Below are 41,425 nucleotides of genomic sequence, written 5' to 3'. Positions count from 1 at the left end.
GTGAATCGTACCCGATTATTGGTTGAGGAGAGAGAAAGAGTAACGCAAGCAACCGATTCGTACCTAATTCCCGGATTCCTTTTTAGAAAGCGCCACGCATGTATTTCGACCACATTGGCACAACACTCCCCCAGTATGTTACAATCAGAAAAGCATTTTGAACGCAAAGGAAGAAAATATAATGACAAAACTGAAACCTCCAGTTGAAAAAAATACATATTATGATGTCACATTCGTGGATCTTACCCATGACGGTGCAGGTGTGGCGAAAATAGAGGGCTTTCCGATTTTTGTTCCGAACGGACTACCAGGCGAGACAGCGAAAATTAAAATCACGAAGGTCCAAAAAAACTATGGATATGGACGGCTAATGGAACTTTATGAAAAAAGCGAATATCGTGTAGAGGCCCCGTGTCCGATTTACAAAGAATGCGGAGGCTGTCAGCTTCAGCATCTTAGCTATGAGGGCCAGATGATTGCAAAACAAAAACAGGTCCAGGAAGTGTTAACTCGTATCGGTAAGCTCCAAAATATCAAGGTCCATCCAGTCCTCGGAATGGAGAATCCGTGGCGATACCGGAATAAGGCACAGGTCCCAGTTGCGGACAGAGAAGGTGGGCTTGTGGCAGGGTTTTATCAGCAGCGAAGCCATGAAATTATAGATATGGAAGCGTGTCTCATTCAGCAAGAAAAGAACGATCTGGTCGTGCAAACTGTAAAAACCATCTGTGAAAATTATGGAATTCAAGCCTATGATGAAAAAAACAACAAGGGTCTCCTTCGCCATATCATGGCACGCTATGGTGTTGCCTCAGGCGAAATTATGGTCGTTCTAATCACAAGAACAAAGGAGCTCCCGCATAAAAATAAAATTATCTCAGATATTACTACTCAGTTACCTGGCGTAAAATCTATCGTACAAAACATAAACTCCAAACAGACGAATGTGATATTTGGAAATGAAACAAATGTCCTTTGGGGCGAAGAATATATTTATGACAATATTGGTGATATCCGATTTGCAATTTCAGCTCGATCCTTTTATCAGGTCAACCCTGAGCAAACAAAGGTGCTCTATGATAAAGCTTTGGAATATACGGAGTTAACGGGTGAAGAATCCGTCATCGATGCTTATTGTGGGATAGGGACAATCTCGCTTTTTTTAGCACAACAAGCAAAAAAGGTGTACGGTGTTGAAATTGTTCCTGAAGCGATCGAGGATGCGAAACGAAACGCAGCCTTAAATGATATTGATAATGCAGAGTTTGCGGTAGGAGAGGCTGAAGTAGTAATCCCGAACTGGTATAAGGATGGGGTTAAAGCGGATGTGATCGTTGTTGACCCTCCACGTAAGGGCTGTGATGAGGCACTATTACAAACTATTTTAAAAATGAAGCCAGGAAAAGTTGTGTATGTTTCCTGTAACCCGGCAACACTTGCGAGAGACCTTCGGATACTAGAAGATGGCGGTTATGAAACAGTTGAAGTACAACCAGTTGACATGTTCCCGCACACAGTTCACTGCGAAGCAGTCGCGAAGTTAATCTTAAAATGATATAAGGGAGGGCCAACGCTGATGGTAACTGATAAAATGAAATCTAAAATTTTGGAAATTGTAGATAATCAAATTAAAATAAATGACCCGAAGTGTACAAAAGAAACACTAGAACGATTAATAGGTATGGGTTTTTCAGAAATAGAGGCAAAGGAAATGATCGGCAGAGTACTTGTGGAGGAAATGTACGATATCCTAAAAAACCAAGTTCCGTTTAATGAAGAGCGATACGATGAGAAATTATCTATGCTTCCATAGTTTCCGACTCGCTTAAAACAATCTGTACTAATCGATCATTCTTAAGAAAACCCATTTTCAAACAAACGTTTGTTCAATGGGTTTTCTTAAGTTTAGCAACGATTTGCAAATTCAAACAAGCGTTTATTTAAATCAAATTGGTGTTTTCTAGCATGGTAAAATGTGTGCTGTATCAGTCAGTGAGGTTGAAGAAAGATAGTAAAAAGGCCTGTATCGTTTGGGATACAGGCCTTTTTACGTATGAAACTGTAACATTTCAATCAGTAGTATTATTTTTTATATTTCGGACAAAATTAAGTCATTAGGTATGGGAATTCTAGTATCAAAGGAGGTTTTTACATGGAAACAAGTTATAAAGGTACAAATAAAATGATTATCGGGATTGTGTTCGGAGTTATTACATTCTGGCTATTTGCACAAGCAATGGTGAATGTAGTTCCCGCAGTACAAAAAGATTTAGGGATTTCACTTGGAACACTAAACATAGCAATAAGTTTATCGGCTTTATTCTCAGGAATGTTTATCGTTGCTGCAGGTGGTCTTGCCGATAAAATAGGGCGTAAAAAGATTGCCAATATTGGGTTTGTTTTAAGTATTATTGGTTCACTTTGTCTAGTCCTTACTCAAGGTGCTGCATTGCTCATTATTGGACGTATAATTATTGGTCTTTCAGCTGCATGTATTATGCCTTCAACCATTGCATTAATGAAGGAATATTTCGAGGGTGCAGAACGCCAACGAGCATTAAGCTTTTGGTCAATCGGTTCATGGGGAGGCTCAGGGGTTGCTTCATTTGCAGGTGGTGCCATTGCCACTTCATTAGGCTGGAGATGGATTTTCATCTTTTCGATTATCTTTGCAATTGTTGGTATGTTTTTACTGAAAGATACCCCGGAAAGTAAACAACCATCCTCAGGTAAATTTAAATTTGATTACACTGGGTTAGCTATTTTTATCGTTACAATGATTGCTTTGAATGTATTTATTACGTACGGATCAGATTTAGGATGGACAAGCATGCTTTCACTTGTACTTGTGGCAATTACAATTATTGGCCTAATTGTTTTTATTAAAGTAGAGAAGAGTAAAGAGGTTGTTCTTATTGACTTTGCCGTATTTAAAAATGCACCATATACGGGTGCTACTGTTTCAAACTTTTTGCTGAATGCCATTGCAGGAACCTTAGTTGTAGCAAATACGTATGTACAAGTAGGGCGAGGCTTTAACTCATTTCAATCAGGTATGTTGTCACTAGGCTATTTAGTAGCTGTGCTAGCAATGATTCGTGTCGGTGAGAAAATCTTGCAGAAAGTAGGGGCAAAATCACCAATGATTTGGGGTGCCGCAATTACAACTGTTGGTGTAGGTATCATGGGCTTAACTTTCTTGCCAGGCCTTACCTATACAATTGTTGTGTTCATTGGATTTGCCTTATTTGGACTTGGTCTTGGCATTTATGCAACTCCTTCAACAGATACATCTGTATCCAATGCACCGCCTGATAAAGTTGGTGAAGCAGCTGGTGTTTATAAAATGGCAAGTTCATTAGGAAGTGCATTTGGTGTTGCGATTTCAACCGCAGCTTACGCGGCAATAGCGGCATCTGGCAATCTGGAATGGGCAGCTACAGTGGGTATTATCGTTAATGTCATCTTCGGTATCTTATCTATTTTATCAATCATGATAATGGTACCAAAAGATGCAGGGAAAACAGCCAAGGAAGTTAAACCAACTAAAGCTCCTAAAAATCCTACAACTCACGAACCTGTTATAGAATAATTTCAGATGAATTAGGAGTGGAATTAAGATGAAAGAAAAATTAATGGAAATGTTGGGATCTCGTAAGGATGAAATGATTGAAATTCGTAGACATTTGCATGAGAATCCAGAGCTTTCCTTTGAAGAAGAAAAGACCGCACAATATATTCTTGATTTTTATAAAGGGAAGGACGTGGAAGTTCAATCGAATGTCGGGAATGGCTATGGAATTGTCGTAACGATAAAAGGTGGAAAGTCTGGTAAAAACATTGGACTGCGTGCCGATTTCGATGCACTTCCCATTGTTGAAGAAACGGATGTGCCATTTAAATCAAAAAATGAAGGGGTCATGCATGCATGTGGACATGATGGTCATACAGCATATTTATTGGTGCTAGCGGATTGCTTAATTCAATTAAAAGACGAAATACCAGGGACCATCAAAATTATTCACCAACATGCGGAAGAGGTTCCGCCGGGTGGCGCAAAAAGTATTGTAGAATCTGGAATTCTAGATGATTTAGATAATGTTTTCGGAATTCATTTGCTTCCACTAGGTCCTGCAGGAGTGATTGGCTATCATGCGGGATATTCTTTCAACGGCAGGGCTTATATGAAATTAAAAGTTCAAGGTAGAGGTGGACATGGCTCATCCCCACATTTGGCGAATGATGCGATTGTGGCAGGCGCTCATTTTGTTACTGCTGCTCAAACGATTATTAGTCGTCGGTTAAGTCCATTCGAAAATGGTGTAATTACAATCGGCTCATTTGATGGGAAAGGAACATTTAATGTCATCAAGGATAGCGTGGAGCTTGAAGGAGACATTCGCTATATGACTGATGAAACAAAGAAAAAAATTGAACATGAAATTAGACGTCTGGCAAAAGGCCTTGAAGAAGAATTTGGGGTAACATGTGAGCTTACCTATGAGAATGATTACCCGCCTCTCTACAATGATCCTGAAATAACTGAAAAAGTCGCAGAGTATCTAAAAAATGCAAATGATAAAGATATTAAAGAAGTAAAGGAATTCCCTGCAATGGCACCATCTGAAGACTTTGCCTATTATGCGGAAAAGTTCCCTTCTTGTTTCTTCTACATTGCATGTACGCCTAAGGGAGAAAAGGATCCGTTTTTCAACCATCATCCTAAATTCGACATCGATGAAGATGCCCTTCTTGTTGCAGCAAAAGCAGTAGGACATGTTGTTTGTGGATATTATGAGTTAAATTAGCAGTGTTGGTTTTTGGATGAAAAGTAATCTGTACTAATCGGCCATTTTTGGAAAGACCCATTTTCAAACAAACGTTTGTACAATGGGTTTTTCCAGTTCTATCAACGATTCGCAAATTCAATCAAACATTTGTTTAAATAAAATATGGAGTATCGAGCGGGATGAAATGCGAGCTGTACTAGTCCAAAAAATGTGGGATAAGTCATATATATGTCAATTCATTCTCTTTTTGAAAATCTTGTTCTATAATGAGGATGGGGTGATAACATGGCACGTGAGCGTAAATTTACTACCGAGGAATTATATCAGGCAACAGAGGAACTGCTTCTGGCATATCACTATGAAGGGTTTCAGTTTAGTTTGGTGGCGGACCATTTACATGTTTCCCGTGGGGCAATCTATAAGTATTTTGAAAACAAGGAAGAATTAATCACGGAATATATGCTTTTTAAAATGGAGCAGTTTCTTCAAGAGTTAAAGGAAATCGACTCAATTGAAGGGTTTTATGCTCAATTTGATTTTCTTTTGAATCTTATGTTTAAGAACCCGGAGCTTTATCAATTAATTGAAATTGGCAAACGTGTTCCGGCCCATATAAATGCAAAAGTGAAAGAAAATATAGGGAAACTAGAAAGCTACCATCTTGATATGTACCAATATATGCAGGGTTTTATCCAGGCAGGAATGGATGAAAACAAGTTAAACACAAACATTCCGGAACCTCTAATTTTGGGATACATTTTTCAATCAATCGCGATCCCAAATCATTTTCGCATTCCGCATGATGTGTGGGTTCAGTCGATTAAAGAAATAATTTGTCACGGAATCTTCAAAGATTCCTAATTGACACAGATGTCACTTTAAAAGATAATTAACGTGACAATAGTGTCAATTTTTTTTAATTCAAAGTGACACAGGCGTTACTTTAAAAAGAGGCAGGAGTTGAAAAAAGATGCAAAATTTATTACGGACTATTACAGATAAAGTCTCCACAAAAAAAGGGATGTGGGTTACATTAGCTGCTTGGCTGATTATCACAATGGCCTTAGCGGTATTTGCACCAAATGCGAAGGAATATGAGGTTACTAGGATTGATTCTTTGCCTGAAGATGCAAAATCTGTGATTGCAAAATCGAAGGTAGATGAGTATTTCAAGGAAAGTGATGGAACACCGGGAATTTTAGTCTTTCAAGCGAAAGAGGGCCAATTAGACTTCACAGACCTTGTAAGTGTATTCAACCATATTGAGGAAGCAGAAATACCGGGTGTTGAGCAGGTGGTTCCATTAGCATCATTACCACCACAGGCAGCTGCTGGGTTTTTCTCAGAGGATCAAACAACTGCGTTACTACCAATGATTTTTGATTCTTCTCTTGAAACAAAGGAAGTTCGAGATTCAAAGGATAAAATTTTAGAGGTAGTCGAGGAAAATACAGATTTATCTTTGTATGTAACAGGTCCTGCGGGAATCGCAACTGACTCCCTGGATTTATTCTCAAGAGCGGACGTTGTATTAATTTTATCAACGGTTGGATTAATACTTATTTTATTAATTGTCATTTATCGATCACCTTTACTGGCATTAATTCCATTGCTAGCTGCTGCTTTTGTATATGAAGTCGTGATGCAAATACTCGGTATTTTAGGAAAAGCAGGTTTACTGTTAAGTAACCAAACGATTTCAATAGCATCAATCTTATTATTTGCAGCAGTAATAGATTATTCGTTATTCGTCTTTTCACGATATCGTGAAGAACTGAAGGGCTATGAAAATAAATATGATGCAATGCGGGCTGCAATGAGGGAAACAGGGATGCCAGTTTTCTTCTCAGGAGGAACAGTTTTAGCAGCAATGCTCGTATTATTCTTCGCTGATTTTGGTGATTATCGCAATTTCGCGCCAACCTTTGCGACTACAATGATCGTCATCATGCTTGCTTCGATTACATTGGTTCCAGCTTTATTTACGCTCTTTGGAAGAAAGTCCTTTTGGCCAAAGGTTCCGAAGGTTGGAGATGATAAAGTTAAAGACAATTCGATTTGGAGTAAAATTGGCAGAATGGTTGTCAAAAAACCAGGGCTATCCGTTGCGATTATTGGTATCTTCCTGCTAATCTCCGCAGCAAATATGTTCAATCTCACTTATGAGTTTGATACGATGAAGTCTTTTCCAGAGGATATGCCATCTCGACAAGGCTATGAATTAATTGAAGAAAAATTTGCGAAGGGTGATCTCGCACCCTCAACAGTCTTATATGAAGGAAAAGAAGCTGTAACGAAGGAAGAATTAGATGCCTTGCAAACTGAGCTATTAGAACAGGAACTCGTCAGTGATGTAAGAATCAATGGAACTGCTGATGAAAATAAAGTAGTAAACCTTAGCTTAACATTTGAAGAAGGACCATATGAAGTCAAAACAATTGATGCGATGGAGGAGATGATCAATAACTCTAACACCATCTTAGCAAATGCCGATCTAGACGGAGAACTCTATTTTGCAGGTGAAACCGCAACAAAGGTGGACGACCGACTTGTTAATAATAGGGATGTCATTTTAATTGTGGTACTTGAGACGATCTTGATTTTTGGGATGTTAATTGTGTTAACGAAGTCATTTAAAATGCCAATTTATATGATGGGAACAATCTTGGTGTCATTTTTAGCAGCATTGGGATTAGGGATGTTCTTAACAGATCTATTCTTTGATATTGATACGATTAGCAACCGGGTACCGTTGTATTCGTTCGTATTTCTTGTTGCACTAGGAATTGATTATAATATTATGCTTATTTCAAGATTCCAAGAGGAGCGAAGAACCCATTCTGTTAAAGAAGCCGTACAAATCGCCGTATCCAAGACAGGTGGAGTGATCTCCTCAGCAGGTATCATCTTAGCAGCAACATTTGCCGTTCTGATGACACAGCCCGTGCAATTATTATTTGTCTTCGGTTTTATCGTAGCTGTCGGGATATTATTAGATACATTCTTGATTCGCGGGGTGTTATTACCAGGTTTAATTGTTTTATTAGAGAAGGATAAAGCCGTTAGTAATGAAAAATAAATTTAAAAATGAAAAAAGACGCACTACGCGTCTTTTTTTATGTCTAGCTTAAGCCGCCATCGGCTCGAGGTCATAAGCCAATCGCTTCGGAAGGTAAAAGGCACCTTCTGCCAGCGCTCGTCTTATGCTTGACTTGCACAGGACAAGGAAAGCTTCGACAGCATAATCCTCGCACGAAGAAAATGCATAGCATTTTCGAGGAAGTGCTGACATCGACGTTTGCCACAGGACGTGGCAGTAGTTAGTCGATGTTCCGCTATCCGGGCGTCTTGCGCATTTCTAATTAACTCTTCATTTTAGGGTCTAGTGCGTCGCGAAGACCGTCACCCATAAGGTTAAAGCCTAATACAGTTAACATAATGGCAATCCCCGGAAAAATAAGTGTCCATGGGGCTTGTTGGATATAGCTTCTTGCATCACTTAGCATTCTTCCCCATTCTGGTTCTGGTGCCTGTGCACCTAAGCCTAGGAATCCTAAAGCAGCAGCCTCAAGGATTGCTGTAGCAATTCCCAGGGAACCCTGAACAATAATAGGTGTTATGCTATTTGGAAGAATATGTTTTAAAAGAATCCGAGAATCTTTCATCCCAATTGCTTTTGCAGCCATGATAAATTCTTCTTCTTTAATACTGATAACCTTTGAACGGACGAGACGCCCAAAGTTAGGTATATTTATTATGGCAATGGCAATTAGTGCGTTTTGAAGGGATGGTCCTAAAATAGCAACAATCGCAATGGCTAATAGGATACTAGGGAATGCTAGTAAAATATCAAATGTTCTAGAAATAAGCATATCAACCCATTTTCCATAGTAGCCAGCAAGAATTCCGAGCAAAGAGCCGATTATTGCAGAGGCTAATACTGCAAAGAAACCAACCCATAATGAGATTCTTGCACCATAAATAATTCTTGAAAAAATATCTCTCCCTAAGTCATCCGTTCCAAACCAATGCTCTGCAGATGGAGGTTGTAGACTATCTGCCAGGATCGATTCTTTATAGCTCTGTGGAGCAAGAACGTCTGCAAAAATTGCAATTAAGATAAAGAAGGCAACAATACCTGCACCAACAAGTGCTAAGCGGTTCTTTTTAAATCCCTTCCAAGTATCCTTCCATGGAGAGACCACTGTATCTTCATTCTTTGGGATCGACACGTTTGATTCGTGCCCGGGAGCCATTTCAGCCATGAGTAATTCACCTCATTTCCATTATTGATATTTAATTCTCGGGTCAAATACTGCGTATAGTAAGTCAACGATTAGGTTAATAAATACGAAAATAGCTGCAATGAGCAACACACCTGATTGAACAACAGGGTAATCTCTAAATGAAATTGCTTCGTAAATATATCTTCCAATCCCAGGCCAACTGAAAATAGTTTCAGTAAGGATAGCTCCACCTAGAAGAAGTCCCATTTGGAGACCGATTGTAGTTAATACAGGAATAAATGCATTTTTTAAGGAGTGCTTATAAACAACCCAGAACATTTTTTGACCTTTTGCTCTTGCTGTTCGAATAAAGTCTGAACGCATAACCTCTAACATACTTGATCTTGTCATTCTAGCAATAATCGCCATAGGGATGGTTGCTAAAGCAATGCTTGGTAAAATTAAGTGCTTCAATGTGACAACAAATTGATCTAAATTACCTTGAATCAATGTATCTAGTAAAAATAAGTGCGTAATTGGTTCGATTGGATCGCGAATATTCTCTCTTCCAAGAGATGGTAACCAGTTAAGCTCAAGTGCGAAAATCCATTGTTCCATTAACCCTAGCCAAAAGATGGGGATGGAGACACCGATAAGTGCAAGGATCATCGCTGTGTAATCAAACCATGAGTTCTGGAACCATGCGCTAATGATTCCTGCGTTTACACCGATAACCACGGCAATAATCATGGCAACGAGTGCTAGCTCAAAGGTTGCAGCCAAAAACGGCCAGATTTCTTCCGAAATTGGTGAGCGGGTACGAAGTGAGTCACCTAAATCACCTTGGAGTAAATCTCCGATGTACGAAATATATTGTGTATACCAAGGCTCGTCTAACCCAAGCTGCTGAGTTAATGCCTCTTTTGCAGCAGGTGATGCTTTTTCACCCAATATAGCATCTGCCGGGTCACCAGGGATAAGCCGTAGCATAAAGAACACGATAAGAGACATTCCGAATAAAACCGGAATTAACATGAGTAAACGGCGAATCGTATATGAGAGCATTATGTTCACCCCTTTTAATGGTTAAAGGGGAGTAACAAGACTCCCCCTTCTTAACAATTATTCAAAATATGCGTTTGTAAATTTGTCTACACCTGTAGGATGTGGAATAAATCCTTTTAGGTTGCTACTAGCAGCTAAAGCTGCACGTGCGTGTGCAATTGGAATCCAAGGACCCTCATTATGAATGATTTCTTGAGCTTGTTTGTACATGTCATTTCTTTTTGCTTCATCTGTTTCTGATTGTGCTGCAACAAGAAGATCATGTAGCTCTTGGTTTGCATAACGTGAATAGTTATTTCCGTCAATGCTATCTTGGTCTAACAATACATATAAGAAGTTATCTGGGTCACCATTGTCACCAATCCATCCAGCAAGAAATGATTGTGCCTCACCGTTTTGAACTTTTTCTAGGAAGGTTGTCCAATCGTAAGTTACGATTTCTACTTTTACACCAATCTTTTCAAAGTCAGCTTGAATAGCTTCAGCAATTTTTTGTGGTTCAGGCATATAATCTCTTGGGTTAGTGAAAGTCCAAAGCTCCATTTTGAAGCCATCTGGATATCCAGCTTCTGCAAGAAGTTCTTTTGCTTTGTCTAAATCATATGCATAGCCTTCGATTTCGTCATTGTAACCTGGCATAAATGAAGGATAAGGGTTAACTGCAACATCCGCATTTCCAGCGTAGAATGTATCGATAATCGCTTGCTTATCTACAGCATGGTTAAGAGCTTGACGAACTTTTGCATTATTAAATGGTTCCATTTCAGTGTTAAAGCCAAAGTATCCAATATTCATACCTGGACGTAGTAATACTTGTAAAGCAGAATCACTTTCGATTTGAGAAACATCACTTGGATTTACTCCATCCATTAAGTCAATTTCACCTGTTTTTAAAGCTGTAAGACGAGCAGAGTTATCAGGAATGACTCTGAAAATAACTTTTTCAAGCTTTGGAGCTCCTGCCCAATAGTCTTCGTTTCTTTCAAGAGTGATTGTGTCATTTCGTTTCCATTCTTTGAATACGAATGGTCCAGTACCAACTGGGTTTTCACCAAATGTATCGCCTTTTTCTTCAATTGCTGTTGGGCTAGCAATTCCAAATGGTCCCATTGCTAGGTTGTTTAAAAATGGTGCTTGTGGGCGTTTTAGAGTGAATTTTACAGTATAGTCATCAACTGCTTCAACAGAATCAATGACATGTCCTTCGTCAGCTTTAAAGCCACCGAACATTGCAGCGTAGTATACGAATGCGCCATCAGTGCCACCACTCATCCAACGCTCAAAGTTGTAAACAACTGCATCTGCGTTAAAATCAGTTCCGTCATGGAATTTTATGCCTTCTTGTAATTTAAAGGTATACTCTAAAGAATCATCAGAGATTGTCCATTCAGTTGCTAAAGCAGGCTTAACCTCTGTAGTTTCCTCTTCATAATCTAATAAAGTATCAAAAATATTTTCTGTAACTTTTAGTGATTCACCATCTGTTACAACACCTGGGTCAAGTGAAGTAGTATCAGCTCCACGACCGTAAATTAATGTAGTTTGCGCTTCATCTTTAGCTGATGATGAAGAATCGCCACTATCTGAATCTTTGCTTCCACAAGCTGCTAAAATAGCAGATAGCACAACAAGTAGTACTAACGTTTGTAAGAAACGTTTTTTCATCATTTTCCCCTCCAAAAAGTTTTATCTTTGGCTAAGTAAATCGAATATTAATTTACACTGCCGGTTTATATTTGCTCTTCTCCATAAAGGTGGCAAGCGGTGAAATGACCTTGCTCAACCTCTTGGAGTGTAGGAACAACCTGTTTACAAATGTCCATTGCCTTTGGACAACGGGTATGGAACGGACATCCAGTAGGTGGATTTGATGGACTAGGTACATCTCCACTTAGAATAATTCGTTCCTGCTGGTGCTCTGGGTCCGGAATCGGGACAGATGAGAGCAAGGCTTCCGTATAGGGATGCTTAGGAGATTCGTATAATCGATCACTATCAGTTAACTCTACGATTCTTCCTAAATACATAACTCCAACTCTGTCACTGATGTGACGGACAACGCCTAAGTCATGGGCAATAAATAAATAAGTTAAATCAAAGTCCTTCTGTAAATCTTCAAGTAGATTTAGAACCTGAGATTGTATGGAAACGTCAAGAGCAGAAACAGGTTCATCAGCTATAATAAGCTTTGGTTTAACAGCTAAAGCGCGCGCAATACCAATCCTTTGTCTTTGACCACCGCTAAATTGATGTGGATATCGTTTCGCATGATAGGAGTTTAAACCAACGGTTTCTAGTAATTCTCGGACTCTTTTCTTTCTTTCTTGCCTATTTCCGAGACCATGGACGATTAAAGGCTCTTCAATAATCTGTTCAACAGTATGTCTTGGATTCAGGGATGCAAAAGGATCCTGGAATATCATTTGGATATCCTTTCTCATTTTTCTCATCTCCGAATTAGAAAGAGTCGTTAAATCACGATCTTCAAAGACAATTTGTCCGCCAGTAGGTTCAAGTAGTCGCATAAGCATACGACCTGTTGTTGATTTTCCACAACCACTCTCACCAACTAAACCGAGTGTTTCCCCTTTATGTAGATTGAAGGAGACGCCATCAACTGCTTTTACTGCACCAGTTTGCTTTTGAAGGACTCCGCTTTTAATAGGAAAGTGTTTTTTTAGATCTTTTACTTCCAGTAATGTTTCGGGCATTCTTTTCTCCCTCCTTTACAAAAAGATTAATGAGATGCACCTTGAAGGTGTAAAGCTGTGCTTTCTGTTTCATGTAGATGGCATCTTGCGCGTTGGCCATTTCCAACGTCAAGTAAACGAGGAGCGACTTCTCGACACTTATCAAATGCATATGGGCATCTTTCTGCAAAGTGGCACCCTTTTTTAATAGAACCTGGAATTGGAACACTACCTGATATAGAGAATAGACGGTCTTTTTTCGTTCGAACGTCTGGAACAGACGCGATAAGACCTTTTGTATAAGGATGCTGAGGGTTTTTGAAAAGTGACTTTGTATCGCCTTCTTCAACAACCTTTCCTGAATACATAACCGCTATCCTATCACACGTTTCAGCAACGACTCCAAGGTCATGTGTAATCATAATGATAGAAGTATTCGTTTCCTTATTCAGCTTTTTCATCAATTCAAGGATTTGGGCCTGAATGGTTACGTCAAGTGCAGTGGTTGGCTCATCTGCGATTAAAATTTCGGGTTTACAAACCATTGCCATAGCAATCATGACCCTTTGACGCATACCGCCGGATAATTGATGAGGATATTCATCTATTAGTTCGTCAGCTCTTGGAAGACCAACAAGATTTAACATCTCAATCGCTCTTATTCGGGCTTCTTTTTTCGAAATCTTATTGTGTATTAAAATAGCTTCGATTAATTGATTGCCGATTGTGAATACAGGATTTAATGATGTCATTGGCTCTTGGAAGATCATCCCGATTTTATTTCCACGAATTTGCCTCATTCGCTTTTCTTTTGCGTTTACAAGATTTTCGCCATTAAATAAAATTTCACCACCGACTATTTTTCCTGGATGCTGCACGAGCTGCATGATGGAAAGAGAGGTTACGCTTTTCCCGCAACCGGACTCACCGACGATACCGAGGATTTCTCCTTTTTTTAGGTAAAGGTCAACCCCGTTTACAGCAGGAATTTGTCCACTATCAGTAATAAAGTGAGTTTTCAACCCTTTTATTTCTAGAATAGTATCATCCATAAAATCCACCCCTTTCTATATTGGGATATTAATTATAATTTTTCCAATATAGTAATAACAAGAGATAATTATACACCTCACAATCAGAATTTCAAGAAAAATTAAGCGATTAAAAAAGATATAAATCTTTCCAATAACGGAAAATGCTATCGTTACAACAGTGTAATCGCTTTCGCATTAGTATAATGTTTTGTAAAAAAACATTATACTAATATTTTTAGATATTTTGAAAATTATATAAAGGAAAATATTAACTGAGGAAAAGGAGGGGTTTGAAGAATAAAAAAACACCTCAGTGTTGCCACATAAGATGTTTTTTATTGTCCATATTTAGTTTTGACCCATTTTAAACTCAAGGAATAGCTGATTGTAGATAGCGAGATTTCTTTTTCCTAGGTTTTCATAAACCTCGAGTCTCTCTGTTAGCTCAGGTGATGGATAGAATCGCTCATCTGTCACCATATCTTCAGGCATATATTGCAGTGCCTCTTTGTTTGGAGTGGAGTAGCTCACATATTCTGTGTTTTGTGCTGCGACTTCTGCATCCAACATAAAATTAATAAATTGGTGGGCGCCATCAACATTTTTCGCGGTCTTCGGAATAACCATATTATCGAACCATAGGTTAGAGCCTTCGCTTGGCACCACATAGTCGATATCTTCATTTTCCCACATAATATCTGCGGCATCACCTGACCAAACAATCCCAATTGCAGCCTCGCCATTTTGGATAAGTACTTTTCCTTCGTCACCAACGATGGCTTTGACATTTGGTGTAAGAGTGATGAGCTTTTCTTTTGCTTCTATTAAGTGATCAAGATTTGTATCATTTAGTGAATAACCAAGGGAGTTAAGCCCCATCCCCATGATTTCTCTAGCACCGTCGACCAAGATAATTTCATTTTTTAAGGACGGATCCCAAAGGTCATTCCAGCTTGTGAACTCTTTTCCATCGAGCATTGTTGGGTTAAATACGATTCCAACCGTTCCCCAGAAATACGGAACAGAGTATTGATTGCCTGGATCAAAAGGAAGATCTATAAAACGCTCATCAATGTTCTTTAAATTTGGTAGCTTTGAATGGTCAAGGGGGATGAGCAGGTCCTCTTGGCGCATTTTATCAATCATATATTCAGATGGCACCGCGATATCATACGCTGTTCCACCTTGTTCGATTTTTGTCATCATCGCTTCATTGGAGTCAAAGGTTTCGTAAATGATCTTGATTCCAGTTTCCTCTTCAAAACGATCGATTAATTCTTCGTCAATATAATCTCCCCAGTTATAAATTGTCAATGTGTTCCCACTTGCGAGACCCTGAGACGAATTTAAATGGTGGATAAGATAAAGTAGAGCTCCTGATACAAGAACGATTGCTAAAAAGGCACGGATGAGTTTCGTCATTTTCGAACCCCCAATCCACGAGTGCTGCCACGTTGTGCGACAAAGTAATAGCCAACTGCAAGCAGCATTGTAAAGATAAATAATAAAGCTGACAATGCATTAATATTCAATGAGATTCCACGGCGTGCGAGGGAATAGATTTCAACGGAAAGTGTTGAGAAACCATTACCAGTCACGAAAAATGTAACGGCAAAATCATCAAAGGAATACGTAAGTGCCATGAAAAACCCAGCGAAAATCCCTGGTGTGATATAAGGGAAAATCACCTTTGTTAGAACCTGCCACTGGCTTGCTCCAAGGTCCTTTGCAGCGTCGATTAAAGTCGGACTCATTTCTTTTAATTTCGGCAATACCATTAGAACAACAATTGGAATACAGAAGGCGATATGTGAAAGTAATACAGAATAAAAGCCTAATTTAATTCCGGCCATTGTTAATAGAATTAAGAAAGACGCACCAATGATAACGTCTGGACTTACAATTAAAACATTATTTAATGATAATAAAGTATTTTGGGCCTGTCTTTGTTTTACAGTGTGAATCCCAATTGCTCCAAACACCCCAATAATCGTTGAGACAAGGGCTGAAAGCAACGCAATCACAAATGTATTTAACACAATGATTAGTAATCTTGTATCTCCAAATAGCTCCTTATACCAGTCCAAGGTAAAGCCCTCGAAATTGTTCATCGTGCCACCGCTATTGAAGGAGTAGTACACTAAATAGAAAATCGGTGCATATAAAATGAAGAAAATAATAAATAGATACACTTTTGAAGAAATAGCAAGTTTATCTCTCATTTTTAGCACCTCGTTTCTTGCGGTTTCCAGTTGCCACCATAATTAACACCATGAAAATGATGAGGAAGACGGCAATCGTTGAACCCATGCCCCAATCCTGTGTAACGAGAAACTGTTGTTCAATAGCAGTTCCAAGTGTAATAACTTTGTTTCCGGCAATTAATCGTGTTAGCATGAATAATGATAGAGCAGGAATGAATACAACCTGACAGCCTGATTTTACCCCTTGAATCGTTAGCGGGAAAATCACACGACGAAATGTCGTCCATTTAGATGCACCCAGGTCTCTAGCAGCATCTAATAGACTCGGGTTTAGTTCATTTAATGAGTTGAAGATCGGTAATATCATAAATGGAATAAAAATATACACCGATACAAATACAAAACTAAAATCGGTAAATAATAGCTGTCTAGAGCCGATACCTAGCACTTCAAGAATCGCATTGGCAGTTCCATAGGTACCAAAAATCCCAATAAACGCATATGCCTTTAATAGTAGATTGATCCAAGACGGAGCAATGATTAGAAGCAGCCAAAGATGTTTATGCTTCGTTCTTGTGATTAAATAGGCTGTAGGGTATGCGACCAATAATGAGACAGCTGTTATCAAAAAGGCATACCAAAATGAGCTTAACGTCATTTTTAGATATATCGGTGTGAAGAACGTTTTATAGTTTACTAAAGATAGATTTCCCTCTATATCAAAAAATGAATAATAAAGGATAAGCGTAATCGGCGCAATAACAAATACAAGAATCCATAGTGCATAAGGAATGAAATATATATTACGGGTTAGCTTATTTTCCATGGCTTTCCCCGTCCACATATGCCTCTAAACGACGATCATATTCTTCTTCTGTTTCTCCAATCCGCATAACATGAATCGCCTCAGGATCAAAGTAAAGCCCGATTTCATCGCCAACCTTAGCTTTCTTTGTGGAGTGTACAAGCCATTCATTTCCGTCCTTGTCAAAGCCGCAAATTTCATAGTGAACACCCCTAAAAAGCTGAGAGTCTACAACAACCTGTAGCTTTCCTTTTTCAACAGAGGTAATTTCTAGATCTTCAGGACGGATGACAATATCAACTTGTTCTTTGTCAGAAAAGCCTTGGTCAACACAATCAAATGTTTTTCCAACAAATTCAACTAGGAAATCCTTGTGCATTTTTCCTGTTACGATATTAGATTCTCCAATAAAATCTGCAACAAAGCGGTTGATTGGTTCATCATAAATATCTATCGGACTGCCACTTTGTTGAATCTTTCCTTTATCCAATACAAAAATCTCATCAGACATAGCAAGAGCTTCCTCTTGATCATGTGTGACAAAGATAAAGGTAATGCCAAGGCGCTTCTGAAGGTCGCGAAGCTCATACTGCATTTCTGTACGAAGCTTTAAATCGAGCGCAGATAAGGGCTCGTCCAATAAAATAATCTCCGGCTCATTGACAATCGCGCGAGCAATTGCAACACGTTGTCTCTGTCCACCAGACATTTCTTTAATTTCACGATTTTCATAGCCAGTAAGATTGACGAAGCTTAAAGCTTCCTTCACTTTTTTATCGATTTCAGATTGCTTCATTTTTTTTATTCGTAAGCCAAAGGCAACATTTTCATATACATTAAGATGTGGAAATAAGGCATAATCCTGAAATACCGTATTAACCTGACGTTTATTGGCAGGTGTCGTATTTACTTTTTTTCCATTAAAATAAACCTCTCCATCTGAGGGTTCAATAAATCCTGCAATCAAACGTAATATTGTTGTTTTTCCACATCCGGAAGGACCAAGAAGGGTATAAAACTTTCCTCTTTCAATTTCAAAGCTGACATTGTTGAGGACAGGTTGGTCATTATCATATTGTTTCGTTACATTTTTAAACTGGATAATAGGTATACTTTTCATAGCAACCCCCTTCTTTCTATTAAATTAAAGTGATAGGATTTTATGTAATCCGGCATAATTATACACGAACCGGTAAAAAATTCAATAACAATCACAATAGTCAAGGTGTAAAAATATGGGTTTCACTGTTGAAAATAATCGAGAGGGATTAACTAGGATATTAGTAATAGGAAAATATTCACATATTTAGAAAAATGTTAGGCCAATTTCATTGACCTAAAGCGAAAATAGAAATATAATTATAGTACAATTTAAAATACTCTTTCTTTAGTAGGGTAATTGAATAAAGTAAAGGCAAATTCATTGAAAGATGAAGACGCAAAACTATAGGGGCTTAGTCCATGAGTTTAAAAAGAAGGAATCGACTACCTTTTTGAACATCCGGTTTTTGGACATGCCAGCCAGTTGCCGAGTATAACTCGTATCGTAAGAACGAAGATTAATCGGTATTTGATTAGTCTTTTTTTATACCATTATATAATTTTGTTGCTACTATTCTACTAGATTTTTGGATAAGGGAGCGCTTGTTATTCTTTTAGAACTCCCTCTATAAAATTTTGGAAGTGATTACAAATGGAGAAATACATCCAGAATCTGAACGTACTAAAAAAAATTAGTGAACTAATCGCAAAGGTTGGTTCCGAAAAGAATTTGATTTCCGATGAGATTCGTAGCTTTTTTGACGCGGCCAGTCAAGAACAAGAAGAACATGAGATTACCAGCACCCTTTTAACCCAACTCCAACAAATGAACGAACAAATGGAAAATATGCATTGGATGAACAAGCATTACCGTATCCTTCATGAATTTGCCCAAATTTGCAGTAAAACCCTAAATGAAAGCGTTCTTCTTCAAAAGTCCTATGAGATGGTTTCACGTGTTATGCCAGCAGATGCATTTTATATTGCCTTGCATAATCCAGGTGATACGCATATCCAATTTATTTTTATTATGGATAATGGAGAACCGGCTCCTCCTAGTATCGTGGACTTTGGTGAAAATTACACATCAAAGGTTATTAAAACAAGAGAAATCATTCACCTCAAGCATCAAAACCAAAACATCGAATTTAATACAAAAATGGGGGAGGGGGACAAAGATACAAGGTCCTGTCTTTTCGTACCAGTTGTAATTGATGACCAAGTTAAAGGTGTGATTTCGACCCAAAGCTTTAAGGACTTCGCCTATCGGAAGGAGCACGAGGACCTCTTGCAAATGATTGGTGCTCAAGTTATCAACTCGATTGAAACAGCTCGATTATATGCGAAAATTTATACGATGTCTCGTACCGATGAATTAACAGATTTAAAAAATCACCGTGCTTTCCATGAGGATTTAGCACATTTAATTCGAAACGAAAATAACGAAATTACAGTTATGATGATTGATTCAGATGATTTAAAACAAGTCAATGACCACTTCGGCCATGATGCTGGAGATTTATATTTAAAGATACTTGCAGATGGAATAAAAACGCTATGTAATGATAAGATAGAAGGCTATCGTTATGCGGGCGATGAATTCATGATTCTCATTAAATCCCAAATCGATATGGGTGTGGAGGAAATCTACGAAACGCTAAAGGGGTACTATCGCGAACACCCACTGATCATTAATGATGAAAAAATTACGGTTTCGATTAGTACGGGCGTTGGTGTATTTCCATATAATGGAACAACTGTTGATTCTTTGAAAAAAGCAGCAGACCAAGCGCTTTATGCTGCAAAAGAAAGTGGAAAAAATCGCATGGTCGTGGCTCATTAATAAAAGCTCATCCAAATGGATGAGCTTTTTACTCGTTGTCTAGCTCCAGCGCCTAGCCCCTCGAGGTCATAAGCCAATCCGCCAAGAAGGATAAAGGGCATCCTTCTGGCCGGCTTTTCTTATGCTTGTCGGGGCTGAACAAGGCGCTTGCGCTTTTCTTAGTTAATATGGGCAATAATGCCTTCTTCATCGTCTAACACAAGTTTGATCCCGGCATACGGGTCTCTGTTTAGAAATTCGCCAAGCCATAAACGAATTGCTTCAATTAGGTTCGCCATAATAAGGACCTGTTTTCGATCGTTCACATAAACCTCTGCGGAGAACCCATAGTCATCGTCATACATGAGCTCTACTTCAACCTCTTCTGGCTTTACTTGCTTTTTTAAGCCGATATAAACACAGACGGCATTAATGATTTCTTGTTCCGAAAGAATTAGCGACGCCATTGATCAGCCTCATTTTTCTTGCGATCTTTGATCATTACGAAGATTTTGCGAATGATGGAAATAAGAACATAAATCGCAAGAACGTTAATCATTAATCCTAAAAATGAACCAAGTGCACCCATTCCACCTAATAGACCACCAAATAGGAATCCTGCAAGTCCACCAAGCATAAGACCTTTCATTAAACCGCCAGACATGAACCCACCTTTAGGATTAGTAGGAGCCGTTGATTTGTTTGTAACATTATTTTCATCCTTCTTCTTTTGCTGCTGTTGGAAGTTGGATTTATTAGTGTTTCCAATATTATTATTAAACCCTCTTTTACCTGATTTATAGCCTTTTGCCTCAACAGTGGTTGTTTGGTCTTGGAACACATAGCTTCCAAGTGGCGAAAGAATCAGAGTAAGTGCAACTAAAGCCGATAAAACCTTTTTCATATAAGTGTGTACCTCCATAAGTTAGAATCTGTATTTTTACTATTATAACCTAATAACATGAAATTCTCTTCTAATTTACCTTCCTACTTTATATACGATGTAAAAGGAGGAAGGTTTCAATTAATACAAAAAATATTATTGGTAAATAATGACTAGGTTATTTACTATAGGTGTAGGTAAAAAGTGGTTTTCTTATCCTAAGTGCTATAAAAATGGTATAGTATATCTGAAGCATTTTTACTAACTTTATTCAGCGGAAGTCACCAACTTCTATAATTGATAGGATAAGAAAATAAGGGAATAAAAATTAACTAGGTACAATCCCTTGCTGAATAAAATTAAAGCCTCCGGCGGATGCCACAGATTTTCAAAGGAAACTTTTCGAGCTTAGGGTCAAAGACTAAGAACGCCACATCCTGTGGAAACGTCTTTGGGATCCACCTCGTGTGGGCCTAAAAAATCTGGGCGCAAATACGCCAGGCGTATTTGATTGAATAGAAGGCAGGAGAGAGGAAACGAATGAAAATAGAAATACAGCTACAAAAAACATCCCTCATAGCTGATCTTAGATCTCTTTTTAAGGCAGGAGTTTTACTAGCAAATGTTCTACCTGTGTTTTCAGGATTTTGGTTAGCGATTTACTTTACGGGTGCATCATTTCAGGCGAATTTGGGATTGTTTTTATATACAATGATTGGAAGCACACTTGTCATGGCAGGCGCTTTAATTATTAACAATTGGTACGATGTTGATATCGATACCGTCATGGATCGGACTAAAAAACGACCGACAGTAACTGGTCATTTTTCTTTGAACTTAGTGTTAGCCTTAGGCATTATCTGTACAGTTCTAGGATTCATTTTCCTATTTTTCACGACATATGAAGCCGTCTTTTTTACGTTTGTGGGTTGGTTTACCTATGTTGTGCTATACACCATGTGGTCAAAACGAAGATTTACGATAAATACTGTGATTGGGAGTGTATCCGGTGCCGTTTCCCCATTAATGGGTTGGGCAGCTGTTGCACCTATCCATCATACCGTTCCAATCGTACTCTTTTTGATATTATTTGTGTTCCAAATGCCGCATACGTATGCAATCGCGATGAGAAAGTATGACGAATATAAGGCTGCGGAAGTCGCAATGCTCCCAGTTGTTCGTGGTTTTGAGGCAACGAAGCGACATTTTCTGTTCTGGGTTATCTGTCTGTTCCCATTGCCTTTCTTTTTAGGCGACCTTGGATTGACATTTGTTGTTCTTGCAACATTGCTAAATATCGGATGGATAATTTTGAGTATTAAAGGCTTCTCAGTCAAGGATGATATGAAATGGGCCCGATGGAATTTCCTATACTCCGTCAACTATATTTTGATTATCTTCCTATTAATGGTCATTGTCACATTACCGAATTACTTTGGCTAAGGGCTAATTGAACCTCGCTACATTTTTTGATGTGGCGGGGTTTTTTGTTTTCAGAGCAGTCAAATGAGCACTGCCAAAATAGTCTAGAACACTAGCAATTTTCTTAAAATAGGAAAGTGAGAACCTGTAAAATAGTTTAATGTACCACCCTGTTTTCCTGAAAATAGGAAAATGCGGAATGGCAAACAGTTTATCATGTCACTAATCTCCTAAAAGCAGGAATACACGAACGTGCAAACCAGTTAATGCATTTAATTTTGGACTCATTCAAAAGTTCTGGAAGGATGAAATGTTGAAAATTGATTTAGGTGCTGTCAATGGACAAATCGGGATATTGATAAAAGAAATCACAAATCAAAAATGTGGTATGCTTTGAAATAGAAGAAAACCAAATTAATTCGCAATCCCGAGAAGTTAACATATGCCATAAGTGGAATCAAATTTTAAAACACCTTTGTTAGGAGACAACCAATGGATGATCAGTATTTCGATGCGCTTTTACAAGTGAAAACGAGTGGAGGACAAAAAGGATTTAGTTCATCTGTTCATTATTATCGCTATGAGCCGACGCCATATGAAGGGCTAACTGCTTTGTTTGAACATTATCAACTGAAGGAAACGGATCGAGTAGTTGATTTTGGTTGTGGAAAGGGACGGCTCCTTTTTTATATTCATCATTTGTTTTCGGCAACCGTTGTTGGGGTTGAGATAGACAAGGGCTTGTATCATGATGCCGTTCAAAACCAAGAACGGTATGCCAAAAGGGTGGGTATCCGCAAAGAAAAAATTGAAATACATCATTGTGCCGCACAGGATTATGAAATCCATCCACTCGATAATCGGTTTTACTTTTTTAATCCTTTTTCAATTCAGGTTTTTAAGCATACGATTGCCAATATTCTTCGTTCATACGAGAAGGACCCTCGTGAAATGGAGGTTATCCTCTATTATGGATCAACGGATTACACCTACTTTTTGGAGAATAGCACTCCATTTCAAATGAAGAAAGAGATTGTTATTCCAGAGTTGTTTGAGAAAAACACATATGAGAGATTTATGGTTTATCAGCTAGGGTAGGCAGCTTCCAGTGGATGGAGGCTGCTTTTTTATGTAAAAAACTGTCTGTTCACCAATTTGTCATTTTTGATTTTGAACGAAAATTAAAACGGAAGAAAAGTATCTGAAATCCAGTAGTGGAGCAGGTTTAGCCACATTTATAGGGGGTTTTAAAGGAGGGGAAAATGCCTATTTTCTCGTCCTTTTTTTAATGGGTGTATCAAAAATTACACTTTATGTGTGATTCAGTTCACAACATTGAGAATCGTTCCTAACTATGATGGAAGTAAGAAGAACATAAGGAGGTTGAGTTGGATGGGAGCTTCAAAAGTTAACCGAAACAAAAAAACAGACGGGGAATATCAAGGACCATTTATCGGAACCTGGATTTCAGTCGGTGTTGTTGGAGCAGTCATTCTTTTTACGTATATAGTACTTTACGGCCTATACATGGCTAGATTCTAGGAGGGGAAAAAAATGAAAATGCATCTTGACGAAAAAATATGGCTTACAATAAGTTTCGGAATGATCATGGGATTTATGCTTCTAACTGGCTACCAAACATTCGCATTAGAAATGGGACCACCAAGTCATATGGAAACAATTGATCCTCAAAAAGTAGACGAAACAGCTCCATTTGACAAGCCAGGTGTGTATCAAATCGGTGAAAACGAATATGAAGTTGTCATGACTTTAGAAATCTTTAGTTTTAATCCAGGAAAAATTGAAGTACCTGCTGGTTCAAAGGTTCACTTTATCATGACTTCTAAAGACGTTGTCCACGGATTCCAAGTTGCCGGTACAAACTTAAACGCAATGGTAATGCCAGGACATATTCAAAAAATTACTCAAACCTTTGATGAGCCAGGCGAGTATCTAGTTCTATGTAACGAATATTGCGGTGCTGGTCACCAATTAATGGCTACAACAATTACAGTGAAATAAAGGAGGGGAGACCATTGGCAACAGTATTAAATAATTCAGATCTGACCTTAAAAGAAAAAGCAAACAAGGTTTTAGGTGTAAATCTAGAAGATGCAAAAATCTCAAAATCTTATTTATCAGTAGCATTTATCGCATTATTATTAGGTGGACTTTTAGGATTAGTACAAGGATTAAACCGTGCAGGTCTTCTAGAATTACCAAGTTGGCTTAATTATTATCAAGTATTAACAGCTCACGGTTTACTATTAGTAGTTGTTATGTCAGCATTCTTTATGATTGGTTATTTCTACGCTGGTCTTTCACATGATTTAGGTGGATTACTACCTAAGGTAAGAAAATTAGCATGGACTGGTTTCTGGACTAAGATTGTTGGTATCGTACTTGTTGTAATTCCAGTCTTAATGAACGAAGCATCTGTTATGTACACATTCTATCCACCAATGGCTGCACACCCAGTATTCTACATCGGGTTAGCACTAGTGGTCGTTGGTATTTGGCTCTTATCAACTGGAGCATTTATTCAAGTAGCAAACTGGAGAAAGAACCATAAAGGACAGCATCTTCCAATTCTTTCATTCTTTGCTACAGGAGCATTCATTCTATTAGTAGGAGCTACGGCATTTGTTGCAGTTGAAGTACTATTCTTGATTCTACCATGGACATTAGGTTGGGTAGACACGATTAACGTAATGGTTTCTCGAACGCTATTCTGGGCATTCGGACACACAGCAGTTAACATCTGGTATTTAACAGCCGTCTCTGCATGGTATGTAATCATACCAAAAATAATTGGTGGCAGACGTTTTAGTGACACACTTACTCGTGTTGTTGTTATTGCATTAGTGATCATGAACATCACAGGTGGATTCCACCACCAAATTATTGACCCAGGAATTGGTTTATCAGTTAAATTCCTACACGTATTTATGAGTTTGGCGATTGGTTTCCCATCATTGATGACAGCTTACGCAATGTTTGTAGTATTTGAGCGTACTGGAAGAAAGAAAGGTGGAAAAGGAGCATTAGGTTGGCTTAAAAAGCTACCATGGGGTGACGTTCGCTTCCTATCTCCATTTATCGCAATGGCTGCTTTTGCCCCAGCAGGAGCAGGTGGTATTGTACAAAGTACAAACCAACTTAACCAAGTAGTTCATAACACAATGTGGGTCGTAGGACACTTCCACTTAACTCTAGGTATGTCAGTCGTAATGACATTCTTCGGAATTAGTTACTGGTTAATACCACGTCTTTCAGGTCGTGTAATGACAAAAGCAATGAATAAAATTGGTATTGTTCAAACCGTCATTTGGACAATTGGTATGATTCTAATGTCTGGTTCAATGCACTGGGTTGGTCTATACGGTTCACCACGTAGAACATCATTCTCAGACTACTTTGGTAGTGCTCAAGCAGCAGGCTGGGAACCATTTATGATGGTTGTTGGTATCGGAGCAACATTATTATTAATAGCAGTAATCATCCAAGTATACGCAGCATTTAACATGATGTTCTTTGCACCAAAAGGTGAAACAGAATTCCCAATTGCTGAAGTAGAAGAAAGTGCTTCAAAAACTCCATTATGGACAGAACGTTGGGGACTATGGGTTGTGCTAATGGTTCTCGTAATCGCAATGGCATATGTATTACCATTAACCGAAATGATTGTAAACGCGCCTCCAGGATCACCACCATTCAAAACATGGTAATCCTGCAGTAGAGTTCTTCAATAGAAAGAGATAGCAAAACAACGGCTATCTCTTTCTATAATTAAAGAAATAAAAGAAATAGGATGTGATCTTCGTGATCCAAAAGAATCGGAAGACATTCGCTTGTATTTTAATTTTATTATTTGGATGTGTACTGTTCTATTCGGGAACAGATGGATTTCAGGCATTTACTGCAGAAACAGCAAGAGTCAACCAATTAATAGAGGAAAAGCCAACATTTCCAGATGTAACATTTGAAGATAGCGAGGGACGAACATATCCTATTTCTGAGTTTCAAGATAAATACATCTTTATTACATTTCTATACACATCCTGTACAACCGTTTGTCCACAATTGGAAATGAATATGGCACAGGTTTATGAGCAAATCCCACAGGAATACATCGGAAAAGATATCGTCTTTTTAAGTATAAGCTTTGATCCATCTAGAGATGACCCTTCAACACTAAGTAAATACCGCACTTTCTTTGGAGCAGATGGTGAAACATGGAGAATGGCCAGGATTTCAAATGAAACTGAATTACAAACCCTTCTTGATGAATTTGGTGTAATTGTCATTCCGGATGGAAGAGGAAACTTTGCACATAACTCAGCCTTTTATTTAGTCGATCCAAATGGCTTATTGATGGATGTCATGGATTATCGAGAAATCGATGAAGCGGCGACAAAGGTCATTAGCATCTTAGACAATGAAAAGGGGGAATAGGCTATGAAACAATTTTTGATTGGACTAGGACTATTATTCGTATTAGCACTACCCCCAGTTGCTAATCTCCTGGAGTCTATTATGATCATCCATATGCATATGCAAATGCCATCAATTGTATTTGCGGGATTTTTAATGGCAAAACTGTTTCAACAAAAATTTCCACAGTTTTTTGAAAAATGGAATCAAGATGGGATACCGGGAATCCTGTTATTCATTGTCATTATGGTATATTGGACAATACCAAAAACAATGGACGAGACATTAAATATGACAAGCATGGAAGTGTGGAAATTTTTAAGTCTCTCTTTCCTAGCGGGTGTACCGTTACGTGATAGCTGGAAGAAGCTAACTGATCGTGCAAAAAACATTGTGTTCATCTTTTTCACAGTGAAGTATTTAGGAATGGGTGTATTATATATCAATATAAATAATCAATTATGTAATAATTACCTCGTAATCGACCAAATCACTTTAGGCTGGGGATTTATTACAACAGCAATTTGTATCGTGATCTATCTGGTTTATAATAATTTTACAGACCAATCCGTTTATAAGGAACGCTAGGAAAGAAGCTGCAGGTGTTGTGGCTTCTTTTTTGTTGGTTGCAACGTTTTGAATCTGAAGGATTTCAATTGACATCCTAAAAAATAAAGTTCAGAATAATAGCAATACAAATTTAAAGAGGGTGGAAAGATTGGCAAATCGGTTTGAGACAAAATTAATACATAGTGTGGCAAAAGGCAAACTACCAATTCGAAGCAAAGTTACACCTATTTATCAAACATCTGCTTTCACCTTTGATAACCTTGAAGATTTAGAGGGTTACTTCCAAGGTGAAGGAAATTATTTATATACACGTACTGGAAATCCAAATCCAGATGAGCTTGGCCAAATGGTAGCAGCAATCGAAGGTGCACCAGCAGGTATTGCGACGTCTTCAGGGCTATCTGCCATTTTTGCTGCGATACTTTCTGTTGTAAAGAGCGGAGACCATATTGTTGCGGCTGATGATGTGTATGGTGGAAGCTTCCATCTTTTATACGAAGAGCTTAAACAGCTCGGTATTGAAACAAGCTTTGTTTCTTTTGCAGATCTTGAACAGGTAGAGAACGCGATTCAGTCTAATACAAAATTACTCTATACGGAGTCCATTACGAATCCATTGCTACGGGTAGAAAACCTTTCAGCAGTTGTGGAACTTGCGAAACGAAAAGATTTAATCACAGTAGTAGACAATACATTTGCTACACCTTTGCATTGCAACCCATATGAGCTTGGTGTAGAACTAGTCGTACATAGCGCGACTAAATACATTGGTGGACATAGTGATGTTACGGCTGGTGTTGTAGTGGGAAGAGAGGATTTAGTTGCAAAAGCACGTGCAAAGGTTGTTAATCTCGGTGCAAATGTGAGCCCGTTTGAAGCGTGGTTAACGACCCGAGGCTTGAAAACATTAGCAGTCCGAATGCAGGTGCAATCCGCAAATGCACGTAAGCTTGCAGAGGCTTTCCGAAACAATCCAAATATTACGAGAGTGTATTATCCATTTGAAGAAGAAGCTACAGGATTTGGGGCAATGGTATCTGTGGAGCTTGCAAAAACCGTCGATGTAAGCCAATTTTTCAAATCCCTCGGCTGGGTGAAGCTTGTTCCGACATTAGCTGGAGTGGAAACGACAGTATCACATCCATTAAAGACTTCGCACCGTGCACTTCCGCCTGAAGCACAGGAAGCATTAGGGATTACCAACGAGCTTGTTCGTATCTCTGTTGGAATCGAACATTCCGAAGACATCATTTCTGCTTTCGAACAGGCAATTGAAAACTCTCTAGCATAAAAATAAACGGAGTATCCATATTAAAAGTGGGTACTCCGTTTTTTAAACAAACGATTATTTGGACTGTCAAACTATTGGGGCTGTAGTGTTAAGTTCACACAAACGTTTGATTGAAATGTAAGGGAATTTGGAAGGATGCTTGGATTTCCAAACAAACGACTGTTTGAACTGTAGAGATGTTGAGGTCGTAAGGTTAAAATTCAAACAAACATTTGATTGAACCAATTTGGACTACATTACACCACCGAACTCCTCCGCTGTATACAATCCTTTTATACCCGGTTTGTTTTTTAGATAGTGATAAATTTCATCCTTCGAATAATATTCTTTTAGCCCCGAAATAATTGTCTCCAAATATTCATGGGAAGGTTTATTAAAAGTGATGTCATCCATATCCCAAGGGGCCGTAAACGTATAAATCGGATAGCCGTTGTCATCACCAAGATACAGGATTCTTCCATACCATGCCTTTTTACGAAAAACCATTGAGCCGGATTCCTTAACTTTTTCTAAATCAATATTAAACTGGATCCCACTGTTCTCCTGCTTTAACACATCTAAAAACTGTTCGGACGTGATTAAATACTTTTTACTATAGGTAACTGCGTTATCATTTTTGCTTGCACTTATAAAGGCTACACCCTTTGAACCCCATCTTCCGGCTTCTTTCGCAAAATATAAAGGGTAAGAAATTGTAAACGTTCCTTCGTCAATTGGAGATGAAGGGTCTTTACACCCAACCTCAGTTTCATTTGAACCCTTAGGTCTACCACCCTTTATATAACAAAGAAATCGGTCCCGATTTATGTTCGATCCATAGCTTGCATACCACACATATTGTTTCATCAATGACACCAGCCTTTATAAACATATTTGAGCTACAAACATCTATCATTTCTTTAATCGACTAATTTCTACTCATTTCCCGAGCAATAATTGTATTTATGTGTGAGAATTTGATAGTGTTTGTAGAAAATCAGCTAAATGGGACCAGTAGAAGCGTCCCTATGGTTCCTTTTAATTCCATACTTTTTTAAGCGATATTGGAGGTTTTGGCGGCTCATATCAAGTGCCTTGGCAGTTTTTGTGATATTAAAATTAAATTGTTGTAGTACTTGTTTTAAGTAGAAGGTTTCTGCTTCCTCCATGTATTTGTCTAACGGCTGAACATCTGTTATTTCAGTGATTTGTGGGTTTGCTGATTTTGCAGCCTCCGGTTTTGTATGTGTCTTTTTTCGAAAATGCATGGGAAGGTGATTATAGGAAATGGTATCCTCATACGTAATAACATTCAGTGCGCCCTCAATGATATGCTCTAGCTCCCGAACATTTCCTGGCCAGTCATATTGGATCAGAATCTGTAAGACTTGATCATCAATCTTCGTTACATTCAATCCAAATAAATGATCATACTTTTCCAAAAAAAAGTACGCAAGTTCACGGATGTCTTCCTTGCGATTCCGTAATGGTGGGATAAAAAGTGTTACAACACTGAGTCTGTAATATAAGTCCTTGCGAAGTCGTCCATCTGAGATGGCATCAATAGGGTCCTCGTTCATCGTTGCAAGGATTCGGACGTCCACTTTTTTATCCTTAGTGTCACCAACACGTCGGACTGTTTTTTCTTGGATGACACGCAACAGCTTTGCTTGTAATGCAGGATTCAATGAATTAATCTCATCTAAAAGCAAAGTGCCACCTTCTGCTTGCTCAAATAAGCCGGGGCGGTCAATGGCTCCTGTGAAAGCACCTTTTTTTGTACCAAAAAGGAGGCCCTCGATTAAATTGTCGGGCAAAGCAGCACAATTTTGAGATATAAAGGGAGCAGATGACCTACTGCTTCCATTGTGAATACTTTGGGCGAAAAGTTCTTTTCCTGTGCCAGTGTCTCCAATAACGAGAACAGAGGAGTTTGTCCGGGTAGCTCGTTTGCTTGCCTCAATTACCTCTGAAATGGCAGGGCTGCTCCCGATGATGCTATCAAAGGTATAATTTGTATCACTTTTCCGGTTCATATTTTCTCGAAGTAGTTTCTCTAGTTTTGTAACATCACGAGCGATTTCCATCGCTCCAATTTGCTTGCGTCCATCCATAATCGGAATTGTGCTATTAATGGTAGTGATTTCCTGCCCGCGATTATTGTAATATGTTTGTTTCGCATTTTTGATTGGCTCCCCATTTTTTAGAGACTGAAGCAACGTACTATCCTCATTTTTATGGAATGAAAATACATCATCAAGCCTTTTATTCAGAACATCATGTTGATTCATACCCTCGATTTGAGCCATTTTTTGATTGTAGATAATGGTTGCACCGTTTACGTCTACAACATGTATGCCAACATCAACTTCATTTACTAATTGTTCAGTTGCCTTATTTTTTAATAGCTCAACCTGTTTCATGTTATCGCCACCTTTACTTAATTTCTATTATAAGGAAAGTAAAAGAAAGTGCATATAAATTTTGCGCTTTTTATAGAGAATCGAAAGTATTTTTTGCATAAATAGGGGGTTGATATCATTAAATGCAAATAATTTTTGCATTCTCTTTTATCAAGTGGAAATAGTATAGGTTGAATTCCTTTATAAAATATATATTTTAAAGAAAAAACCCTAATATAATACGCCTTTAAGAAGAAAAATGAATTCCTATACAAAGATTTTGGCATGATTCTTGCATAACATAATAGGCAGGAAGCAATTCTTAAGTGGAATTAATATGCCAAATGGAAACAGGAGGATGAAATAATGACTCAACTTAAAACAGATTCAAAAACAATCATTGAACAAACGGAAAAATTTGGTGCAAATAACTATCACCCACTACCGATTGTGATTTCAAAGGCGGATGGTGTGTGGGTTGAAGACCCAGAAGGCAATAAGTACATGGATATGTTAAGTGCGTATTCAGCAGTTAACCAGGGACACCGCCATCCTAAAATTATTCAAGCCTTAAAAGATCAAGCGGACCGCGTAACCTTAACATCACGCGCATTTCATAATGACCAGCTTGGGCCTTGGTATGAATTAATTTGTAAAATAACAAATAAAGAGATGGCTCTTCCGATGAATACGGGGGCAGAAGCAGTTGAAACGGCTATTAAGGCGGCGCGCAGATGGGCATATGATGTAAAAGGAGTTCAGGATAATCAGGCTGAAATTATCGCTTGTATTGGAAACTTCCATGGTCGCACAATGACCGCGGTATCATTATCTTCTGAAGAGGAGTATAAGCGTGGTTTTGGTCCAATGCTTCCTGGAATAAAGCTTATTCCTTATGGTGACATTGATGCGCTAAAAAATGCAATCACTGAAAATACAGCAGCATTTCTAATTGAACCGATTCAAGGAGAGGCTGGAATACTGATTCCGCCAGAAGGTTTCCTAAAACAAGCTTATGAGACATGTCAACAAAATGATGTTCTTTTTATTGCAGATGAAATTCAAGCTGGGCTTTGCCGTTCCGGGAAGATGTTTGCGTGTGAGTGGGATGAAGTTGAGCCTGATATGTATATATTAGGTAAAGCTCTTGGTGGCGGAGTGTTCCCGATATCCTGTGTAGTGGCAAATAAAGATGTGTTGGGTGTGTTTAATCCAGGTTCGCATGGCTCAACATTTGGTGGTAATCCAATGGCTTGCGCAGTATCCATTGCATCAATGAATGTGTTGATTGAGGAAAACCTAGCTCAACGTTCTCTTGAACTGGGTGACTATTTTCTAGATCGATTAAAAGAGATAAAAAATCCAAAGATTAAAGAAGTTCGAGGTCGCGGTTTGTTTATCGGAGTTGAACTAACAGAGGTCGCTCGTCCATATTGTGAGGCGTTGAAGCAAGAAGGATTGCTTTGTAAAGAAACGCATGACACGGTTATCCGATTTGCTCCACCTTTAATTGTGACGAAAGAAGAGCTAGATTGGGCAATCGAACGAATTGAGAAGGTTCTAGGTTAAAAGTAAAAAGGATCAAGACTCATTGTTTTGATCCTTTTTGTTTTCTTAAGGCATTTCATCTTCTTTTACTCGGTTTTTAAAAGCTTCATGGGAGACAATGCCTTCCATTTGTTCAAATTGGCGACTATGGTCTTTTTCCTCGGCTATGCTGTTCTTTGGAAAATTTCCTGGATGGCCTTTTTCTTTATGGTTAAAGCTTTTTCCACGACCCATATACATTCTCCTTTCAGAATCTTTCCTCTCTAGTTTTTGCATACATGTGTTTTGTATGTATTTCGTTTTATTTCGAAAAACGCGGAAGTAGTACTTAATTCCCGATATTTGTAAAAATTGAATAGCTGTCCTTTTTATGGAATATGTTCAAATATTGGAATGCTCATATTTTATAAGGGGGAAACACGATGCAAACAAAGGTCGAGAAGAAAGTTCTCATTGCAAGCCTTGTAGGTAGTTCGATTGAGTGGTTCGATTACTTTTTGTATGGGACAGTTGCGGCACTTGTTTTTAATACAGCATTCTTTCATAGCGAAGATCCCACTGTAGGGTTAATGCTGGCCTATGCTTCATTCGCACTGTCATTTTTCATCCGACCACTTGGCGGAGTCATTTTTAGTCATATTGGCGATAAAATTGGAAGAAAGAAAACATTGGTGCTAACACTCTCACTTATGGGAGGGGCGACTGTCCTTATGGGGTTTCTTCCTACATATAACCAAATTGGAGTAGTTGCACCGATTTTACTCATTTTATTGCGTCTTATTCAAGGGATTGGATTAGGCGGTGAGTGGGGTGGAGCCCTTTTGCTTGCGGTCGAATATGCACCGAAAGAAAAAAGGGGGTTCTTTGGGAGTGTCCCACAAATGGGTGTCACAATCGGATTATTGCTCGGAACTTTGGCATTATCTTTAATGACGTTATTACCAGATGAAGCCTTCATGTCATGGGGGTGGCGTGTTCCATTTGTTCTTAGCGCATTGCTGGTCGTATTCGGGTTATGGATTCGAAAAGGAATTGAAGAAACGCCTTCCTTTAAAAAGGTCCAAAAGAAGGGGCAGGTTGCTAAGATTCCATTTTTTGAAACGATGCGCACACACTGGAAAGAGGTTCTTATCACAATCGGAGCAAAGGTTGTTGAAACAGCTCCATTCTATATTTTTGGTACTTTTATCGTTTCATATGCGACAACGCAACTTGGCTTTTCTCGGACAGAAACATTAAATGCAGTCACAATTGCAACCATTGTAACCACCATTTTAATCCCAATTATGGGGAATTTATCTGATAAAGTTGGTCGTAAAAAGCTTTATGTCGGTGGTACCATTTTAATGATGCTATATGCATTTCCTTATTTTTGGCTACTCCATCAAAAATCTGTTGCATTACTTGTGATTGCAACGATTTTAGGACTTGGAATCATTTGGGCACCAATTACTGCCGTACTTGGAACAATGTTTTCGGAGATATTTAAATCAAATGTCCGCTACACAGGGATTACATTAGGATATCAGATCGGGGCAGCTGTTGCTGGTGGAACAGCGCCGCTTGTCGCGACTGCATTACTTGCTGCATTTAACGACTCCTATGTGCCTGTTGCATTATACATTATTTTAACATCCGTGATTTCACTCATTGCTGTAGCAGCCGTTCGCGATCGAAAAAATGAAGATTTGGATAGTGAGGAAATAGCGTAAGTTGCTAAAGGGGACCGCGAAACAGCGGTTCTTTTTAATGGTATGATAGAGAAAAGAAAGAGGGGATACTGTGCTTATTTTATCAGAATCTCAAATTCGTTCCTTATATTCAATGTCAGATGCAATCAAGGATTTGGAGGAAGCACTGACTGCCTTTGAAGAGGGGAAAGTATTAAATCCTCATCGAACCGTTCTTGGATTTCCAGAGAGGGAAGCATCCGCTCTATATATGCCAAGCGCAATGGAGTCGGTTGGAAAATCCGCTGTGAAGGTCGTAACCATTTTTCCGCAAAATCCATCCGTGGGAAAGAAGACAACACAAGGTGTGATTTTACTAAGTGATACGGACAATGGAGAGCACCTCGCGTGTATAAATGCCTCTTATTTAACTAGATTGCGGACCGGTGCGGTCAGTGGGATTGCAACAAAACATTTGGCGAAAAAAGATGCATCCACTGTTGCGGTAATTGGGACTGGCGCAATGGCGGAGGAACAGCTTGAGGCGGTTTTAGAAGTGCGTGAAATAAAAGAGATTATGCTTTATAACCGTACGAGAGAAAAGGCTTCAGCTTTTGAAAAACGAATTTCAAAACGAAGCCCAAGATTCACTGGATTAATCACAATCATGGATGACCCAGATGAGGCTGTTTCAAAAGCCGATGTCGTCATATGTGCAACACGCTCTGAATCACCTGTTTTTTCAGGGCAAGCCTTACAGCCGGGAACACATATTAACGGGGTTGGTTCTTATCTTCCGCAGATGCAAGAGGTCGATGAAGAAACGATTCTAAAGTGTTCAAAGATCGTTGCGGATACGGTTGAAGGGGTAAAAGAAGAAGCGGGTGACTTCATTATTCCTGCTAATAAAGGCATCTGGAGCTTTGATGATCTACATGGGGAATTGGGTGAGCTTGTGACCGGGAAAATTTCTGGCCGAGAAAATGATGAGGAAATTACATTTTTTAAATCCGTAGGAATCGCTTATTTTGACTTAGCGGTAGCAGCTGCAGTCTACGAAAAAGCAATAAAAGTTGGTGTGGGCACATAGGTTGAGGTGTAAAACTGTGGGCTGTCCGAAAGGTTTTCTGTCGGATGGAGCCATTATTGAAATATCTAGAACTTCATCGGGTTTATGAAGACCCGAACGCGACCGGATATTAGAGTGAAGAGTCTTCATCCAGGCTATGAAGACCCAGCTGACTACGATTTCCTCTAAATCAGTCCTTCATCAACCTGGGGAACCGACAATTATAAAAACATACAGGTTCTTGTAGAAGTTAGGTTACACTATTATTTAGTATTTACGGAAGGAGTTTTAAACATGAACGAAAAAGACGCACAGTTTTACATATCACATCTCGGACTTGAGCCACATCCAGAAGGTGGATTTTATAAGCAAACTTTTGCTTCAGATGTGATGATTGATACAGAGCAGGATACACAAAGAAAATTATATACGAGTATCTATTTTTTGCTGGGATCTGAGGATATCTCCCATTTACATCGAATAAAATCAGACGAGCTCTGGTATTACCATGGTGGCAGCTCATTAACGGTCCACATTATTGATGAATCAGGAGAATACAAGGAAGTACAGCTTGGGTTAAACCTTGATAAAGGAGAGGTTCCTCAAGTTCTCGTACCTAAAAATTCGGTATTCGGATCCTCGGTTAAAGAGGAAAATACATTTTCACTTGTTGGCTGTATGGTTTCACCGGGATTTGAATTCGAGGATTTTGAATTATTTACTCAGAAGGAATTACTAAAAGATTATCCCCAACATGAAGAGGTCATTCGCAAGCTTGCTCTGGAGAAAAAATAGATTAGTATAATAAAATTGCTACTTTTACATATATAACAGTAAAAAAACTTGTTGCCGAAACTCGTTTAAACAAACGTTTGATTGAATTTTAAAGTGCTTGATACGATTGACTTAGGACGCTAAACAAACGTTTGTTTGAAATGGATGTTGCAAAATGAAACAGACTGTTTTGAAACCATATTTCAATACCATTTTGGTATGCCTTTCTGATGATTTCGGAAGGGCGTTTTTTATTGGTTTAAAGCGTTTATCGTGCAATGGAGATTCTTGAGAAGCACACCGAACATATTTTACATTATAGATAGATTGAATTTTCTAAAAATGTGGAGGGGTTCAGGTGAAAAGAAGAACAGCAGAACCATTTAAAATTAAGGCAGTAGAACCATTAGCAATGCTAACGTATGAAGAAAGAAAAGAAGCATTGGAGCGAGCAGGTTATAATACTTTTTTGATCGATTCGCGGGATGTCTATATCGATCTCCTAACAGATAGCGGGACAAGTGCAATGAGCGACCGCCAATGGAGCGCATTAATGGTTGGAGATGAGGCTTATGCGGGGAGTAAAAGCTGGAAAAGGCTTGAGCAGGCAGTAAGGGAGATATATGGGTATAAGTATGTTTTGCCAACACATCAGGGACGAGGAGCGGAAAATATTTTATCTCAGCTCAAAATAAAACCAGGTGATGTAGTGCCAGGGAATATGTATTTTACAACAACCCGTGCTCATCAGGAGTTAAATGGGGCGAGATTTGTTGATATCATCATTGATGAAGCGCATAATTCAACGACGGAGCATCCTTTTAAAGGGAATGTAGATCTATCTAAATTGCAGGCAATTATTCAGGAAGTCGGTGCAGAGCGGATTCCATATGTTTGTGTAGCAGTGACGGTCAATATGGCGGGTGGCCAGCCGGTTAGCATGGAGAACATGAGAGAGGTTTATAACCTATGTAGAAATCATGGGATTGATGTCATGTTTGATGCAACAAGATGTGTAGAGAACGCGTATTTTATCAAGGAACGAGAAGCGGGTTATGAAAATCATCGGATAAAGGATATTTTAAAAGAGATGCTTTCCTATTCAGATGGCTGTACAATGAGCGGAAAAAAGGATTGCTTAGTAAATATTGGCGGGTTCCTTGCGATGAATGATGAAGAACTCTACGCGAGGTCACGTGAACTGGTGGTCGTATATGAAGGAATGCCGTCCTACGGAGGAATGGCAGGACGGGATATGGAAGCAATGGCACAAGGAATCTATGAATCGATTGATGATCATTATATCCAGCACCGCATCCAACAGGTCCGTTATCTTGGGCAGCAGTTGATTGAAGCTGGAATTCCAGTTGTTCAACCAATTGGGGGTCATGCTGTCTATTTGGATGCAAGGCAATTTTTATCACATTTGGCCCAAGAGGAGTTTCCGGCACAAGCATTAGCAGCCGCACTTTATTTAGATTCTGGTGTTAGAGCGATGGAGAGAGGGATTGTCTCGGCAGGCAGAAATAAAGAAACAGGCGATCATAATAAACCAAAGCTAGAGCTAGTTCGTTTAACAATCCCAAGAAGAGTGTATACGAATAATCATATGGATGTTGTTGCAGATTCGGTGATGGCACTCTATGAAAAAAGAGATCAGATTAGCGGGCTACGTATGGATTACGAACCTCCAACACTGCGATTCTTTAATGCAAGATTTTCTCCACTATCAGGTGATTCAAAGTTGATTACAGGGGAATAGAATAAAGCCAGCCCTTTTTTTGGCATGGGGCTGGCTATTTTTTAGTTTCCTTTTAAAAGATAAGGACGGTCATTTTCCCAATGAACATGTACTGGGAGATTGAAAAAGGTTGAAAGAATTTCACTAGTAATGATTTGATTGGTTTGTCCTGAAGCAAATACTTCGCCACTTTTTAAAAGCAATGTTTTCGTAAACACGGGAAGAATTTCTTCAACATGATGGGTAACATATATTATCGTTGGCGATTCCTCTTTAATGGCAAGTTTTTCGATAGAATCTAATAATTGCTCTCTTGCGATAAAATCTAAACCATTTGTAGGTTCATCCAAAATAAGAATTGACGGATCTGCCATTAATGCACGTGCAATCAACACCCTTTGTTTTTCACCTTGGGATAGGGTTGCATAATCGCGATTAGCATAACCAATACACCCAAGCTCCTCGAGTAATTCAATTGCTCTTTCTCGCATCCCGTCTGTAGGGGTTTCATACAAACCGATAGAAGCAAAAGCTCCACTTAAGACGACCTCGAACGCGTTATCTGTTGGGTAGAACTTTTCCTGTAAGGAAGAGGATACAAAGCCAAGATTCTTTCGAAGCTCCTCACCGAGATACATCTTTCCAAATTTAAACCCCAGAACGGTAGCATCTCCGCTTGTAGGGAAATGATAGGCATTGATTAAGTCTAATAACGCAGTTTTGCCAGAACCATTCAGTCCGTATAGAACCCAATGCTCTCCTTCTTCAATTTGCCAATTAATATTCTCCAAAATAAGCGCATTGTCACGCCGAAGTGTAACATTTACCAAATCCAATACCACTGTAATCCCTCCTTGTTTATAAAATAATAGTATCAAATAATTCAGATAGTAGTGAAATAAATAGTATATTTTTCGACCAATGAAAGAAAGGTACGGAATCGAAATATAATCCCTTTACATAATCTTTACAGGGAATTTACAATGCTTGTTTATAATTTTAGTTATATAGGTAAAAAGACATGGAGTTGGGGGTTCTACACTTGGGAAAAAAGTTGCGTAAAGTGAAAATGCTAGATAAAGAGAAGAATGGTAGAGAACGGTTCTTGCATAGATTTTTACAAAGAGTTAATTTAAGTGCCCGATTATTTATCCTGTTTGTTTCATTACTCGTGATTTCTGTTGTGACAGTTGGAACAGTCTCGTACATACAAGCAAAAAATATGACAATTGAAACAATTGAACATCGATTAGTACGTGAAGCAGAGTTAATGGGATATATTGCAGAAAGCTTAAAATTTGTTTATGTAGGTCAAGACGATTATTTTATGCAGCAGATAGACGGTAATGTTCGAATGCAGCAAGAGAAGCTTAAGGGAGACGGGATACAGGCAGAATTTTTCTATATTCGAAAATCAGAAGTAGTTCCCTTCAAGGTGAGTAAAGATGCAATTCCGGGTATTTCAGAAAAAACAATTACAGAACTAGTTGATCGCAAGAAAGGTGTCATTCATGAGAGGATTAATGGCGATGATTACACAATCTCGTTCCAATGGAATAAGGCGATAGATGGAATTTATGGAATCCTCATCCCGACGAAATCCTATACAGGTCCAATCGACCAAATGGCGTATTTTACATTACTTGTGATTGCTGTCAGTATCATTGTGATGACTGTTGTGATTATCCTATTAGTGCGAACCATTGTAAAGCCATTAAGTGCCTTACGAAATACGATGAAAGAAGTAAGGGAAGGGAATCTCAAGCACTCAGTCGATATACGAACAACGATTCCTGAAATTACATCATTGCATAAGAGCTATAATGCAATGATTGATCAAATGAGAAGTATGTTAAATGAATTGAAGACGTCAACGAAAGAATTGGAAACAACGGGTAATGAATTAAATGTTTCATCTAGTGATGCTCTTGAATCAAGTCATCAATTAATCTCAGCGATTGATACCGTTAGACAAGGTGCAGAGCATACTGCAAGTAGTTCTGAGGAGAGTGTCCTGGGCTTTAAGACAATGTCAAATCGGATAGTAGATATTATGGCAAACATGGAAACTGTTATCAAAAGTTCAAAGAATATGAACCTATCAGCTGGTAGTGGTGAGAAAAATATAGGACAATTGATTTCAACAATCCAATCATTTGAAAGTGACTTCAATCGTCTCACAAAAACAATTAGAGAAGTTAAAGATTATTCACTTGAGATTACATCACTTGTGGAATTAGTAACGGAAATCGCAAAACAAACAAAACTATTAGCCTTAAATGCAACGATTGAAGCAGCACGCGCTGGTGAAGCTGGAAAAGGATTTGCTGTCGTTGCACAAGAGGTTCAGAAGCTTGCGGAGCAGTCAACGAAAGCTACTGATGAAATTACAGATGCGATAACAAAAATGGAGTCTATTACACTATTGGCTTCAAAGGAATTTGACCAAATGCTAATCCAAATTAGTTCCAATCTCCAATTGGCGAATGAATCAAAAATCTCCATTAATGAGTTAATGCGAGGGATTTATGAAGTAAGCGGAAATATTGAAGTCATGCAGGATGAATTAACTGGGTTAGAGAGTATTGTACCAGAACTACAGCAATCCGTTACTCAATTCTCATCTGTGTCACAGGAGACATTAGCGAGCGCTGAAGAAATGTTAGCCTTTAGTGAAAGTCAAATCGAGCAAATGGAAAATACAAATGGAGTTGGAAAAAGACTGCATAACCTGTCAAAATCACTATCAGAAATCACCCAGCGGTTTAACGTCAAATAAAAAAATCAGGTCATTGGATAAAGTGAAACTTCATTCAGTGGGGGTCTTACTGCCAGTTAATCCAGGACATAGTTACTTGTTGAATGACCTTTTGTGCTAGCTGAACTTTTTGAGGTATACTTTAAATAAAGTTTTTTTAATAGGGGAGTTCGGTTATGGCATATAAAAAGGTTCGTTGGGGGATTATTGGTTGTGGGAATGTGACAGAAGTGAAGAGTGGTCCGGCCTTTCAGAAAATCACGAATTCCGAGTTGAATGCGGTGATGCGAAGAACAGGTGAATTGGCAAAAGATTATGCTAAGAGACATCATGTTCCGAAATGGTATGACAATGCGGACGAGCTTATCCAGGACCCGGAGGTGGATGCCATCTATATCGCGACACCGCCAGGATCTCATAAGGAATACACACTGAAGGCTGCACAGGCTGGCAAGCCAGTTTATGTTGAAAAACCAATGGCTCGAAATTATGAAGAATGCTTAGAAATGATTAAGGCTTGTAAAGAGGCAAATGTACCTTTATATGTCGCATACTATCGTAGAGCACAACAAAGATTTTTGAAGATAAAAGAGTTGTTAGAAAATGGAGCAGTAGGAGAAGTAAGATTTGTTTCAACCACACAATATCGAAAAGCATCAGAGGATCCTACTAACCTTCCGTGGCGAGTACAACCTAAAATTTCAGGTGGAGGATTGTTCTTTGATTTAGCAAGCCATACTCTTGATATTTTAGACTTCTTGTTAGGGCCAATTAAGGAAGTTCGTGGTTTTGCTTCAAATCATGGTGGACTTTACGAAGCGGAGGATATTGTAACGGGTACCTATTTATTTGAATCTGGAATCCATGGTGTTGGAAATTGGTGTTTTACCGCGTTTCAAAATGAAGACATAAATGAAATCGTCGGCAGCAAAGGAAAAATCACATTCTCTACTTTCGGGAATGAGCCAATCGTGTTAACAACCGAAAAAGGAATAGAAGAGTGGAGCTTTGAACGCCCACAGCATGTTCACCAACCACTTGTTGAGACCATTGTAGCTGAATTGACGGGTAAAAGCGGAGCATGCCCAAGCAATGGGGAGTCCGGCGCACGAACAAACTGGGTAATGGATGAGATGGTAAAAGGGTATTATAAATGAAACTAGCGAAAGGCGGCCGTTTAAAGGGGTGCCTTTTATTTTTCAAAAAT

At 38.7% G+C, this 41,425-nt stretch carries 38 protein-coding genes and 1 riboswitch; of the genes, 23 read left to right on the top strand and 15 right to left on the bottom strand.

Annotation, left to right across the window (positions count from 1 at the left end):
* The 7 genes from V7112_RS05965 to V7112_RS05935 all read left to right on the top strand — a co-directional run.
* A partial coding sequence (locus V7112_RS05965; protein WP_335416706.1) for a hypothetical protein occupies positions 1 to 207 on the top strand: 207 nt, incomplete at its 5' end.
* Positions 182 to 1,555 (top strand): 23S rRNA (uracil(1939)-C(5))-methyltransferase RlmD, encoded by a 1,374-nt coding sequence (rlmD, locus tag V7112_RS05960; protein ID WP_335416704.1) that lies wholly within the window; start codon positions 182 to 184, stop codon positions 1,553 to 1,555. The genes V7112_RS05965 and rlmD, both read left to right, overlap by 26 nt.
* A 21-nt stretch (positions 1,556 to 1,576) precedes the next feature.
* Complete coding sequence (locus V7112_RS05955) at positions 1,577 to 1,813, top strand: hypothetical protein (protein WP_335416702.1); 237 nt, start codon at positions 1,577 to 1,579, stop codon at positions 1,811 to 1,813.
* Positions 1,814 to 2,152: 339 nt separating this feature from the next.
* Entirely contained in the window at positions 2,153 to 3,592 is a 1,440-nt protein-coding gene (locus V7112_RS05950) for an MFS transporter (RefSeq protein ID WP_335416700.1), read from the top strand.
* Positions 3,593 to 3,620: 28 nt separating this feature from the next.
* On the top strand, positions 3,621 to 4,808 hold the full coding sequence (locus tag V7112_RS05945) for an amidohydrolase (RefSeq protein WP_335416698.1): 1,188 nt from the start codon (positions 3,621 to 3,623) through the stop codon (positions 4,806 to 4,808).
* Positions 4,809 to 5,075: 267 nt separating this feature from the next.
* Positions 5,076 to 5,651 (top strand): TetR/AcrR family transcriptional regulator, encoded by a 576-nt coding sequence (locus tag V7112_RS05940; protein WP_335416696.1) that lies wholly within the window; start codon positions 5,076 to 5,078, stop codon positions 5,649 to 5,651.
* A gap of 109 nt (positions 5,652 to 5,760) precedes the next feature.
* Positions 5,761 to 7,869 carry an MMPL family transporter gene (locus V7112_RS05935; protein WP_335416694.1) on the top strand — a complete coding sequence of 703 codons (2,109 nt, stop codon included), beginning with the start codon at positions 5,761 to 5,763 and terminating at the stop codon, positions 7,867 to 7,869.
* 283 nt (positions 7,870 to 8,152) lie between these two features.
* On the opposite strand, the gene nikC is transcribed toward V7112_RS05935, so the two are convergent.
* The 9 genes from nikC to V7112_RS05890 all read right to left on the bottom strand — a co-directional run bounded on the left by nikC (position 8,153) and on the right by V7112_RS05890 (position 17,934).
* Positions 8,153 to 9,055, bottom strand: coding sequence for a nickel transporter permease (gene nikC, locus V7112_RS05930; protein WP_335416691.1), 903 nt, complete (start codon positions 9,053 to 9,055; stop codon positions 8,153 to 8,155).
* A 21-nt stretch (positions 9,056 to 9,076) separates the two neighbouring features.
* Positions 9,077 to 10,081 carry an ABC transporter permease gene (locus V7112_RS05925; RefSeq protein ID WP_335416689.1) on the bottom strand — a complete coding sequence of 335 codons (1,005 nt, stop codon included), beginning with the start codon at positions 10,079 to 10,081 and terminating at the stop codon, positions 9,077 to 9,079.
* Between the two features lie 57 nt (positions 10,082 to 10,138).
* Complete coding sequence (locus V7112_RS05920; RefSeq protein ID WP_438823864.1) at positions 10,139 to 11,749, bottom strand: ABC transporter substrate-binding protein; 1,611 nt, start codon at positions 11,747 to 11,749, stop codon at positions 10,139 to 10,141.
* A gap of 62 nt (positions 11,750 to 11,811) precedes the next feature.
* On the bottom strand, positions 11,812 to 12,792 hold the full coding sequence (locus tag V7112_RS05915; RefSeq protein ID WP_335416686.1) for an ABC transporter ATP-binding protein: 981 nt from the start codon (positions 12,790 to 12,792) through the stop codon (positions 11,812 to 11,814).
* Between the two features lie 26 nt (positions 12,793 to 12,818).
* Positions 12,819 to 13,823, bottom strand: a complete 1,005-nt coding sequence (locus V7112_RS05910; protein WP_335416684.1) for an ABC transporter ATP-binding protein — start codon at positions 13,821 to 13,823, stop codon at positions 12,819 to 12,821.
* A gap of 330 nt (positions 13,824 to 14,153) precedes the next feature.
* Positions 14,154 to 15,227, bottom strand: a complete 1,074-nt coding sequence (locus tag V7112_RS05905) for an ABC transporter substrate-binding protein (protein ID WP_335416682.1) — start codon at positions 15,225 to 15,227, stop codon at positions 14,154 to 14,156.
* The gene (locus V7112_RS05900; RefSeq protein ID WP_335416680.1) at positions 15,224 to 16,027 is read right to left on the bottom strand and encodes an ABC transporter permease; all 804 of its coding nucleotides are present in this window, start codon (positions 16,025 to 16,027) and stop codon (positions 15,224 to 15,226) included. The genes V7112_RS05905 and V7112_RS05900 overlap by 4 nt, the downstream gene beginning before the upstream one ends.
* Entirely contained in the window at positions 16,017 to 16,835 is an 819-nt protein-coding gene (locus V7112_RS05895; protein ID WP_335416678.1) for an ABC transporter permease, read from the bottom strand. Before V7112_RS05895 ends, V7112_RS05900 begins: the two co-directional genes overlap by 11 nt.
* Complete coding sequence (locus V7112_RS05890; RefSeq protein WP_335416677.1) at positions 16,825 to 17,934, bottom strand: ABC transporter ATP-binding protein; 1,110 nt, start codon at positions 17,932 to 17,934, stop codon at positions 16,825 to 16,827. The genes V7112_RS05895 and V7112_RS05890 overlap by 11 nt, the downstream gene beginning before the upstream one ends.
* A 283-nt stretch (positions 17,935 to 18,217) precedes the next feature.
* Positions 18,218 to 18,345: riboswitch (cyclic di-GMP riboswitch) on the top strand.
* A gap of 162 nt (positions 18,346 to 18,507) precedes the next feature.
* On the opposite strand from V7112_RS05890, the gene V7112_RS05885 reads away from it, so the two are divergent.
* Positions 18,508 to 19,698, top strand: coding sequence for a sensor domain-containing diguanylate cyclase (locus V7112_RS05885; RefSeq protein ID WP_335416675.1), 1,191 nt, complete (start codon positions 18,508 to 18,510; stop codon positions 19,696 to 19,698).
* Between the two features lie 158 nt (positions 19,699 to 19,856).
* Here V7112_RS05885 and V7112_RS05880 read toward each other — a convergent pair whose 3' ends face one another.
* The gene (locus V7112_RS05880) at positions 19,857 to 20,144 is read right to left on the bottom strand and encodes a YxcD family protein (RefSeq protein ID WP_335416673.1); all 288 of its coding nucleotides are present in this window, start codon (positions 20,142 to 20,144) and stop codon (positions 19,857 to 19,859) included.
* Complete coding sequence (locus V7112_RS05875; protein ID WP_335416670.1) at positions 20,132 to 20,581, bottom strand: hypothetical protein; 450 nt, start codon at positions 20,579 to 20,581, stop codon at positions 20,132 to 20,134. Before V7112_RS05875 ends, V7112_RS05880 begins: the two co-directional genes overlap by 13 nt.
* 519 nt (positions 20,582 to 21,100) lie before the next feature.
* On the opposite strand from V7112_RS05875, the gene cyoE reads away from it, so the two are divergent.
* From cyoE to V7112_RS05835, 8 genes are all read left to right on the top strand, one after another.
* Positions 21,101 to 22,003 carry a heme o synthase gene (cyoE, locus tag V7112_RS05870; protein WP_335416668.1) on the top strand — a complete coding sequence of 301 codons (903 nt, stop codon included), beginning with the start codon at positions 21,101 to 21,103 and terminating at the stop codon, positions 22,001 to 22,003.
* A gap of 471 nt (positions 22,004 to 22,474) precedes the next feature.
* Positions 22,475 to 23,080: an SAM-dependent methyltransferase gene (locus V7112_RS05865; protein ID WP_335416666.1), complete on the top strand. Its 606-nt coding sequence runs from the start codon at positions 22,475 to 22,477 to the stop codon at positions 23,078 to 23,080.
* Positions 23,081 to 23,374: 294 nt separating this feature from the next.
* A complete protein-coding gene (locus V7112_RS05860) occupies positions 23,375 to 23,524 on the top strand; it encodes a hypothetical protein (RefSeq protein ID WP_335416663.1) in 150 nt (49 codons plus the stop codon).
* Positions 23,525 to 23,536: 12 nt separating this feature from the next.
* On the top strand, positions 23,537 to 24,004 hold the full coding sequence (locus V7112_RS05855; protein ID WP_335416662.1) for a cytochrome c oxidase subunit II: 468 nt from the start codon (positions 23,537 to 23,539) through the stop codon (positions 24,002 to 24,004).
* Positions 24,005 to 24,018: 14 nt separating this feature from the next.
* Positions 24,019 to 25,710 carry a cbb3-type cytochrome c oxidase subunit I gene (locus V7112_RS05850; RefSeq protein ID WP_335416660.1) on the top strand — a complete coding sequence of 564 codons (1,692 nt, stop codon included), beginning with the start codon at positions 24,019 to 24,021 and terminating at the stop codon, positions 25,708 to 25,710.
* 94 nt (positions 25,711 to 25,804) lie between these two features.
* The gene (locus tag V7112_RS05845) at positions 25,805 to 26,437 is read left to right on the top strand and encodes an SCO family protein (RefSeq protein ID WP_335416658.1); all 633 of its coding nucleotides are present in this window, start codon (positions 25,805 to 25,807) and stop codon (positions 26,435 to 26,437) included.
* Positions 26,438 to 26,440: 3 nt separating this feature from the next.
* Positions 26,441 to 27,004, top strand: coding sequence for a hypothetical protein (locus V7112_RS05840; RefSeq protein ID WP_335416655.1), 564 nt, complete (start codon positions 26,441 to 26,443; stop codon positions 27,002 to 27,004).
* A gap of 130 nt (positions 27,005 to 27,134) precedes the next feature.
* Positions 27,135 to 28,277: a trans-sulfuration enzyme family protein gene (locus V7112_RS05835; RefSeq protein ID WP_335416653.1), complete on the top strand. Its 1,143-nt coding sequence runs from the start codon at positions 27,135 to 27,137 to the stop codon at positions 28,275 to 28,277.
* Positions 28,278 to 28,508: 231 nt separating this feature from the next.
* Here the strand turns inward: V7112_RS05835 and V7112_RS05830 are convergent, their stop codons facing one another.
* Both V7112_RS05830 and V7112_RS05825 read right to left on the bottom strand, forming a co-directional pair.
* A complete protein-coding gene (locus tag V7112_RS05830) occupies positions 28,509 to 29,123 on the bottom strand; it encodes a hypothetical protein (RefSeq protein ID WP_335416651.1) in 615 nt (204 codons plus the stop codon).
* A 134-nt stretch (positions 29,124 to 29,257) separates the two neighbouring features.
* Positions 29,258 to 30,679 carry a sigma-54 interaction domain-containing protein gene (locus V7112_RS05825; RefSeq protein ID WP_335416649.1) on the bottom strand — a complete coding sequence of 474 codons (1,422 nt, stop codon included), beginning with the start codon at positions 30,677 to 30,679 and terminating at the stop codon, positions 29,258 to 29,260.
* Between the two features lie 345 nt (positions 30,680 to 31,024).
* Here V7112_RS05825 and V7112_RS05820 point away from each other — a divergent pair, with 345 nt between their 5' ends.
* On the top strand, positions 31,025 to 32,227 hold the full coding sequence (locus V7112_RS05820; RefSeq protein WP_335416646.1) for an ornithine--oxo-acid transaminase: 1,203 nt from the start codon (positions 31,025 to 31,027) through the stop codon (positions 32,225 to 32,227).
* A 45-nt stretch (positions 32,228 to 32,272) separates the two neighbouring features.
* Here V7112_RS05820 and V7112_RS05815 read toward each other — a convergent pair whose 3' ends face one another.
* A complete protein-coding gene (locus V7112_RS05815; protein ID WP_335416644.1) occupies positions 32,273 to 32,440 on the bottom strand; it encodes a hypothetical protein in 168 nt (55 codons plus the stop codon).
* A 188-nt stretch (positions 32,441 to 32,628) separates the two neighbouring features.
* Here V7112_RS05815 and V7112_RS05810 point away from each other — a divergent pair, with 188 nt between their 5' ends.
* The 4 genes from V7112_RS05810 (at position 32,629) to V7112_RS05795 (ending at position 37,481) form a co-directional block, all read left to right on the top strand.
* Positions 32,629 to 33,918 (top strand): MFS transporter, encoded by a 1,290-nt coding sequence (locus V7112_RS05810; RefSeq protein ID WP_335416642.1) that lies wholly within the window; start codon positions 32,629 to 32,631, stop codon positions 33,916 to 33,918.
* 70 nt (positions 33,919 to 33,988) lie between these two features.
* Complete coding sequence (locus V7112_RS05805; RefSeq protein ID WP_335416639.1) at positions 33,989 to 34,966, top strand: ornithine cyclodeaminase family protein; 978 nt, start codon at positions 33,989 to 33,991, stop codon at positions 34,964 to 34,966.
* A 273-nt stretch (positions 34,967 to 35,239) separates the two neighbouring features.
* Entirely contained in the window at positions 35,240 to 35,740 is a 501-nt protein-coding gene (locus V7112_RS05800; RefSeq protein ID WP_335416638.1) for a cupin domain-containing protein, read from the top strand.
* Positions 35,741 to 36,077: 337 nt separating this feature from the next.
* Positions 36,078 to 37,481, top strand: coding sequence for a tyrosine phenol-lyase (locus tag V7112_RS05795; RefSeq protein WP_335416635.1), 1,404 nt, complete (start codon positions 36,078 to 36,080; stop codon positions 37,479 to 37,481).
* 41 nt (positions 37,482 to 37,522) lie between these two features.
* Here the strand turns inward: V7112_RS05795 and V7112_RS05790 are convergent, their stop codons facing one another.
* On the bottom strand, positions 37,523 to 38,302 hold the full coding sequence (locus V7112_RS05790; protein WP_335416633.1) for an ABC transporter ATP-binding protein: 780 nt from the start codon (positions 38,300 to 38,302) through the stop codon (positions 37,523 to 37,525).
* Between the two features lie 227 nt (positions 38,303 to 38,529).
* On the opposite strand from V7112_RS05790, the gene V7112_RS05785 reads away from it, so the two are divergent.
* Both V7112_RS05785 and V7112_RS05780 read left to right on the top strand, forming a co-directional pair.
* Complete coding sequence (locus V7112_RS05785; protein WP_438823865.1) at positions 38,530 to 40,239, top strand: methyl-accepting chemotaxis protein; 1,710 nt, start codon at positions 38,530 to 38,532, stop codon at positions 40,237 to 40,239.
* 155 nt (positions 40,240 to 40,394) lie between these two features.
* The gene (locus tag V7112_RS05780) at positions 40,395 to 41,375 is read left to right on the top strand and encodes a Gfo/Idh/MocA family protein (protein WP_335416629.1); all 981 of its coding nucleotides are present in this window, start codon (positions 40,395 to 40,397) and stop codon (positions 41,373 to 41,375) included.
* Positions 41,376 to 41,425: the final 50 nt, after the last annotated feature.

The organism is Bacillus sp. JJ1566 (genome assembly GCF_036962685.1).
GTDB lineage: Bacteria > Bacillota > Bacilli > Bacillales > Bacillaceae_L > Ferdinandcohnia.
This window is presented reverse-complemented; position numbering and strand designations above follow the sequence as displayed.

Excerpts from the sequence above, each read along its gene's own strand:
- V7112_RS05905 (WP_335416682.1), bottom strand. The coding sequence starts at position 15,227 with ATGACGAAACTCATCCGTGCCTTTTTAGCAATCGTTCTTGTATCAGGA.
- V7112_RS05840 (WP_335416655.1), top strand. The coding sequence starts at position 26,441 with ATGAAACAATTTTTGATTGGACTAGGACTATTATTCGTATTAGCACTA.
- V7112_RS05910 (WP_335416684.1), bottom strand. The coding sequence starts at position 13,823 with ATGGATGATACTATTCTAGAAATAAAAGGGTTGAAAACTCACTTTATT.
- V7112_RS05890 (WP_335416677.1), bottom strand. The coding sequence starts at position 17,934 with ATGAAAAGTATACCTATTATCCAGTTTAAAAATGTAACGAAACAATAT.
- V7112_RS05935 (WP_335416694.1), top strand. The coding sequence starts at position 5,761 with ATGCAAAATTTATTACGGACTATTACAGATAAAGTCTCCACAAAAAAA.
- V7112_RS05920 (WP_438823864.1), bottom strand. The coding sequence starts at position 11,749 with ATGATGAAAAAACGTTTCTTACAAACGTTAGTACTACTTGTTGTGCTA.
- V7112_RS05825 (WP_335416649.1), bottom strand. The coding sequence starts at position 30,679 with ATGAAACAGGTTGAGCTATTAAAAAATAAGGCAACTGAACAATTAGTA.
- V7112_RS05820 (WP_335416646.1), top strand. The coding sequence starts at position 31,025 with ATGACTCAACTTAAAACAGATTCAAAAACAATCATTGAACAAACGGAA.
- nikC (WP_335416691.1), bottom strand. The coding sequence starts at position 9,055 with ATGGCTGAAATGGCTCCCGGGCACGAATCAAACGTGTCGATCCCAAAG.
- V7112_RS05800 (WP_335416638.1), top strand. The coding sequence starts at position 35,240 with ATGAACGAAAAAGACGCACAGTTTTACATATCACATCTCGGACTTGAG.
- V7112_RS05915 (WP_335416686.1), bottom strand. The coding sequence starts at position 12,792 with ATGCCCGAAACATTACTGGAAGTAAAAGATCTAAAAAAACACTTTCCT.
- V7112_RS05860 (WP_335416663.1), top strand. The coding sequence starts at position 23,375 with ATGGGAGCTTCAAAAGTTAACCGAAACAAAAAAACAGACGGGGAATAT.
- V7112_RS05940 (WP_335416696.1), top strand. The coding sequence starts at position 5,076 with ATGGCACGTGAGCGTAAATTTACTACCGAGGAATTATATCAGGCAACA.
- V7112_RS05875 (WP_335416670.1), bottom strand. The coding sequence starts at position 20,581 with ATGAAAAAGGTTTTATCGGCTTTAGTTGCACTTACTCTGATTCTTTCG.
- V7112_RS05780 (WP_335416629.1), top strand. The coding sequence starts at position 40,395 with ATGGCATATAAAAAGGTTCGTTGGGGGATTATTGGTTGTGGGAATGTG.
- V7112_RS05855 (WP_335416662.1), top strand. The coding sequence starts at position 23,537 with ATGAAAATGCATCTTGACGAAAAAATATGGCTTACAATAAGTTTCGGA.
- V7112_RS05955 (WP_335416702.1), top strand. The coding sequence starts at position 1,577 with ATGGTAACTGATAAAATGAAATCTAAAATTTTGGAAATTGTAGATAAT.
- V7112_RS05815 (WP_335416644.1), bottom strand. The coding sequence starts at position 32,440 with ATGGGTCGTGGAAAAAGCTTTAACCATAAAGAAAAAGGCCATCCAGGA.
- V7112_RS05895 (WP_335416678.1), bottom strand. The coding sequence starts at position 16,835 with ATGGAAAATAAGCTAACCCGTAATATATATTTCATTCCTTATGCACTA.
- rlmD (WP_335416704.1), top strand. The coding sequence starts at position 182 with ATGACAAAACTGAAACCTCCAGTTGAAAAAAATACATATTATGATGTC.
- V7112_RS05865 (WP_335416666.1), top strand. The coding sequence starts at position 22,475 with ATGGATGATCAGTATTTCGATGCGCTTTTACAAGTGAAAACGAGTGGA.
- V7112_RS05950 (WP_335416700.1), top strand. The coding sequence starts at position 2,153 with ATGGAAACAAGTTATAAAGGTACAAATAAAATGATTATCGGGATTGTG.
- V7112_RS05945 (WP_335416698.1), top strand. The coding sequence starts at position 3,621 with ATGAAAGAAAAATTAATGGAAATGTTGGGATCTCGTAAGGATGAAATG.
- V7112_RS05785 (WP_438823865.1), top strand. The coding sequence starts at position 38,530 with ATGCTAGATAAAGAGAAGAATGGTAGAGAACGGTTCTTGCATAGATTT.
- V7112_RS05885 (WP_335416675.1), top strand. The coding sequence starts at position 18,508 with ATGGAGAAATACATCCAGAATCTGAACGTACTAAAAAAAATTAGTGAA.
- cyoE (WP_335416668.1), top strand. The coding sequence starts at position 21,101 with ATGAAAATAGAAATACAGCTACAAAAAACATCCCTCATAGCTGATCTT.
- V7112_RS05900 (WP_335416680.1), bottom strand. The coding sequence starts at position 16,027 with ATGAGAGATAAACTTGCTATTTCTTCAAAAGTGTATCTATTTATTATT.
- V7112_RS05810 (WP_335416642.1), top strand. The coding sequence starts at position 32,629 with ATGCAAACAAAGGTCGAGAAGAAAGTTCTCATTGCAAGCCTTGTAGGT.
- V7112_RS05880 (WP_335416673.1), bottom strand. The coding sequence starts at position 20,144 with ATGGCGTCGCTAATTCTTTCGGAACAAGAAATCATTAATGCCGTCTGT.
- V7112_RS05925 (WP_335416689.1), bottom strand. The coding sequence starts at position 10,081 with ATGCTCTCATATACGATTCGCCGTTTACTCATGTTAATTCCGGTTTTA.
- V7112_RS05830 (WP_335416651.1), bottom strand. The coding sequence starts at position 29,123 with ATGAAACAATATGTGTGGTATGCAAGCTATGGATCGAACATAAATCGG.